Source organism: Zunongwangia endophytica, from assembly GCF_030409505.1.
Taxonomy (GTDB): domain Bacteria; phylum Bacteroidota; class Bacteroidia; order Flavobacteriales; family Flavobacteriaceae; genus Zunongwangia; species Zunongwangia endophytica.
This window is the reverse complement of the sequence record NZ_JAUFPZ010000002.1, coordinates 922742-980412: the sequence shown is the minus strand read 5'-3', so window position 1 is coordinate 980412 and position 57671 is coordinate 922742. Positions and strand designations below refer to the sequence as shown.

Genomic DNA, 57671 nt, shown 5'->3' with positions numbered 1-57671 from the left:
AATAATTACGTGCAAATAAACAAATACTTAAAATATTAACATTTGCTTTTAAGGTAATTTTAAACAAGTAATTCAGGAGGCATTCATTTATTGCTTAAATTTTCATTTCATCGCAACGCGCATCATTAACGTATTTCAAAAAAAAGAATTTTCAATATTGGATAATTTCCGAAGAAATTTTAGTAAGTTCTTTTAAAACTATCTATGAGAAATTTTGAACGTGTTTGGTATGCCTGCTATGGCTCTAATTTAATGGAAGATCGCTTTCTATGTTATATTGCCGGTGGAACACCAAATGGAGCTAAGAGAACTTATGTTGGTTGTACAGATAAGGCTTACCCGAAGGCAAACAAATCTTATCTTATAAATCACGAAATGTACTTTGCTAAACGTTCGCACACCTGGAGCGGCGGATCTGCTGCTTTTATTAAGCCGACAAAAGACGAAACGGCAACAACTTATGGTAAAATTTATAGTATATCTAAAGATCAGTTTGTAGACCTGGTAAAACAAGAAATCGCTTTTGAAGGGGATTTGTCCATAGATTTTGAAAAGGTGATAGAACAAGGATATTTAGATGTGGCTACCGATGTTTGGTACGACCGAATTCTATTTTTAGGAATTAATGATGAAATGCCCGTTTTTAGCTTTACAAATTCAGAGTTTATGGAGAAAGAACTCAATGCACCACATCCATTATACTTAGAAAAGATTATTCTGGGATTACGACAAACTTATCAATTTACTTCCGTAGAAATTTTGAAGTATTTGGAAGATAAAGTTGGAGTAGAGGGAACACCAGTTGCAAAAGAATTGGAAGGTTTAGTGCAGGAAGTTTTAGGAGAATTTTCTTAGCTATACGCTCTATTTTACTTCAAACTGTCGTTTTTCATTTTTTACCAAAGTTTTAAAAGATGGAAATGAAACTATTCTTTTAAGCTTTCTATCTTTGCTTTTCTTCTGTATTATTGAAATTACATGAAGCAAGATTAAATTTCCATTCTAAGTTTAATTGATATTGAAACTAACTGTTTTAATTCAACTTTCATGTTGTGTATTTTTGAGAAGTAATACAGCCAAAAACAAGACTGTTTTATAAACTTTCTTACAATAAAAAATTAAAAGGCCTTGAAGGTCTAATTATAGAGAATAAGAATACTTTTTATGAGTAAAGTTGCAGCAGCCATCGTTATCGGAATTATAGGATTAGTAGCGCTTATTTATTTTACCATGGATTTTCCTTTTAGTTTGGAAAGAGAAGATTTCACGGAAGAATATGAAATTCAGGAAAAATGGGATCTTCCCCAGCGATTAGAAGAGATATCTGGGATGGACTTTGTAGACGATGAACGAATGGCCGCAATTCAGGATGAAGAAGGGATCATATTTATCTACAATCTTACATCTAAAAAAATTGAACAGGAAATCGAATTTGGCAAAGATGGTGATTACGAAGGTCTTGCGCTATTTGGGAAAGACGCTTTTGTACTGCGAAGTGATGGTATCTTATTTGAAGTTCAGGATTATTTAACCAAGGATATCAAAGTAACGGAACACGAAACTTTTATAAAAGCAAAACATAATGCTGAGGGATTGTGTGCCGATTTAAAAAACAACCGATTATTAATCACCGTGAAAGATCGAGATCCACTTAGTAATAATACGAAAGGTATTTATGCTTTTGATCTTGAAACAAAAAAATTGCTCCAAACTCCGGCATACGCTATAGATCTTGAAGATCCTATTTTCTCTGATGTGAAAAGAAAAAACAAGCTGATGGTAATGATGCCTTCTGAAGTTAATATTAATCCCGTTACAGGAGAAATTTATATTACCGATGGGAGAAATCCTAAATTATTGATTTTATCCCCAGATGGAGACTCCAAAAAACTCTACTTACTAAAACGAGAAAAGTTCTATCAGCCAGAAGGAATAGCTTTCAAAAAAAACGGAGAGCTGTTTATATCGAACGAAGGGCATAGCGATCCTGCTAATATCCTTAGAATTAAGTTACAATAATTTATGAAAGATGAAATAAAATCGACTTCAGTAAGTAAAAGCAAAACACCTTTATATGTTTCACTAGCGCTTGTCGCCGCCATAGTGGCTTCCTATTTTTTGATCCCTTCTGTCCAGAGTTTTATGGATGAAGCCTGGAATGTGCTTACTAGTGGGGATGAAAAGAAAATAAGTAATTGGGTAGATGGATTTGGCTGGTTTGGACCTTTGATGTTGATATTGGCCATGATCGTTCAGATGTTTTTGATCGTTATACCGTCAGTCGCTCTAATGGTAGTTTCTATTATTGCCTATGGACCAATTTGGGGAAGTTTGATTGTTTTCGTTGCTGTTTTCTTAGCAAGTAGTATTGGTTATATTATCGGTCGTTATTTTGGTCCTGTAATTGTCGAGAAATTGATAGGAGAGAAGAATGAGCAAAAAATAGCTGATTTTATTGACGATTATGGTTTTTGGGCGGTAATCGTTACAAGACTGAATCCGTTTCTATCTAATGATGCGATAAGTTTTGTAGGCGGAATTTTAAAAATGACCTATTGGAAGTTTATAGGAGCAACACTGGTAGGTATTGCACCGCTAACCATTTTTATAGCTATTTTAGGTAGAAGTACAGATCAATTAAAGTCAGGATTGTTATGGGGTTCTCTGGTAAGTTTAGCGCTCTTTGGATTATACGTTTTTTGGGACAAAAAGAAACGAAAGAAAGATTAGGATTCGCATGATTTTATAATTTCTTCGGAAATAAAAATCGTTATTCTAATTGCACAATCTTGAATTAGAATAACGATTTTCAAAGCTTCGCAGTTTTTAAGCCTTTTGAATCTCTTTGGCTACCGCTTCAACTTCATCTAAAACTCGTAGCAAGTTTTCTCCCCAAAGTTTTGCAATTTCTTTTTTAGAATACCCTCTTTTCACCAATTCTAAGGTTACATTAAAAGTTTCAGAGGCATCATCCCATCCATCGATTCCGCCACCACCATCAAAATCTGAGCTGATTCCTACTTGATCGATTCCAACTTTTTCAACCAAATAATCAATATGATCTACGAAATCTGAAACGTTAACCGGACTAATCGTTTCTTTAAGTGCTTCAACTTCCTCCTCAGATTCTGCCATTAGCTTTTTGTATTTTTCAATGTAGGCTTCTCTTTCATCTTCATCAAGTTCACGAACTTCTCCCCAAGAGAGCATTTCAAATCCCATTTTTTCAGCCTTATCTTCGTACACTTTATTTTTAGCGTCATCAAAAGCTTTATCTTTTTCAGTATTTACATAAGAACTAAATGCGACGGTTTGGATCACGCCTCCGTGTTCGTTAAAAAGTTCCAATAGTTCATCATCTAAATTTCTACTATGATCGCACAATGCTCTGGCAGAAGAATGTGATGCAATTAACGGTGCCTTAGAAAGTTCAAACATTTGCTTAATTGCTTCTTTCGAAGGATGCGAAACATCGATCATAATACCTAATCGATTCATTTCTTTAAGTACTTCTTTCCCCAAATCACTTAATCCATTGTTCAACCATACATCATCAGCTTCTCCTGTGTTTGAATCACTTAATTGACTATGCCCATTATGAGCCAAAGACATATATCGTGCTCCTAAATCGTAAAATTTTTCAACATTTTTGATATCGGTACCGATAGGATAGCCGTTTTCTACACCGATCATGGCTACTTTCTTACCTTCTTTTACCAGTTTTCTTACTTCTTTTGAAGTTGTGGCCAAACCTATTTTATCTGGAGCTATTTCTTCTGTTAGCTTATGGATCGCATTAAACTTCGCCATCGCATTATCATACGCCTTTTTATATCCTTCCGCATCTAAATCACCTTGCCCTGTATAAACAATTAGCCAAGAAACATCCATACCTCCTTCTTCCATCTTTGGAAGATTTACTTGAGTGTCTAAATTCTCTGTATAATTATGATCGTGGGTGAAATTATTGACACTAAAGTCGTTGTGCGTATCAATGGTAATTACATTCTCATGAATTTTTCTTGCTTTTTCAACTAACTTTTCATTTTCGGTGTTTTGAGCGAAACCTACTTGCGCAAATAGCAGCGCAAAAAGGCCAATTTGTCTTATTTTCATGTATTTAATTTATGGTTAAGATTGGTAAAATAGGAATTAATTTTTGAACTGAAAGGTAGAATATTGAATAGAAAAATTTGATCCATTATTTTAAGAAAACTTAAAAATAACTCTTCTTTTTTTGAATTCTCAACGTACTTTTGCAAGCAGAATTTAAATCCAGATGCTGAAACAACTTTTAGCGATTTTAATTTTAGTTTCTCTTGCTTACCGCCCGGTTTTCCAAATCGGAGAGATTTCTTATTATCAATTTAATCTGGATTATATTATCGAGAATTACTGCGTAAATCAAGATCAGCCAGCGCTCAATTGTAATGGAAAGTGTTACTTAATGCAACAGCTGAATCAATCAAACAAAACGGCAAAAGCAAATACTTCAGCTAGAATCGCTAATTCTTTTCTTCCTCTTTATCTAGAGGTTCCGAGACATATTGATTTTGGACATTTAGAGCTATTCAAAGTAAACAAAACGATTGCTTTTCATAAGCATTTTACTTCCAATTCATTTTATAGAAGAATAGAGCATCCGCCAAGATGTAGTTAATTTTTTAATCATGGCGCAAACTTCAAGTTTATGGGTTTGCTATAAAAGCTAACATGGTTTTTCTTATTGTGATTTTAAATTGAATGGATTACGACCGGAAGAACTATTCAGCATTCAAAAAATTACTTTACAAAAGTCTGAAGGGACAAAACTATTCTTCAAAAATGAAAAAAATAAATCTTGCTATAGCCTGCTTCTTTTTCGGAGCGGCTCTATTTGCTCAAAACGATAATTCCTCTGAAAAATGGACCGCTAGCCGGCCAGATGGGCATGCACCAATTGGGGTTATGGGCGATCACGTTCATCACAAAGGCGAATGGATGTTTTCTTATCGATATATGAATATGGATATGGAAGGACTGAATAAAGGTAGCGACGGAATTTCTCAGGAATCGGTTTTAAACGATTACATGGTTTCTCCTGTTAGTATGGATATGAATATGCACATGCTAGGCGCGATGTACGCACCATCTGATTATTTCACCTTAATGGTAATGGCAAACGTTATCGAGAATGATATGCAATTGATCAATAAAATGGGAAAAAGCTTTACCACAAGTTCTTCTGGATTTGGCGATTTAAAATTATCGGGGATGTTTAAAGTGTACGACCAAAACCAACAAAGTATTCATTTAACAGCTGGATTAAGTATTCCTACCGGAAGCATAGATCAAAAAGATGTTACGCCTATGAGTGCTCCTATGGAAATGCCGTTGCCTTATCCAATGCAAATAGGTAGCGGAACATGGGATCCAAAACTTGCAGTGACTTATCTGTTACAAGGGCAAGTTCTATCTTTTGGTTCGCAGGTAAACGGAGTGTTAAGATTGGGAGAAAACGATCACGATTATCGATTCGGTAATCAATTAAGCTGGAACAACTGGATTGCTGCTAAGCTTTTAAACTCCTTAAGCGTTTCGGCTAGAGTAGAAGCTAAAACAGTTGGAGAAATCGACGGTTCCTACGAAGAACTGAATCCAATGATGGTGACGACTGCAAATACCCAAAATCAAGGTTGTCAATATCTAAATTCAGCATTTGGAGCTAATTTTTATATCCCAAAAGGAGCATTTAAAAATGTTAGATTAGGAGTAGAATATACTTTGCCAATATATCAGGATCTAAACGGGATTCAACTTAAAAATGATGGTAGTTGGACATTAGGTTTGCAATATTCTTTCCATTAGAAAAGTGTTATTTTTTTAAAAAGAAAACCACCTTTAGGCTATTGCTTGAAGGTGGTTTTTTATTTGCTATAAATTTATTTATTCTCAAAACTTTATGATTTGACCATTAAATTTTCTGCTACATTTGATTGATTATTTTATATATTAAATGAATAAATTTTTAGTCGTAAATCAGCCTGAAAAATGGCCGATTCAACTTGAAAATGTGAGTATTATCTCTACTCAGGATTATTTAACCAGTCCTAATTATGCAAAGATAAAGAATGCTCGCATTTTTAATCTTTCCAAAAATTACAGTTATCAATCTAGTGGATATTACGTCTCTCTTTTAGCTGAAGCTAGAGGACATTTGGCTATTCCTACAGTTAAAAATCTAGTAGATCTTAGAGAACCTAAATTGGTAAAAGTAATTTCTGAAGAATTTGATGATGTGATTCAAAAATCACTAAAATCCATCAAATCTCAGGAATTTGTGCTTAGTGTTTATTTTGGGCAAAATGTGGCTCAAAAATATAAAGAGCTAAGTTCACTTTTCTTTAGGCATTTTCAGATTCCATTCTTGCAGGTGAAGTTTAGTTTCCATAATAAATGGACTATAAAAAGTATTAAAGCGCTATCTGAATCTGAAATTGCAGAAGATCATTTAGAAAGCATGTACGTTTTTGCTAACGATTATTTTTCTAAAAAGCGATACGACACGGTAAAGCCGCAACAATACGATTACGATTTGGCTATTTTGGTTCAAAAAGACGATCCGGCACCGCCAAGTAATGCGAAAGCACTGAAAAAGTTTGCTGAAGTAGCCGAAAAGATGAATTTTTATGTTGAATTTCTTTCCCCAAAAGATTTATCGAGATTATCGGCTTTTGATGCACTTTTTATAAGACAAAGTACTGAAGTTCACAACGAAGCTTATGCATTTGCTAGAAAAGCACAACAGGAAGGTATCGCTATTATCGATTATCCTGATGCAATTTTGAAATGTTGCAATAAGGTGTTTATGGCAGAAGCTTTGCAGAATGCTGGAATATTGACGCCAAAAACCATGATTATCCACAAAGAAAATAAGGATGATATTTTGGATAAAATCGGCTTACCGGTGGTTTTAAAAGCTCCAGATTCTACCTTTAGTTTCGGGGTTAAAAAAGCGAAGACCGCAGAGGAATATCAAGAGCTTGTCACCAAAATGCTTAAGGAATCTGAGCTTATCATCGCACAGCAATTCACACCTTCAGATTATGATTGGAGAATTGGAGTAATAGACGGTAAAGCTTTTTATGCTTGCCGCTATTATATGGCTAAAGGACACTGGCAAATCTATAACTGGAATGCTAAAAATAAAGATGATCAAGACGGCAATGCCGATACGATGGCTTTAGAAGAAGTTCCAGAAAAAATATTAGATTTAGCATTACGCTCTACTAAATTGATGGGAGAAGGCCTCTACGGAATTGATATTAAGGAAATTAATGGAGAAGCTATGGTGATCGAAATTAATGACAATCCAAATATTGATTTTGGCGTAGAGGATCGTTTTTATGGCGAAGAAGTTTACAAATTAATCATTACAGCCTTAAAAAACAGGCTGGAGAAAAAATAAGATGGGATATCATATTTTTGAAGTTTACGGGATAGAATTGGAATATATGTTGGTAAATCGCCAACTAAATATTGTACCTATAACCGATAAACTTTTTATAGAAAAGACGGGAAAATTAACTTCTGATGTTGAGAATGGCAAGATCGCATGGAGCAACGAATTGGTAGCTCATGTAGTAGAATTAAAAACTGCTGTACCAATTGCAGATCTTGAAAATTTAGATGAAGTATTTGCTGATAACGTATCTGAAATCAATCAGCTTTTAGAAGGTTTAGATGCTCAATTATTGCCAACAGCTGCCCATCCGCTTATGAATCCGTTTAAGGAAACCAAGCTTTGGGAGCACGATAACAATGATATTTACGAGCTCTACAACCAAATTTTTGATTGTAGTGGTCATGGATGGAGCAATGTGCAAAGCATGCATATAAATCTCCCATTCGCTGATGATGTTGAATTTGAAAAGCTACACGCCGCGATACGAATTCTATTACCAATTATTCCGGCGATTAGCGCGTCTTCTCCAATTTTTGAAGGACAGTTAACCGGTTTTATGGATAGCCGTATGGAGGTTTATAAAACCAACCAAAAAGAAATACCAGAGATGGCCGGGAAAGTAATTCCTGAATGTCTTTACAATAAGGAAGAATATCATCGAGGTATTTTTGAACCTATAAAACAAGCCATTAAGGCTCATGATAAAAATGGTATTCTGGAACATCATTTTCTAAATTCCAGAGGTGCAATCGCAAGATTTGATCGTGGTGCTATAGAAATTAGAGTTATCGATTTACAGGAATGTCCAAAAGCAGATATCGCAATTGCAGTTCTAATTATAGAAAGTTTAAAAGCTTTGGTAAATGAAGAATTTATTTCTCGTAAAGACCAAAAGGCTTGGAAAGAAGATGATTTACTTGCTATTTTAAATGAAGCTATTAAAGATGCGGAACGAGGCATTATAAAGAATAAATCATATCTGAACATTTTCGGATTAGAGGAAACTTCAGAAATTGGTGAAATTTGGAAGAACATTTACGAAAAGGTAAAAGATAATATTTCAGAAAAACATCAGCAAACCATAGAATATATTATTCATAAAGGATCACTTTCTAATCGTATTATTGGTGGTTTAGAAGGTAATTATTCTGAAGAAAGCATAAAAAAAGTGTATAGCGATGTTGCGAAATGCCTCGCTAATAATGAGTTATATAAACCGTGAAATTAATCCTGACTTGTGAACATGCCACTAATGCACTGCCACAAGAATTCAGCTATTTAAAGAATGATCAAGATCCCGTATGGGCAACGCATCGCGCCTACGATCCAGGAGCTTTCAAATTATTTCAGGAATTAGAAGAAATTGCAGATTTTAGCTTCGTCTATAATTTTAGTAGATTGTTAATCGAACCAAATCGTTCGTTGCATCACCCCAATTTATTTTCAGAATATTCTAAATCCTTATCTAATAATGAAAAGTCGGAACTCATTAATTCCTACTATTTAAATTATAGAAATAAGGTTGAAAAATGTATTTCAGAATTTATTAAAATAGGGGAGGATGTTATTCACATTTCCGTTCATAGTTTTACGCCTATTCTTAATGGTGTAGAGCGAAAAGCGGATATCGGATTGCTTTATGATCCCGCTCGAGGAGTTGAAAAAGACTTTGCTAAAATCTGGAAACTTAACTTGTCTAAAGAACTGGATCTTAAAGTTAGATTTAATTATCCTTATTTGGGCAAAGCAGACGGATTTACAACGTATTTGCGCAATAAGTTCAGTACAAATTATGCAGGATTAGAATTAGAGGTAAATCAGAAATTCGTAGCGGAAAATGAGTTTTCAGAAGTTATGATGGCGAGTATTACGAGAAGTTTAAAGGGAAGCTTATAGTTCTAGAAGCAAGATTACATTTTAAGTATAAATAAAAAAGTCCGAGAAATTTCCCGGACTTTTTCTATTCTATAATTAGAAATTTACTTCAATAATTTAGCATCTAAAGTAATTTCTGTGTCTAGTAATTTTGATAACGGACATTTCTCTTTCGCATTATTAGCGATTTCCATAAATTTTTCTTCAGAAATGTTTGGTACTTTTCCTTCTAAAATAAGGTGAGATTTAGAAACTTCACCATCTTTAAAAGTAATTTCGCATTTTGTTTCTAAAGAATCTGCAGGAAAATCTTCTTCAGCTAAAAAAGCTGATAACTGCATCGTAAAACATCCAGAATGTGCTGCACCAATTAATTCTTCAGGATTTGTTCCTTTTCCGTCTTCGAATCTGGTTTTATACGAATATTGAGTTTCGTTAAGTACGCTACTTTCTGTAGATAAACTTCCTTTACCTTCTTTTAGTGTTCCTTTCCAAACTGCGCTCGCTTTTCTTATCATAATAATTTTTTGTTTTAGTTTGAAATAAAGATACAATCTATAAAAGCTGCTGAAAAGAATTTTATAAAAAGCTTAAGTCTTGTGGGCAGGGATTTAATAGTATTTTTTGAAATCGAAATAAATTGCATAAAAAAATCCCTTTTTGAATTAAGCAAAAAGGGATTTTCTATAAGTGTTGTGGTAGATAACTTATTTGATCTCTACTACTTCAAGATCAAAAACTAGATCTTTTCCTGCTAATGGGTGATTCCCATCTACAACAATAGATTCATCTTTTACTTCTTTTACCACTAGGTTCATTTCGCGACCATCTGGAGTTTTAGAAACAAGTCCCATACCTACTTTAGGCTCAAGATCTTCTGGAAGTTGGCTTTTTTCAACTTCTTGAACTAGTTCTTCTCTTGGCTCTCCGTAAGCTTCTTCTTTAGGGATATTTATAGTTTTCTTTTCATTAACTTCCATATCTAAAAGTCCTTTTTCGAATCCAGGAATTAATTGTCCCTGTCCCATAGTAAATTCGATTGGTTCTCCGCGATCTACAGAGCTATCGAATACTTGGCCATCGGTTAATTTTCCTGTGTAATGAACTTTTACAGTGTCATCTTGCTTTACTTGACTCATAAATTTGTTTTTCAAAGATTAATTAAGGCTTACTACTTGGTTTCAGCCAATTAAGTTTGCAAAGTTACAGCTCTCAAATGCACTCACAACTATATTGCTGTTTAATTCGGTTTACTTGGTAATTTCTTAACAAACTTTAGCTTTTATTTATTCTTTCTGAATATCGAAACATCTGCAAAATTGATAGATATGTTCAATTTAATTCATAATCTTATTTAATATTCTTGAATTCTGAGCACTATTTTTAGTAGATTGATAGCTAATTGCCCGTTTCCGTATTGATAAGGAATTGGATGACTTTTGAATTCATTATCTTATAAACTTAATTTAAAGAAGTATAAATCTGAATTTAAGGTAGCCTTTATCGATAAAAATAAATTTATTTATATTGAAACTCATTAGGTCTCACTTTAAATTTTAAAATGAATACTATTTCTATTTCGATAAAAAGATGTTTTCAATTTCTATTTTTAAGTTTAGTGCTTTTTGCATGTAATTCTTCAGATAAAAAAATTACTGATAAATCTGCTGAAAATTGGGATACACTAAAAGTAACCGTTTCTGCTTTTAATTCAGTTCAATATCAAACAGCAGGATCAGATCCTAATTTAGCCGCTTGGGGTGATACGCTAAAACCGGGATGAATGCGGTTGCCATTTCTAGAGATCTCTTAAGATTGGGAATAAGTCATAATGATGAAATCAAAATTGCCGGTTTAGATTCTGTATTTGTGGTGAAAGATAAAATGCATTATCGCTGGAAGAATCGCGTAGATATTTATATGGGGAATGATATTAAAAAGGCTAAAAATTTCGGCAAAAAGAAGCTTGAGATTTATTATAAAAAACCAGAAGATAGTACGAAAGCTGAAGTTGCTTCAGAATAAAATCAATTTTGTAAATGGATCCTAATTGATTAATTTTCGCTACTTACTTTTAAATCATTTCAGAAATTTATATGAAGTATTATCTACTCCTTCTATCGCTGTTTATTACTACTATAACTAATGCAAAAGCTGTACAGGATTCTACAAAATCTACTCCTGAAGTTTACAAAATAGGAGTACAGCTTACCGCTCCCTTTATCACTGAAAAGCCAAATGGTAGTTTAGATGGCTTAAGTATTAAGAGTTGGAAGTTGGTTAACGAAAATCTAGATTACAAATTCGAATATAAAACCTATCCCAGCTTGGCCGAGCTACTAAATGCTGTAGAAGATGGAGAAGTAGACTTCAGTATAAATCCTATTACGGTTACCGATAGCCGGATGAAAAGAATGGATTTTTCGCAACCTTATTTTATTTCTCATACAGGAGTCGCAAAGAAGAAAGAATCTCAGGTGTTCAATATCCTGAAGAATTTGTGGAGTTGGGAGTTTATTTCAGCAATATTAGCGCTTTTAGGAACTATTTTTATTTTCGGTTTTTTAGTATGGATTTTTGAACGAAAAAAGAATGCTGAAGAATTTGGTGGCGGCAAAGGTAAAGGATTGATGGAAGGCTTTTGGTGGAGCGCCGTAACCATGACGACCGTTGGTTATGGGGACAAATCACCAAGAACGACCGGAGGTAGAATTATTGGCCTAATTTGGATGTTTATGGCCATAATTATTATCTCTAGTCTTACAGCAAGTATTGCGTCTTCGTTAACGGTAAAAAGTATTAATGATGAGATTAGCGGAATCTCAGATCTAAATCGCTTTAAGGTTGGAACAGTCGTGAGCAGCAGTGCGGCAGACCTTTTGGACCTTTATAATGTAAATTCTGAAAAATTAACAAGTGTAAAAGAAGGAATAGAACTGATAAAAAATGACGATTTAGATCTCCTAGTTTACGATGAACCGATCTTGCGCTATTCTATAGAACAAATGGATGCCGGAAAGGATATTGAAGTTCTGGAACAAACCCTCAAAAAGGACTATTATAGCTATGCTTTTCCTAAAAATTCAGATTTGGTGAAAATTATAAATCCTGCTTTAGTGAGAATGCTTAAGAGCATGGAATGGGAAAACCTAATTAAAGAATATAAATAGATTTTATCCAAAAATAAATATGATATTTTAAATTAAAGTATTCTTCCATTTATAAGGATATAACAAAATATAATGTAGTATAATTAGATATTATCATTAAATTTTATGAATAATTTACAAATTTCACTTAAATAAAATAAGTAACTTTTATCTAACTTTGCAAAGTTGTCGTTTAAAAACGTTTATTAATCATTTAAATCAAATATAAAATACAATGCAAGTTAGAGATAAGGAAGATGATCAATCTGAAGATTACATTTTACAGAAAAACAAAAAGACCAAATTTGGCGCCACTTTTATAGCAATAGTGATTGTGATTATCATTGCTGCAGTGGCCATGACGGGTGTTTATTTTGATTATTGGTAGAATCTAACTGCTTTTTATTTCATTTAGAAGTAAAAAGGCTTTATTTACATATTCCCGCTCTAAAAATAGTGCGAAATAATTGGAGGTAGAAACGATCTCGAAAACAGGAATACCTTCGTAAGCCAATAACTTAAAAATGTAGAAATAGAGCCCAACTGATTGGCTACTATTTTTTGGTAAAGCAATAGTGATCGAAGATAATTCTTCTTTAATAGTTACTCTCACTTCATTTCTGAAGTAATCTTCAACCAGATCGGTTAACGAAGATGATACCAAAATATTACTTTCTTGATAATTGCTAGAGTAGTTTAGGTAAACGCCGGTTTGATCTTTTACTGCATCTAGCAATCTAGATTTATTCGCGATAATGGTTTTAGAATTTAGGAATGTATATTCTGTAATTCCAGATCTCACGATAATATCACCTAATTCACGTAAACTATTTTTATTGATTTTCGTGCGCTTTGGAGCATAGCGCCTTAAAGCCATAATAATACTACCCACTTTTACCGTTTTACGCATTTCTTTTTCCACTTCTGGGCGCAAATCTTCTGCAAGTCCGCTAAAGTTTATTATATCTCTCGCAATCGCATCGTCCAAGAACGGTTGATGGCGTATGATATCATGAACACAGGTAGTTATAGTTTTCATTGTTAATTATTACACATTTTGTACAAATGTATATAAAATGAATCATTTTTTTTAATTCCACTTGCTATCATTTTAAATATGCATTATCAAAAGTAAAGCAATGAAAGTTTTAAAATTTGGAGGCACATCAGTTGGAACTCCTGAAAGTATTCAGAACGTAAAAAATATCACTCTAGGGGAAGAGGGAAGAAAAATGCTCGTTCTTTCGGCTATGAGCGGAGTTACAAACGATCTCGTAGCAATATCTAATCTTGTTCAGGCAAATAAATTTGAAGAAGTTTACGATATCGTAGATAAACTTAAGGATCGCCATTTTTCAGCTATCGATCAATTGATTAATGATGAATCCTTAAAGAAGGAAACTAAAACTTTTGTTTCTGGGCGCTTACAAGATTTATTACTTTCTGCAAATAAGGAATATACTGAGGTTGTTTATGCTGAAATTGTAACCTATGGTGAGGCGATGCTCACATTTATCGTATCTCAGTATTTCAAATCTTTAGGAATTGATAATATATGGCTAGACGCTAAAAAATTTATGGAAGTCCATAACCTTGAGAATCCAGACACCGATAAAGTTGGAAAACTTTTAGATGAATATATTTCGAACCAAACTTCAGATCTTTATATCACTCAGGGGTTCGTTTGTATCAATAAACGAAACGAAATTAGCACCTTAAAAAGAGGAGGTAGTGATTATACAGCGACTATTTTAGGAGCTGCTGTTCAGGCGACAGAAGTACAAATTTGGACAGATATTGATGGTTTTCATAATAATGATCCTCGCCATGTCGAAGGAACCCATCCAATTTCAGAATTAACTTTTGAAGAGGCTGCGGAATTAGCTTATTTTGGTGCGAAAATTCTCCATCCACAAACCGTGTCGCCGGTAATTAATAAAGGTATTCCGATTTTTCTAAAGAATACATTTACTCCCGAGAAAACAGGAACAAGAATATCTTCAGAAATTACCAGTAAAGGTTTAAAAGCCATCGCAGCAAAAGACGATATTACTGCGATTAAAATTAAATCGAACCGAATGTTGATGGCGCATGGTTTCTTACGCAAGATTTTTGATGTTTTCGATAATTATGAAACATCAATCGATATGATTACCACTTCTGAAATTGCTATATCGCTGACTATCGATAACACTCGAAATCTTGATCAAATTTTAGAAGAATTGAATGCTTACGGCGAAATTACCGTAGATCGCAGCCAGAGTATCATTTGTATTGTGGGAGAATCGGTTATTGAAGATAAATCTACTTATAAATTGTTTGAATTGCTTAATGATATTCCGGTTCGTATGATTAGTTATGGCGGAAGTAGTAATAATATATCAATATTAGTGGACACTCAAAATAAAATAGATACCCTTAGAAGTTTAAATCATAAACTTTTTAGTGAAGGATATGCCACTCAGATGGTTTAGATTTTAATTCTTATTTTTTTCTTTTTCTTCAATAAATTTTGACATAAAATAAGTGCTTCGATTATTATGGAATTTCAACATACTACCTGTGAAGTTATTATTGCGATGATCGATTATATTTGACTGTAAATTAGCTATTTTAGATTTTAAGAAAGAAACAAAATCTGATGCTGAGAATCGATTCTGCAAAATAGATTTAGCATTTTGCTGTTTCTCTAGCCACAATTTTTCATCGTTATAAAGTTGAATTGATTTTTCGATAATTTCATTTTCAGTATCGCAAATAAATCCATTCCAATCATTGGTTTTTGTAATTCCTTCAGCACCGATTTTTGTTGTTATGGAAGGTAAACCGTTTTGCATTGCATCGATCATTTTACCTTTAAGACCGGCACCAAATTGGATGGGAGCGAGCAAAATTCTATGCTTTTGCATAACCTCGTCAACACTTTCTGCACGGCCTTGCACTAAAAAACCTTCTTTTTTATTCTGAAGATTAAAAACCTTTTCACTTGGGTAAGCGCCGTAAATGTTTAATTGGGCGTTTGGTAAATCTCTCCTAATTTTAGGCCAGATACTCTGTTTTAAATAGCTTACGGTATCCCAATTAGGTTCATGTAGAAAATTACCTATAAACATAAATTCTTTTCGATCTTCGAAGCTTGGCGAATGTTCTGCTTTTTCGATTTCAGCAGTTGACAATAAATAGGGGAGATATTGGATAATTTCAGCAGGAATTTTAAAAAGATTTTGGAGTAAATTCATCTCAACCTCTGAAATAATTAAACTGAGATCACAACGATAAATAGATGCAATTTCACGCTTTGCCAAATCAGAATTCAGTATAATTTCTTCTAATGCTAAATCAGAATTTAAACTCTTTTTTCGTGCGTTTCTTAGAAAATGCAAATCTTCGGTATCTAAAATTTTTAGTGCTTTTGGACATTGATTATCTACACGCCAACCATATTGCTCTTCCATCATGAATCGATCAAACAATACAATTTCTGGATTTAAAGCAGCTATAAATTTATCGAAACTAGCGTTGTTTAATTCAATTTTAGCAGTGTCAATTCCTAGTAACTCTAATTGATACGCATATTGAGATGTAGCAGTTGTCGTAGCAAAAGTAATATGATAATCTTCCTTCAGAAAAAACTTCAATAATTGTAACATTCGGCTTCCCGCAGCAGACGAAGTTGGCTCAGGCCAAACATATCCAATAACAAGCAATTTCTTCATATAATTCAAATTCTAAGACTTTCAGCAAAATTAGCCTTCTTTTTTTAGAATAGCTTTAACGAGCCAGTTAAATAGAAAATGCGATAATTTTTCGTATATTCTTTACTTAGAAAAAGAAAAAATATGAGTAGAGGATTTGTGAAGGAAGAAGATCAGGAAGAAGCTCCAGTAATACCGCCAAGAGCTGCATTGCCTGCTGGTGCAACCAATTATGTAACGCCTTTTGGTTATGAAGCCTTAGAGAAAGAACAACATCATTTGGAAAAAGAGCGTACAGAATTGCCCAAAGATAATGAAACTGAAAAACGCAGGGCACAGGCGGTTATCGATGGTAAACTGAAGTTATTAGCGGAACGACGAGCTTCTGCCAGAATTATATATCCAAACCAACAACCTGAAGATGAAGTAAGATTTGGCGCAAAACTGAAACTAAAAAATCATACTAACGGAAGCCTTCAGGAATTTCAAATTGTAGGCGTGGATGAAGCCAATGTGAAAAATCAAAAAATTGCGTTTGTAGCACCTATAGCAAAAGCGGTTACCGGTTTAAAGGTAGGGGACAAAACAGATTTTAAATTAGGAAACGAAACACGAACGCTTGAAATTCTAGAAATCACTTATTAAACATGAAAGTATACATTGTAATGGGCGTTTCTGGAAGCGGAAAAACAACTATCGGTAGAGAAATCGCAAGTAAGTTGGAGATTCCATTTTTCGACGCCGATGATTATCATCCTAAAGCGAACGTTGAAAAGATGAAAAACGGAATCGCTTTAGATGATGAGGATCGAAAGTCCTGGTTAAAATCCTTAGCTGAAAATATCGAAAAATGGAAAGAAGATAAAGGTGCCGTTTTGGCTTGCTCTGCTTTGAAAAAGAAATATAGAGCAACCCTTTCTCATAATTTGAAGGATTATGTCGTTTTCGTTTATCTATATGCAGAATATGAGCTTATTTATGAACGAATGATGTCTCGGAAAGGTCACTATTTTAAGCCAGAATTATTAAAATCTCAATTCGATACGCTAGAAGAACCTGAAAACGCTATTAAAGTAGGAGTCGACCAAAGAATCTCTGAAACCGTAGCGGAAGTTATTTCAAAAATTAAATCAGAAAAAACATCGACTTCATGAAGAACACGTACACCACCAGTTTAAACCTTCCCAAACTAGATTTTATATTGCTTATATTTAGAATTGGTATTTCTATATTGATGCTTTTTCATGGCGTCCCAAAATTGATTACTTTTTTTACTGAAGACGAAATTAATTTTGCAGATCCATTGGGTGCCGGTCAAACTTTGACGTTTACTATCGCGGTTTTAGCCGAGTTTGTATGTTCTGTGATGATAATCTTGGGATTAGCCACCAGAATAGCAACAATCCCTCTAATCTTAACTATAGGCATTGCTGCAATCATAGTCCACATGCCAGACGGTATGGCAAAACAAGAATTACCGTTTTTGTATTTACTATCCTACATATTGCTTTTCTATACAGGCGCCGGTAAGTTTTCTCTTGATCACTATTTTATGTACCGAGCTGAGAAAAAAGGATAACACTTTCAAAATATTATATCAGCCTACTAAAAAGCATAAAAAAAGTCTTGCCATTTGGATAGCAAGACTTTTCTATTATTCTATAAAATCTGTTATTCTTCTGAAGATGATTCTTCCATAGTGTGATATACATTTTGTACATCATCATCTTCTTCTAATTTTTCTAAAAGTTTCTCTACATCTGCAGCCTGCTCAGGTGTTAGCTTTTTAGTAACCTGAGGAATTCGCTCAAATCCTGAAGAGATAATTTCCATATTCTGGTTTTCTAATTCTTTCTGAATACTTCCAAAATTCTCGAAAGGCGCATAAATGTGAATACCATCTTCATCTTCGAAAACTTCTTCAGCTCCATAATCAATAAATTCCAGCTCTAATTCTTCAACATCATGTCCTTCAGCATTTATTCTGAAGTTACAGGTATGGTCGAACATAAATTCTACAGATCCTGAAGTTCCCAAATTCCCATCACTTTTATTGAAGTGTGATCGAACATTTGCAACAGTACGATTGTTATTATCGGTAGCGGTTTCAACCAAAACAGCAATACCGTGTGGAGCATATCCTTCGAAAAGAACAATTTTATAATCCCCCTGACTTTTATCTGACGCTCTTTTAATAGCTCTTTCGATATTGTCCTTCGGCATGTTAACGCTCTTCGCGTTTTGTATAACTGCTCTAAGTTTAGAGTTAGCGTCTGGATCTGGTCCGCCTTCTTTAACGGCCATTACAATATCTTTTCCTATACGAGTAAAGGCTTTGGCCATTGCCGACCAACGTTTCATCTTACGTGCCTTTCTAAATTCAAATGCTCTTCCCATGATAATTAAAATGAAATCCGGGCAAAAATATAAAAAAAGCTCCTAAAATGATTTCAAATTAGGAGCTTTCTGGAATATTGATTGTTTAGACAGCTTTTTGAAGTTATTTAGCCTCTACAATGTCTTCTATGGCCTTTGCCATTTCAAAATCTTTGTTGGTAACGCCGCCTGCATCGTGGGTAGAAAGTGAAATTTCTAATTCATTGAACGAATTTGCCCAATTTGGATGATGTTGTTGCGCTTCAGCTTCAAAAGCAATTCTTGTCATTACTGTAAAAGCATCTTTGAAATTCTCGAATTTGAAGGAAGTATGAATGGCATCTTTTGCGTAACTCCAACCTTCAAATGATTCTAGATTGGTATTGATTTGGTCTTCGGTTAGCTTATCCATAATTATGATATTTTAATTTTATATTTCAATTTAGGAATACTGAAAACGAAAACAGAAAGAAGATTCTAGTTTAATATAAGATTAACCTATTTTTTTAATTGTGGCTTCTACTACTTCCTGGACTTTAATTTGAAGGTTGCCAGGTAAGAGATTGTCTTTTGGCAGCACTGCTAAATAGCGATCTTCGTTGCTATCGTACACATTTTTAAAAAGCGGATTTTCGTATCCTAAAATTTCACAAACATCCTGTACAAAGTCTTTTTGATGCACTAAATCACTGCTCCCCAAGTGTAAAACCCCTTGCTGTTGCCGATTTATAATGTAATGAAGTTGCTGAGTTATTTTGCTAATTTCAGTAACATTAATAACCACATTAGGAAATACTTCAATAGCCTCCCCCAGGTCTAATAAGGCTTTGATTTCGTTGATTCTTGGTGATCCTTTACCAAAAACCATCGGTAATCTTATAATATTGTATTTATCGTTGGGAAGTCGAAGTAAGGCATTTTCAATCTTAATTTTAAAGCGACCATACACACTTTGTGACAAAGTCTTATCGTACTCGTAACTCGGATAATTGGTAAACGCATCAAATACATTCGCAGAACTTAGGAATATTAGCTTACACGGATTTGTAAGAATATAACTTATGGCAGAATAATGCATGGCTAGTTGCGCAGCAAAACTACCACGAACGGCTGAAATGATAATACTGGGCTTTAAATTAAAAAGTAAAAGATCAAGACTATCAGTCTCCATATCATATTGATGGAACTGATGGTTATTCTCTAAACCAGGATTATCTGTAAAATAAGTGCCGTGAGTATCAAAAAAGGAGCGTAGCTCTTTATATATGGCATTGCCAATAAAGCCGCTAGCTCCTAAGATTAAAATGCGTTCCAAATAAATTTATCCTTTATAAAAGGGCAATTTCACCTGCGTAGCAGGAATAGCTTTTTTACGTATTTGAATATTGATTTTCTTTCCAAAACCAGCATATTCTTTCTTTACGTATCCTAAACCAATTCCTTTTTCTAATGAAGGTGACATGGTACCCGATGTAACATTTCCTATAACTTCTCCCTCTTCATTCACGATATCATAGCCCTGTCTAGGGATGCCTCGTTCATCAAGTTCAAACGCAACGAGTTTACGTTTAGCGCCTTCTTCCTTTTCCTTTTTTAATGCTTCAGAATTTACAAACTCTTTATTGAATTTTGTAATCCATCCTAATTTTGCTTCAATAGGAGAAGTAGTATCGTCTATATCATTTCCGTATAAACAAAACCCCATTTCTAATCGCAAAGTATCTCGAGCAGCAAGACCTATTGGCTTAATACCAAAATCTGCACCAGCTTCCATCACTTTATTCCAAATTTCATCTGCACATTCATTCTTAAAATAAATTTCGAATCCGCCGCTACCGGTATAACCCGTTGCTGAAATAATAACTTTTTCCATACCGGCAAAAGTTGCTACTTCGAAAGTATAAAACTTCATAGCACTGAGATTTACATCAGTAAGTGACTGCATAGCTTCAGCCGCTTTTGGGCCTTGTATAGCCAATAACGACATATCATCACTTAGATCTGTTAAGTGAGCCTCCATGGAATTGTGTTTACTAATCCAATTCCAATCTTTCTCGATATTCGAAGCATTTACTACCAGTAAATACTTTTCAGCATCAAACCTGTAAATAATCAAATCGTCTACGATACCGCCTTCTTCATTTGGCATGCAAGTGTACTGTGCTTTACCATCTACTAATTTTGAAGCATCGTTAGAAGAAATTAACTGAATAAGTTCTAAAGCATGTTCACCAGTTACTAAAAACTCTCCCATATGGGAAACATCGAAAACTCCCAAATGTTCACGAACAGTTTGATGTTCTGTATTTACACCTTCGTAGGAAACAGGCATATTATAACCTGCAAAAGGAACCATCTTTGCTCCCAGAGCTTTATGTTTTTCAGCTAGTGCTACTTCTTTCATTTCGATTATTTAATTTTTGCAAATTTATAGAATTAAGCCTGAACTGACCATAGATTCCCTGAAATTGTGAAGGAAATGTCAAACCTTCTTTTATACTTTTTCTATGTATTATATTTGAGAAAACCTTAAAATAGCACCGTTTATGAAGATTTTTTCTGCTGAGCAACTAAAAAAAGCAGATGCGCTCACTATAAAAAACCAAAATATAACTTCTGAAGAGTTAATGGAAAGAGCTGCAAGCTTAACTACTGAAGAAATACACAAGCGAATTCAGAATGCAGAAATTGACATAAAAATCTTTTGCGGAGTAGGAAACAACGGAGGAGATGGATTAGTAATAGCAAGACTTCTTATAGAAAAAGGTTATCATGTTAAGGTTTTTGTGGTAAATTATACAGATAAACGTTCTGATGATTTTTTACTGAATTATGAACGCCTAAAAGAAACTACAAACGACTGGCCAGAATATATAAAGGATGAAGGTGATTTTCCTGCGCTGAGCCAAAATGATTTTATTATTGATGCTATTTTTGGGATAGGTCTTAATCGACCATTAGAAGGTTGGATCGCTAATCTGGTGAAGCATATAAATAATTCAAAAGCATTTATTTTGGCGATTGATATGCCTTCGGGATTGTTTTTAGATAGAATTCTTAAAAAAGAATATCAACTTATTTCTGCAAGTTTCACAATTAGCTTTCAGACTCCTAAACTTGTGTTCTTTTTGCCACAAACAATGGATTATGTAGGTGATTTACAAGTTTTAGATATTGGTTTGGATCGTGAGTTTCTAAATTCTGAAAAAACGAATAGTAATCTAATAAGCAAACACGAAGCAAGAGTACTTTACAAACCAAGAAAATCTAATTCTCATAAAGGTGACTATGGACATGCATTAATTATAGGTGGAAGCTACGGAAAAATAGGAAGTATGGTATTAACTACTACCGCAGCTTTAAGAACCGGTGCCGGGTTAGTTAGCACTTTTGTGCCAAAATGTGGCTATACTATTTTACAAACTGCTTTGCCTGAAGCGATGGTTATTACTGATAAAAATGAAGAAAAATTGACCAATATAGATCATAGCATGGATCCTTCCGTGATTTGCTTTGGGATGGGAGCTGGGAAAGACCAGATGACGGTTCAAGCATTCAAAAAATTACTTCAGGCTACTGAAAAGCCAATGTTAATCGACGCAGATGGACTAAATATGATTTCTGAAAACAAAGAGTTGTTAGAATTTCTTCCGAAGAAATCAGTTCTAACTCCGCATCCAAAAGAATTAGAGCGTTTAATAGGGGAGTGGGAAGACGATTTCGATAAACTGAAAAAAGTTGAAGAATTCACCAAAACCTATGATGTGATCTTGGTATTAAAAGGTTCTCATACATTTACTTGTGCCGAAGGGAATATCTACATCAATAATAGTGGAAATCCTGGAATGGCCACTGCGGGTAGCGGTGATGTATTGTCGGGAATAATTACCGGCTTGATCTCTCAACAATATGAACCTTTAGCAGCTGCAATTCTTGGTGTTTATCTTCATGGACTTTCAGGAGATATTGTTGCTGAAAATAAATCTTATCAGGCGCTAATTTCTGGCGATATTGCTGAAAATATGGGTGCTGCGTTTCAGTCTTTATTTGCAGATTAATTTCCAAATGTTTGAAAAACATAAAAAAAGCCTCATGCAGAAGCATGAGGCTTTTTCAATTTCAATTTCAAAATTTATTTCTTCGGTTCAGATTCCTCGGTATCTTTGCTTTTATCTACTTTAATAGATAATTCTGATTCACCTTCTTTGTAATCCATTTCGATTACATCACCTTCAGAAATTTTAGAATTTATAATTTCTTCAGCTAAAGCATCTTCAATATATTTCTGGATAGCACGATTTAATGGGCGAGCTCCATACTGTTTATCAAAGCCTTTTTCAGCAATAAAATCTTTGGCTTCATCTGATAATTTAAGTTCATATCCTAAACCACCAATTCTACCGTATAGTTTTTCAAGTTCGATATCGATAATGTTGTGAATATGCTCTCTTTCTAAGGCATTAAATACAATTACATCATCAATTCTATTTAAAAACTCTGGTGAGAACGCTTTCTTCAAAGCATTTTGGATAACGCCTCTTGTATTTTCATCGGCTTGCGCACGTTGAGATTGCGTTCCAAACCCAATTCCCTGTCCAAAATCTTTAAGTTTTCTTGCTCCAATATTAGAGGTCATGATAATGATCGTATTTCTAAAATCGATTTTACGACCAAGACTATCAGTTAAATAACCGTCGTCTAAAACCTGCAACATCATGTTGAAAACATCTGGATGTGCTTTTTCTACCTCGTCTAAGAGAATTACAGCGTAAGGTTTTCTTCTAACTTTCTCGGTAAGCTGTCCACCTTCTTCGTAACCTACATAACCGGAGGTGCACCAATTAATCTAGATACAGCGAATTTCTCCATGTATTCACTCATATCTATTCTAATAAGCGTATCCTCGTTATCGAAAAGCTCTCGAGCTAACACTTTTGCTAACTGCGTTTTACCAACACCTGTTTGACCTAAAAATATAAATGAACCAATTGGTTTATTCGGATCTTTAAGTCCGGCACGATTACGCTGAATTGCTTTTACCACCTTCGCTACAGCATCATCCTGACCGATAACTTTGCCTTTAATTTTATTAGGAAGCTCAACCAGTTTATTAGATTCTGTTTGTGCAATACGATTTACAGGTACACCCGTCATCATCGAAACTACATCGGCAACACTATCTTCACTAACAATTTCTTTATGTTTTTTGGAATCTTCTTCCCAACGCTCCTGAGCTATTGCTAATTCCTTCTCCAGGTTCTTCTCATCATCTCTAAGCTTTGCTGCTTCTTCGTATTTCTGTTTCTTAACAACAGTATTCTTCTTTTCGCGAACTTCTTCAAGCTTACGCTCCAAATCAAGAATTTGCTTAGGGACATCAATATTAGTGATGTGTACACGTGACCCTGCTTCATCTAAAGCATCAATAGCTTTGTCCGGAAGGAATCTATCGGTCATATAACGATTGGTCAACTTCACACAAGCCTCAATAGCTTCTTGAGTATACTCTACGTTATGGTGATCTTCATATTTATCCTTAATATTATTAAGAATTTCGATGGTTTCTTCCACAGATGTTGGTTCTACAATCACCTTTTGGAAACGTCGCTCTAAAGCACCGTCTTTCTCAATATATTGGCGGTATTCATCTAAAGTAGTGGCACCAATACATTGAATTTCACCTCTAGCTAAAGCAGGCTTAAACATGTTGCTGGCATCTAAACTACCTGTTGCGCCACCAGCACCCACGATTGTATGGATTTCGTCAATAAAAAGAATAATATCATCATTCTTTTCAAGCTCATTCATCACCGCTTTCATTCGCTCTTCAAATTGCCCACGATACTTTGTACCCGCAACAAGACTTGCAAGATCTAAAGTCACCACACGTTTATCAAAAAGTATCCTAGATACTTTTCGCTTAACGATTCTTAGCGCTAAACCTTCTGCTATTGCAGATTTACCAACACCCGGTTCTCCTATTAAGAGAGGGTTGTTTTTTTACGTCTACTCAATATTTGAGAAACACGCTCTATTTCTTTTTCTCTTCCAACAACAGGGTCTAGTTTATCAGCTTCTGCCATTGCTGTAAGATCTCTACCGAAATTATCTAAAACCGGAGTTTTAGATTTTTTGTTGGTTTTTCCTGTAGAACCTCCGCCACCGGCAGAACCTGTTCCACTAAATGGGTTGTCCTTAGTAGCATCATCTGTGCTATCATCATCAGAAAATGATTCTGCTGCTGGGCCCTGAGTATAATCTGAGTCGTCGTTTGCGATCATAAATTTAAATTGATCTTTTACCCCATCATAATCGATCTTAAGTTTATTAAGCAATTTGGTGGTGGGGTCGTTTTCATTACGTAAGATACACAATAACAGGTGTGCCGTATTAATATTTGGACTCTGAAATAACTTAGCTTCCAAAAACGTTGTTTTTAAAGCACGTTCAGCCTGTCTTGTTAAGTGCAGATTCTTTTTCTCATTAGAAACTGCGGTCATATTTGGATTAGCAGGACTTAGAATCTCTACTTTTCGTCTTAAATGGCTTAGATCAATATCCAGAGCATTTAGGATGTTTATGGCTTTCCCGTCACCGTCTCTCAATAACCCGAGCATTAGATGCTCTGTACCTATAAAGTCGTGCCCCAATCTTAAGGCTTCTTCTTTACTGTACGCTATAACATCTTTTACTCTTGGTGAAAAATTATCATCCATGTTTTTTCCTTTCTCTCTTTATTATTTTTTTATTCAGAATAGACCAAAAACTGTACCTAATGCTGAATCTATAGCTAATTGACAAAATAACTTTCAAAAATCAAAATGTAAAGGTGTTAACTTATCAACTTTAAGCCAATAAAATTTTGTTAATAAAAAATACGAAAACATTAGCTAATCCACCGTGAAACATATAGAAAATATGTAAATTGCCACGTTAGATTTGTGAACTAAACAATTTGAAATATGGCTGAAGGAGAAAAGCTTATTCCTATCAACATTGAAGAAGAGATGAAGTCGGCCTACATTGATTATTCAATGTCGGTCATTGTGTCACGTGCGTTACCGGATGTTCGTGATGGTCTAAAGCCGGTGCATCGAAGAGTACTTTTTGGAATGTACGAATTAGGAGTACTTTCTAATAGAGCATATAAAAAGTCAGCAAGAATTGTAGGTGAAGTTTTAGGTAAGTATCACCCGCACGGTGATTCCTCTGTATACGATACCATGGTTAGAATGGCGCAGGAATGGAGTATGAGATACATGCTCGTTGATGGCCAGGGTAACTTTGGATCTGTCGATGGAGATAGTCCTGCAGCAATGCGTTATACGGAAGCTAGAATGCGAAAAATCAGTGAGGATATGCTTGCTGATATTGATAAAGAAACTGTTGATACGCAACTTAACTTTGATGATTCCTTAAATGAACCTGTAGTTTTACCAACCAGAATTCCAAATTTATTGGTTAATGGTGCTAGTGGTATTGCCGTAGGTATGGCAACTAATATGGCACCTCATAATATTTCTGAGGTTATAGACGGTACTATTGCATATATAGAAGATCACGATATCGAGATTGATGCTTTGATGCAACATATTAAAGCACCAGATTTTCCAACAGGAGGAATTATCTATGGTTATGATGGCGTTCGAGAAGCTTTTAAAACAGGTCGTGGCCGTATTGTTATGCGAGCTAAAAGTAATTTGGAAGAAGTTAGAGGTCGCGAATGTATCGTAGTGACTGAAATTCCATATCAGGTGAATAAGGCAGATATGATTAAGAAAACTGCCGATTTAGTTAACGAGAAAAAAATTGAAGGAATTAGTCTTATTAGAGACGAATCTGATCGTAATGGTATGCGTATCGTATATCAATTAAAGCGTGATGCAATTCCAAATATTGTATTAAATACATTATTTAAACATACTGCGCTACAATCTTCATTTAGCGTAAATAACATTGCTCTTGTAAACGGAAGACCAGAAATGTTGAATCTTAAAGATATCATTTCTCACTTCATCGAACATAGACATGTGGTAGTTGTTCGTAGAACAGAATACGAACTTAAAAAAGCTGAAGATCGAGCGCACATATTAGAAGGTTTGATCATTGCTTCAGATAATATTGATGAAGTAATTGCCATCATCCGTGGTTCTGGTAACGCTGAAGAAGCTCGAAATAAATTAATTGAGCGCTTTGAGTTATCTGAAGTTCAAGCTAGGGCAATCGTAGATATGCGATTAAGGCAGCTTACAGGACTAGAACAAGACAAGTTAAGAGCAGAATACGATGATATTGTAGAGTCTATTAAGGACCTAAAAGACATTTTGGCACGTAAAGAGCGCAGAATGCAGGTAATTAAAGACGAATTAATTGAAGTTAAAGAGAAATATGGCGATAGTAGACGATCTACTATAGAGTATGCTGGTGGTGATCTTAGTATCGAAGATATGATCCCGGATGAAAGAGTTATTATTACAATTTCTCATGCAGGTTATATTAAAAGGACATCATTAAACGAATATAAGCGCCAAAATAGAGGAGGGGTTGGTCAAAAAGGTTCCACTACAAGAAATGAAGATTTCTTAGAATACTTATTCTCTGGAACAAATCACCAATATATGCTTTTCTTTACACAGAAAGGTAAATGTTTCTGGATGCGGGTTTACGAAATTCCTGAAGGTAGTAAAGCTTCTAAAGGTAGAGCAATCCAAAACCTTATTAATATTGAGCCAGATGATCGCGTAAAAGCATTTATTTGTACACAAGACCTCAAAGATGAGGAATATGTCAACAATCATTTTGTAATCATGGCCACTAAAAAAGGTCAGGTTAAAAAAACTTCTCTAGAACAATATTCTCGTCCTAGAACGAATGGTATTAATGCTATTACAATTAAAGATGGTGACGAGTTACTGGAAGCTAAACTTACTACTGGTGACAGCCAGGTGATGCTCGCAGTTAGAAGCGGAAAGGCAATCAGGTTCGAGGAAAGCAAAACCCGACCAATGGGTAGAAATGCTTCCGGAGTTCGTGGTATTACTTTAGCCGATGATAATGATGAAGTTGTAGGTATGATTTCTGTAGACGACATGGAATCTAACATTCTTGTAGTATCAGAGAAAGGCTACGGAAAACGCTCTAGTCTAGAAGATTACAGGATTACGAATCGCGGAGGTAAAGGAGTTAAAACAATTTCTGTAACCGATAAAACAGGTGGCCTTGTAGCTATTAAAAACGTTACCGATGACGATGACCTAATGATAATCAACAAATCTGGTATCGCTATTAGAATGGAAGTCAATAATCTTCGTGTAATGGGTAGAGCCACACAAGGAGTTCGATTAATAAACCTAAAAGGTAAAGATTCTATTGCAGCAGTAGCTAAAGTTTTACATGAAGATGATGAATTGGATTTAGTTGAAGATGCTGAAGACGTGGAAAAACCAATTGAACCTACAGATGGCACAGATATTGTTCAAGATGATTCAGAAGAATAAACTAAATAAATAAACCAATACAATGAAGAGGAATATTTTGACATTATCGCTATTGTCATTCATTAGTCTTTCAGCAATAGCACAAAAAGATGAAATTAAAAATGCGGAAGATTTTATCGAAGATGGTAATTTCGACAAAGCTAAAACTGAATTAGCTACTGCAGAACAAAAACTATCTGAAGCTAATGATAAGTGGACTGAAAGATTCTATTTATATAAAGCGCAAGCTTATTTAGCTGATGGAAGTGGTGTCTCTGTAGATGATTTTAAAACCGCGGGAGATGCTTATAAGAAAGCTGTCGAAATGGGAAGCGATGATGCCCAGGAAGGACTAGCTAATCTTAGAAATCAATTAGTACAAAGTGCTATTGACGATCAAAATTCTGAGAATTATAAAAGCGCAGCAGATAAATTAGTAGCTAGCTATGATTTAAATAAGCAGGATACTATTTATTTGTATTACGCAGCTGCCAATTCTCTTAATGGTCAAAACTATGATGATGCTCTTAAGTACTATGAGCAACTAAGAGAACTCAACTTTGATGGTGCTTCTACGCAATACACTGCTTTGAATAACGAAACTGGTGAGCGTGAATCTATGTCTAAAGAGCAAAGAGAGTTAATGATGAAAACTGGTAACTACTCTGAGCCAAAAGACGAAAAACAACCATCAAAAAGAGGTGAGATTGCTAAAAATATCGCTTTAATTCATATTCAGGAAGGAAATAATGATAAAGCAATTGAAGCAATGGACGATGCGAAAGCAAATAATCCTGACGATTTAGGACTTCTGCAAGCTGAAGCTAATATGTATTACCAGATGGGCGACAAGGAGCAGTACAATCAATTGATGAGCGAATTGGTTAAGAAAAATCCTAACGATGCTAATCTGTATTATAATCTTGGTGTAAGTACAGCTGAAATAGGCGATCAAGATCAGGCAGTTGAATATTACAAAAAAGCATTAGAAATTGATCCAGATATGGATAATGCTAGAATGAATATTGCAGCGGTTATATTAAGTAAAGAACGTGATATCATAGAAGAGATGAACGGTCTTGGAATGAGCAAAGAGGATAACAAGCGTTATGAAGAATTATCTGAAGAACGTAAAGAAATCTATAAAGAAGCGCTTCCTTATTTAGAAGCTACTGTAGAGAAGAATCCTGAAAATACAGATGCGATCAGAACAGCAATGAATATTTACACTCAAGTTGGAAACAAAGAGAAAGCTGCTGAAATGAAAGCTATGCTAGAGCAATAAAATTTTATTTGATTACTTACAAAAAAGCCCGCTAATTTTAGCGGGCTTTTTTTATCGAAATTCTTGATGTTCACGGTCTCGGTTATCGGCAGTTGGCGTAAGGGACCCGAATTTGTCCGGTTAGTATTGATCTGTTGATCGAGATAATTATTTTCTTTCTAACGCTGCCGCTTTTCGGCGATTAACCGTTGTGCCAGCAACGCCTACACAAGTTTATAGTAAAATTCATATTCAATTAACATTTGTCACGTCAAAATACTCTAAAATTGTATTATATTCTGATTAAATTATGAAAAAATATTACTTCTTCCTGGCCATTGTAAGTTTTAGCTGTTCTAAAGATTTCGATAATCGTCCTGAAGAAAAAAACTCTTTGAGTAATAAATGGACTATTGAAAAACAATTGGAAAACCCATTATTCAGTCTTTGGGGGATTAACGATTGTTTATATACAGTAGGAGGTCACAGAAATGAACCTGATAAAGCGATCATAGTATCTCAAGAAAACGACGAATGGATTACAAAGGAAAATTACGAAGGTGAAATTGTTATTCTTGATGTAGAAGGAAATTCATGTGGTGAAATATATGCAGTAGGATCAGATGGTAGATTATTTAGTTTTAATGGCGACCGTTGGTTCACAAAGACCTTTGAAAATATAAATTTCACAAATGTTAGTATAATAAACGGAAAGGTGTATTTAAGTGCTAGTAATGGGTTTTATTTATATAGAAGTAATGAGCTAGTAAAAATTTTAGAAGAAGAAGTTCATTTCCAAGATGCTTGGGGAGACAATGACGGCAATCTTTATGTTGTTGCTTTCAGTGGTGAAAAGGACTTCATCTTTTATACAAATGGTACAGATTGGAGAAACATGTTGGAAGGTTCTCAATTAGAAGGTAATTTTCTATCCTCTATTGAAGGGTATAATAATGAATACATTTATGCTAGTGGTTCAGGTGGGAATTTACTTTTTTTCAACGGAGAAGAGTGGACTAAAGTTCTAGAGGATCTTGGTCCTGTTAACGACCTAAAATTTTTCACAGGAACAACTATATATTTTACAACTGGATCAACTTATAATCCAGGTAAAATATATAGTGTTAATGGAGGCTTTTATTCTTTAGAATATGAGTCTACCCAAGCTATCAACGGCCTCTGGAGTAACGAATATAAAGGTATTTATGCAGTAACTTCTGGGGGTAGGATAATTTCAAATTTACTTAATCAATAGGCGCAGCAGGCAACATCGGTTCATCGCAAATAACGGGTTTATTCGAAAAAGTGTAATTTTGGAAACCAAGAAAGAAAACAACTAAGCCGACAAGTCCGCGTCGCTACTCCCGCAACTTGCTATAACCGTAAACGTTGTTGCAAGTATGTTATTACGAAATAGATGTTGTTTGAATTCTATCAATTACCCAATCACCTTCTTTATTTTCCCTTATAAAAACTCTAAATCCAATACCATTTAATATTCCCGTCGAATAACCAATTGACATTACACCAAACTTTTTATTTATATCAAATTGTATTCTACTAATCGATACAACAGAGTTTAGATAAAATTTATAATCTGTTCTCCAAATTTCTCTTCCTTCTGGTAAGTCCGATCTATAAATAAATCTTATCTTAGTGTCCGCATTCAATTCGTCAATATCAATCTTATATTTTTCATTGTTATTTATAGTATCAATAGCTAAATTATTAAGATTGTAAAATTTTAGTAATTGGTTCTTTTAGCCTCCGTGTGGTAAAAAAGTTGAATCGCTAATTGCAGTCACCAATTTTACAGAATCTTGATAATATTCAAGTTTTAATCTATCAAATTCCTTCCATCTTCTCTGGGATTCAATTGTATCAAACTCTCACCTATTACCAAGAGAATCAGATTTATATGGTGGTGCAGGAAAAGGAACTCTAGTATCTCTATGCAGAGAATCCATTAATTTCGGGAAAATATCATATACCACTTGCTTTTCGAAATTTAGATGATCGAATTTTTCATTGCAACTAGAAAACAAAGTTAGCACGGTTATGAAAACTAAAATTTTCTTTAACATATTTGCTACAACTATGGATATGGAGAATTCTTTTAAATTATTTTTTTAATAACTCTTAGCTTGTGCGTGTGTCGGCGTAATTCAGTATTAAAAATTCCGGAATGATCTATTCGATCTATTCTTACTTTTTCATCTACATGGATTATGTAATTATCCTTCATCATAATCCCCACATGATTGATTAATCCTTCGTTATCATCAAAAAATACAAGATCACCAGCTTCACTTTCTTCAATAAAACTTAATGCTTCTCCCTGTTTCGCTTGGTCTCTTGCATTTCGCTGAAGTTTGTAACCATTCAGCTTATAAACCATTTGAGTAAAACCACTGCAATCTATTCCTAAAGGAGATTTTCCTCCCCATAAATGAGGACTATTCTGATAAAATAAAGCCGTTTTGATGACATTTTCCTTTTCAGAAATTCCACTTACCGTATTGCCATCAAACGTATTTTTAAGACAGAAGTTTCCATTTAATTGCGATCCCATAGGCACCGGTGTCAATAGCTGATTTTCATCAAAAATGAACTCAATTAAATCTGCAGTAAGAATTGGGGCTTCAGTATCTATCTTTACATAAGATTGTTCATCTATATTATGAATTTGTTTATTGCTCACCCATGCTTCAGAATTGTCGAAAGCAACACGAATTCGACTCCACTTTGCACGTTCTTCTAGTATTTTAAAATGTTCTCCATAAAGAAGCTGTGAAACCATTTCGCTTTCATTTGAGGGAGCTAAACGAAGTGGCACAATGCTTAAGGGGCAAATACCGTATTGCATTTAAAACGTAAATTTCAATTTTAGGACTAATTTCTTTCGATAATCATAGCAGACGCACCGCCTCCGCCATTACAAATGGCAGCAGCGCCCAATTTAGCATTGTTTTGTTTAAGAACATTAATTAATGTAATTAAAATTCTCACACCACTACAACCTAATGGATGTCCTAAAGAAACGGCCCCACCATTTACATTCGTATTTTCATCAGATAAACCCAAAATTTTCATGTTGGCCAAACCAACTACCGAAAAAGCTTCATTAAATTCAAAAAAATCAACTTGATTTTGCGTTATTCCAGCTTTGGCTAGGGCTTTGGGAAGCGCTTTAGCAGGAGCTGTTGTAAACCATTTTGGTTCTTGTGCAGCATCTGCAAAACCTTTTATGGTACACAAGATATTCAAACCTAATTCTTTGGCTTTAGCTTTGCTCATAAGTACAATAGCACCGGCACCATCATTAATGGTAGAAGCATTTGCGGCAGTTACGGTTCCGTCCTTACTAAACGCAGGTCGTAAAGAAGAAATTTTATCCATCCTTACATTTTTGTACTCTTCATCTTCTTTAAAGATAATGGGGTCGCCTTTACGCTGAGGAACTTCAACAGGAATAATTTCGTCATCAAATTTACCCGCCTTCCAGGCAGCAGCAGATCTTTCGTAAGATTTTACAGCATAGGCATCTTGATCTTCTCTGCTAAAATTATATTCCGTAGCACATAGATCTGCATAAACACCCATAGCATTTTTATCGTATGCATCTACTAAACCATCTTTTTGCATACCATCCACCATTTCTGCAGGACCAAACTTCTTACCTTGACGCAAATGAAGATAATGCGGAATCATACTCATATTCTCCATTCCGCCTGCAACAATTATGCTCGCATCTCCTAGCATGATCGATTGGGCAGCCTGCATTACGGATTTCATTCCGCTAGCGCATACTTTATTGATTGTTGTACAAGGAACAGTATCGGGAACACCTGCTCCCAAAGCCGCTTGTCGTGCAGGAGCCTGTCCCGTACCAGCCTGAACCACATTTCCCATTAAAACCTCTTCAACTAGCTCGGGTTTAAGATTGATCTTATCCAAAGCTCCTTTAATGGCTATGGATCCCAATTTTGTGGCTGATATATTAGATAAGCTACCCAGAAAACTACCAATTGGTGTTCGGGCAGCACTTACAATTACTACTTCATTGTTCATAATTTTGTAATTTTGCTATTCCTATTTTGCGAATTTAGTGATTTTATAAGGAACTTGACAAGACGTCCTTAATGACCACTAATTTTTAGTACATTTGGCGAATACTTCGACTTATATGGTGGATTTCGTAAACAAGCTATACAAAAATCAAGCGCTTTTTTACAAGGTTTTCTTATTCATACTAACGGCAGTTTTAATTGTTTATTTGCTGCCCAAGGGAGGAAAATTCAAATATGAAATTCCTAAAGGAAAACCATGGCAGCACGAGAGTCTTTATGCTCCGTTTGATTTTGCAATCTTAAAATCTGAAGAAGAGCTAAAACTTGAAAGAGAAGCTATTTCTGCCAATAACATTCCTTATTATGAATATGATCAGCAAATCGCTGACAATGTAAAGAATAAGGCGTTAGAAGAAATTAACGAGGTATTTGGAGACAGTATACTTACCAGCAATCGTAATCTAATTACCAATTTTGTAACTTCTAGATTAGACGATATTTATCGTTACGGTCTGGCTCAGGAAAACGAGCGTATGGATCCTGGCGACCTTATCTATTTGCGTAAAGGTAACGAAGCGTTTGAGATTCCTTATCAAAATGTTTTTAAACAAAGAGAGATAAGAGATTACATTAATCAAAAGATCTATGATGCTAATCTAGATCGGTTTAGCAACGATCTCTTAGAGGTTTTCTTTAATAGTATTTCTCCTAACATGTTCTATGATAACGAATTCACCGAACGTGTTTTACAAAGCAAACTGGATAACATTTCCTATACTCGTGGGAATATCGAGCAGGGCAGCAGGGTGATCGCAAAAGGTGAAGTTGTAGAAGGAAATAAGTATGATATTTTACGCTCTTTAAAAGCCGAATATGAATCTCAGGTTTGGAGCAAATCAAATTATAATTGGATTATCGTTGGTTATAGCGCCCTTGTCGCTATGGCATTGTTGATGTTACTTTTATTTATTCAGAAGTATCGTAGAGAGATTTTTGAGAATAATGTAAAGGTGACTTTTATCTTTTTCAACATCATTTTTATGGTGATGTTAACGACATTGGTTGTAAATTTTGATGTTAATTATGTGTATGTTGTACCGCTTTGTATTCTTCCTTTAAGCTTAAAAGCATTTTTTGATGCGCGCCTGGGAATGTTTACGCACGTAATTACGGTGTTGCTTTTAGGATTTATTGTTCCGAATAGCTACGAATACATGTTTTTGCAGATAATTGCGGGAATTGTAACGATTTTGACGATATCAGAATTATACAAGAGAGCGAATCTTTTTATATCTGTTGGTCAAATTACACTGGTATATATTGTCTCTTATTTCGCATTCACGATTATTCAGGAAGGAACTATAGAAGATATAAAAGCTGAAGTTTTTCTCACCTTCCTATTAGGAGGTTTAGCGACATTGTTTGTACAGCCTCTAATCTATATTTATGAGAAAATCTTCGGAATGGTTTCAGATATGTCATTGCTGGAATTATCTGATACAAATAGTGTATTACTAAAAGAACTTTCAGAAAAAGCACCTGGTACGTTTCACCATTCCTTAAATGTTGCAAATCTGGCTGAAGCTGCAGCTAACGAGATTAATGCTAATGCGATGCTGGTTAGGGTAGGAGCGTTATATCATGATATCGGGAAAATGGAAAATCCTACATATTATACCGAAAATCAGATTTCTTCAGTGAATTCTCATGATGATCTTGCACCAAAGGAAAGTGCGAAAATCATTATCGATCATGTTATTTTAGGGATCGAGACTGCCAGAAAAAATAATTTACCAGATCGAGTAATCGATTTTATTCGTACACACCATGGGACGAGTACGGTATATTATTTTTATATGAAAGCTAAAGAGGCTGATGGTGAAGTAGATGCTAATGATTTTAGATATCCAGGTCCTATTCCGTTTAGCAAGGAGACTGCTATTTTAATGATGTGTGATAGTGTTGAAGCAGCTAGTAAAAGTTTAAAAGAACCAACTTCCATACTTATAGATAGTTTTGTTGAAAAAATTATCAATAAGCAAATGGAAGATGGACAATTCTTAAATGCAAATATTACATTTAAAGAGATTCAAATGATTAAGAAAATTCTGAAGCGTAAACTTAAGAATATCTATCATTTACGTATAGAATATCCAGAATAAGGATTATTCAATTCCTTTTATCTCGTGTTCTTCATCATTAATAGTAAACTTATCTCCGGGTTGTTTTCCCTCTAATTCTTTATAAATGGGAGCTTTTGTAGAGATCGCAAAGATCTGGCTTCCGTCTTCCATGCTTATTTCGCCTAATGGAATAGAAATAAAATAATAATTTCTATCGGTTTCAACTACGCTACCCAATCCTATCACATTATTTTTATGCTCTGGGTCTATTTTACTTAGCTCTTCTTTTTGTTCTTGGGCTTCGCTTAGATAACCGGCATACTTTTCAAAGTCTCCAAGCATTTGGCCTTTATTATCTTCATCATAATCGGTTTTAATATCATTATTTTCCATAGACTGTTTGATTTCGTCCATGCGATTTTGATGTTGTTCGATCTTAGCATTAATCATATCAATGCAATTGTAATACAGTTCTTTTTTATTAGTTTTCATTGTCATTTTTTTAGTTGTTCTAAAAATACTTATCTGTTTTTGGCTAGTCTAAGAATTAATAAAAGTTTAGTATCCATATAATTTCAACTTAGTAATAAATAAGCCTAAAAGCTTATAAATATATATTATAAGTCTTAAAGCTTATAAATACATAATATTAGTTATTTGGCTTATATTTTATATATTTGAGACTATGATAGCAGTTATTACCGCAGATTTGATAGATTCTTCTTCTTACCCACCAGAATTTCTGGAATTGGTGTTAGAAACCTTGCAGAAAGAATTTGACAATTTTGCTGAAAATTTTTCCGAAGAAAAAAGTAATTTCAAAATTTATAGAGGTGACAGCTTTCAGGGAATCATCACTAATCCAGAAAATGCCTTATTATTTTCTTTATTTTTGAAAACAGCATTAAATAAATTAGAAAGTAAAGATTCTTCAGCTATCAAAGCAGATCTGAGAATCGCTATAGGGATTGGTGGTTATGATTTAAAACGTGATGAAATTTCTGAAAGTAACGGAGAAGCATTTCAACTCTCTGGGAGAACGCTGGACGATATGAAATCTAATGGCAGAAAATTAATGCTGAAAACTCCTAATATCGATTTAAATAGGGAGTTTTATACGAGTTTAGCTTTATTCGATTTTATTGCAGACCGATGGAGTACTGCTTCAGCTGAAGTTATTTATTATTTACTTCAGGGATATAAAGAAAAGGAAATCGCAAAGATAGTTGGTATAAGTCAAAGTGCTATTAATCAACGTAAAAAGATTGCAGCTTGGGATCCAATTTCAGCTTTATTGAAACGTTACGAAGAGAAAATTTCAGCAACATTTAAAGAAAACTAATGATTTTTTTACAACTTCTTTTAGCGCATATTCTTACCGATTTTGTTTTCCAAACATCAAAATGGGTTAAGCAAAAGCAGAAGAAAAAATCGAAGTCTGTATTTCTTTATATTCATGCTTTTTTAGCTGGTTTCTTTTCTTATCTAATATTGAGAGATTGGGATCAAATTCTTATTCCTATTTTTATTAGTCTTACTCATTTTTTAATAGACTTATGGAAATTGAATCAAAAGAAGGATAATCTCACCTATTTTTTACTCGATCAATTATTCCACATCATAATCATAACGATCGCTTATCTGTATTTAATTTCAGGCTTTAATATTATAGTGCCTAATTTGATAGCACTGTTAGATTCTTATATGTTTTTAGCTATAATAATCGCATATCTATTGGTCATTTTTCCGGTAGGTTTTATAATTGGCAAAGCGACAGAAAAATGGCATGATGAGATTCTTAAGAACACGAAGGAATCTTTAAGCTTAAAAGCTGCAGGACGCTATATTGGTATTTTTGAACGTATTTTAGTGCTAACTTTAATCTTAACCGATAACTTTTCAGCCATCGGTTTTCTTATAGCTGCGAAGTCTATACTTCGATTTGCAGATAAAAATGAAGCAAGTGCACGTAAACAAACAGAATACGTGCTTATCGGGACACTTATGAGTTTTTCGATAACAATTATAATCGGACTTTTAGTACGCCATATCGCGTTCTAAAAGCTGAATATTATCCTGCAATCTTTGCTTAACCAAATTCATCATTCGCTTATTTAAAGCAGAAGAATTTTCGATATAATTTCGGTATTCTTCAATTGTAAATTGTCCTATAATCATACCTTTTAAGCTATTTCGGAATTTTATATCTCGCTGTAATGCATTTTCAACATACATCATTCGCTTATCAATGCCTAGCTCATAAAATGCATTTTTATGCTTTCTAATATAATTTCTAAAAGCTTCTACCAGTAAATCATTTTGAAGTTTAACAATAGGCCGAAGAGTCCCGTTTTGAAATTTCTCTTCAGCACTCATATTTTCTGAAACTTTTGCGGAAGGAATTTCTGGCCTTAGTTGGGTTAATTGGTAATCACGCGGATTCATAATAAAGGCGTTTTATCTAATATACTAATTATTAAAGCGCATAAACCACACCAAAAAATTACTTGTAAACCGGTTATAAACAAAACAACTTTTTTACAGTATTCAAATAGAGTTGCTGAAACTTCGCCAACTAGCAGAACATAGTCTGCACAAAATGAGTTAAAATGATCTTAATCGTTCGGTAGTGCTGTTTTCTTCTTGTTATCTTTAAGAAAAACCATTAAAAAAAATTGTTTTATGATCACTTCAAAAAATCCGTATACAGGAGAAGTTGTAGAGGAATTTAAAGAATATACAAAAGAAGAAGTAAATGCAGCGATCGAAAGAGCTGATAATCGTTTTAAAACATGGCGCAAGGTAAGTTATGATGAAAAACGTGATTTAATGCTGAATGCAGCGAAAGAACTGCGTGAGAATCAAAGAGCCTATGCCGAAGATATTACGACAGAAATGGGTAAACCAATTTCTCAGGCTATGGCAGAAATTGAAAAGTGTGCCTGGGTTTGTGAATATTATGCTGAAAATGCCAAAGATCACCTTGCTAATGAAACGATTGAAACCGATGCTCAAAAAAGTTATGTAAGTTACGAGCCGATAGGCGTTGTTTTAGCGATCATGCCGTGGAATTATCCTTTTTGGCAAGCCTTTAGATATGCTGTGCCTGCGTTAATGGCAGGAAATATAGGGCTATTAAAGCACGCCAGCAATGTGATGCGATCTGCGAATAATATTCAAAAAGTTTTTGAAAATGCTGGTTTTCCAAAAGATTGCTTTCAAAATTTAGTGATTTCTAGTAGCAAAATAGATGATATTTTAAAGGACGATCGCGTTAAAGCGGTTACACTTACCGGAAGTAAACCAGCAGGTAGCGCCGTAGCTTCCACAGCAGGTAGCAAAATTAAAAAATCAGTTTTAGAACTTGGCGGTAGTAATGCGCTGGTAGTTTTTAAAGATGCAAATATTCAAAAAACGGTAGAAACCTGTGTACAGGCAAGATACCAAAACACTGGGCAAAGTTGTATCGCCGGTAAGCGTTTGTTATTACATGAGAGTATCGAAGATCAATTTATGGAAGAATTCGTAAAACAGGTGAAAGACCTTAAAAGCGGAGATCCTATGGACGAAGATACTTATATTGGTACGCTAGCCCGTGAAGATCTTGCTGAAGATTTAGAAGCGCAGGTAAAAGATTCTGTAGAAAAAGGAGCAAAGATCGTTTTAGGCGGTAAACGCAATAAAGCCTATTACGAACCTACCATTTTAACTAATGTTACAAAGGGAATGCGAGTTTTTGATGAAGAAACTTTTGGACCAGCCATTTCGGTAACAACTTTTAAGGAGAATCAGGAAGCTATAGACTTGGTTAATTATTCAGATTTTGGATTGGGAGTTTCCATTTTTACAGAAGATTTTGATTTTGCTGAAGGAATTATTTCTGAATTTGAAGACGGAGCAGTCTTTGTAAATGAGCTTGTAAAAAGCGATCCCAGACTGCCTTTTGGAGGTACTAAAATTTCAGGATACGGTAGAGAACTTTCTTCTCACGGAATTCAGGAATTCGTGAATAGAAAAACAGTGTATTTCAACAAATATTAATTTAAAGAATAATCCATGAAATTTGGAAAAGTTGATGATCCGGGAAGTGTAGATTTTACGCTTCCCAAAGATCATCCTCAAACAAAAGAAATTTTAAATAAGCAGGAGAGCTCAAAATTTGAGAATGTTAGAATTGGATGTGCTAAATGGAATCGTCAGGATCTAAAAAACTTTTATCCACGTGGTACGAAAGACGAGCTTACCTTTTATGCAACGCAATTCAATGCCATAGAATTAAACGCCTCTTTTTATAGAATCTTTCCCGATACACAGTTTGAAACCTGGTACGGTAAAGCTACAGACGATTTTCAATTTTCGCCTAAAGTTCCACGAATCATTAGTCATATTAAACGTCTAAATGACACGGAACGTTTAGTGGATGATATTGTTGCGAATATGATGCCTTTAAAAGAAAAATTGGGTTGCTGCTTCCTGCAAATGCCAGATAATTTCATGCCGAAATGGATGGAGAGACTAGAACCTTTTTTTAAACATTGGCCCAAAGAAATTCCGCTTGCTGTAGAACTTCGACATACCGATTGGCATAACGATACTGAAGTAGCCGACCAATTAAATGCATTATTAGTAAAGTATAATATATCGAGCATTATTGTAGATTCTGCCGGTAGAAGAGATTTGTTGCATATGCGATTAACAAATGACACTGCATTTATTCGATACAATGGCGCAAATCACCCTTCAGATTATCAAAGATTAGATGATTGGCTGGAACGAATAGGAGAGTGGCACGAGCAAGGATTAAAAGAACTGTACTTTTATGTACATCAAAATCTTGAAGAAGCTTCTCCATTACTTTCGGCATATTTTATTGAAAAGTTCAATAAGAAATTTGGAACCGATATTGTGATTCCAAAAACATTACCACCTAAAAAATAAATTATGAATGCAGAAATAGCTGTTACAGTAGATAATGTAATATTATGCAAATCCAAGGATAGATTTAAAATTGTGCTAATAAAGCGCAAAAACGATCCATTTAAAGGAGAATGGGCTTTGCCCGGCGGATTTGTAGAAGAAAATGAGGATTTACCAGATGCTGCAAAACGAGAGCTTAAAGAAGAAACAGGTTTGGTTGTAAAAAATAACGAGCAAATCGGAACTTTTGGAAAGCCAAATAGAGATCCTCGTGGCCGAATGATTTCAATAGTATATTTAAGTTTAATAGATTCCGAAGAAAATTTAAAAGGCGATAGTGATGCTGCCGATGCCAAATGGTTTAGTATTGATGATTTGCCAAAATTAGCTTTTGATCATGATGAGATTATAAAAACGGCCTACGATTATTTGTAATCTGGAATTAACTACTCGCGGCGATATTCATACTCTATCTAAATATCATTTCAGAAGATCGCTAAACTATTTTTTTGGATGAATTCTTCGTAATTTTGAAAATAAAAAATGAGATTTCATACAAGAAAGTGGATCAAACCCCAAGATTTAAATCCTAATAGAACACTTTTTGGTGGCCGATTATTAGAGTGGATTGATGAAGAATGTGCGTTGTACAGTATTATTCAGCTTGAAAATCCTAAGACGGTAACTAAGTATATGAGTGAGATCGATTTCAAAAGTTCAGCTAATGAAGGTGATATTATTGAAATTGGTATCGAAGTAGTGAAATTTGGATCGGCTTCCATCACATTAAAATGTGAAGTTCGAAATAAAATGACTAGAGAAACTATCATTACTGTAGATAAAATTGTAATGGTTGGACTGGATGAAAACGGAAAACCAAAACCACACGGAAAAACACAAGTCGAATTTGTAAAAGATCGATTGGGAGATAAATAATTAATCTCCCTCTTTTATATTCTTAGCCAATCGTACAGGAAATTCTGTCTCCCCACCATAAAGCTTAATTTCCTGTATATCTGCAGGCATATAGAAACCATTATCTTCTAGTGCTTCTTTAACGGTTCTTACTACATTTCCTTTAGTGATCAGCGCCATTTTTCGAAAGTCGGTGGTGTCTACCCAGAAGAATACTTTCAAGTTAACGGTACTGGTTGCTAGTTCGTCTTCAATCACAAAGTTTTCGTGAAATTCGTCTGAAATAACAGTCGGCTCCATCTGAAGTGTTTCCATAACTACTTTTTTAGCAGCATCGATATTATCTTCGTAAGCAATCCCGATGATAAAATCCCATCGAAAAAAGCCATCTTCGGTATAATTTGTAACGGGTTTCCTAAGCACATCACTATTTGGGATATACACATCTTTACCATCAAAAGTTTTCAATTTCGTATATCGAAACTCTAGCGCTTTTACCTTTCCGAAGTTATCTCCAATTTCTACGGTGTCGTTTACATCAAAAGGCCTGTTGAAAGCTAATATAACTCCTGAAATAAAGTTTTCTCCAATGTCTTTAAAAGCAAATCCTAAGATTAACGCACTTGCACCGGCGGCTGTGAAAATTCCTGTTGCAATAGCACCAAGTCCTGCTGCTTTTAATCCTAAGATGATGGCGATTACTATAATGACAAATTTTATAGCCTTCCCCAAAAAGCGACTCATCAATGGATCCTGAGTTCTTCTGGAAATTTTTCTGGTTATAAAATTCCCTATAGAAGATCCTATTAAAACACCCAATATGATCAATAATAAGCCAAAACCTATACCGGGTAACTGATCTATAAAATCTTGATAATAATTGGTTGTAGCAGAAGCTAAATCGTGAATTTGATTTGATTCCTGAATGGTCATTTTTTTGCTTTTTCTTGGTCCTCTTCTTTCTCTTCTTTTATTTGCTGATTCGCATTTTTAAGTTGCTCTTCTGTAGGAGGTTCAGGAGTTTGGGCATCGGCTCTTTCTGGCTCGAAGGTTATTTCAGCAAAAGCTGGAAAGTGATCGGAACCGATATCTTTTCCTACTGCTAATCGTTTAACTCTAAATTCTTCCGTAGTAAAAACATGATCTAACGGCCAACGCATAATAATATTCTTAGCACTGAACGTATTATAGAAACCACGACCGATACGTAAATCTAATAATCCACCAACTTTTCTAAATAATCTGGTAGTTTGCGACCAGGCAACATCATTAAAATCTCCCATAACAATAACGGGATATTTAGAATGATGAGTGCGTAAAGCAATTCGCATCATTTCTGCGTCTCTATCAGATGATGTAGGATTATGCTGTGGCATTGGCGGGGTAGGATGGATGCTATAAAACTGAATGGTATCACCCCTAAAAATAAATTTAGCGTCGATAGAAGGAATACTATCTTCTACCATATAATGAACTTCGGGATCAATTAATTTTAGTTTAGAATAAAATAGCATTCCGTAGGTATTATCTAGCGGAATTTCTTTTTTATAAGGGTATTTTTTGGATAATTCTGGCGATACATCCTTCATCCATTGAGCATTTGTTTCATCCAAAATTAGCAAATCTGGATCAAGTCTTTCAACTTCAGCTAAAATACTTTGGTGATCTTTATTTTTTTGAAGAACATTCGCGGTTAGTAGCTTAATTGAAGGCTTATCTATACTGCTATCCCCTAATTCTGGTTCAGCTAAAACGGTATAAGGATAAATTTTTCCTGATTGGACTACCAGACAAGCTATCAACAAAATCACGAAAAAATAGTCCTCTGCCCATCGAATATTGAATTTTATAAAATAGAGCAATAAAGCTAAACCCGTGAGAATAGTTAATTGTACATGCGGAAAATCAAATACTCTAATCCACCAATAATCTGCGGCTACAAATGGAAAAATAGTAAGAACAATGGCTATTATGCCAAATACTTGGAGAAAGCGACGTAGTTTCATAACAAGCAATTTATACCAAATTGCAGCAGCACTGTGTTTACGTTAGGTTAATTTTTCTCCTGAACGCCATAGAATCTTTTGATGTCATCTCCTGAAGGTGATTCGAATATTTGCAATCCAAAATAGGGCATTGCGGAAATAATATGATCAAAAATATCTGCCGTAATATATTCAAAATTCTCCCATCTCTTGTCTTTACTAAAACATAGGATTTCTATCGGAATCCCTTTATCTGTAGGAGCAAGGTGGCGAACAATAATATATAATTCTTTATGAATAGCTGAATGTTCATTAAGGTAAGAATCGATATATTTTCTAAAAATTCCTAAGTTGGTTTGATTTCTTCCGTTTAAAGGGAGAGAGCGATCAATATTATTTTCTGAATTATACTTATCTATTTCTTCCTGGCGGCTGGAAACATATTTTTTAATAAGAGAAATATTATTGAATTCTTTAAGATCTTCTGAAGTCATAAACTTCACTGAATTCTGTTTGACGTAAACAGCTCTTTTAATTCGACGACCTGGGGATTCCTGCATTCCTCTCCAGTTTTGGAAAGATTCAGAAATTAAACTGTAAGTCGGAATAGTTGTAAAAGTATTATCCCAGTTTTGAACTCTAACGGTAGCCAGACTTATTTCGGTAACATTTCCATCGGCTCCGTATTTATCAAAAGTGATCCAATCACCAATTCTTACAATATCATTTACAGCAACTTGTATCGATGCTACAAATCCTAAAATAGTATCTTTAAAAACTAATAATAGTACCGCCGAGGCCGCACCTAAAGAAATAATGAAGCGTTGAACAGATTCTCCGGTTATTTCAGCAAAAATAAACATTAGTCCAATCACCCAAACCATGATCATAACTACCTGAATGTAGCTATCCACTGGTTTATCATTAAATTGACGTAATGTTTTTAAGTATTTCTTGGAAGTCCTTAGTAAACTTCTACAGATCCAGATACATAAGATGATTACATAAAGATCAAACAGTTTATCAAACAAATATAGAATAGCCGGATAATCTACAAAAACGATAGGAACCAGGTAGTAAAGCAGCATTAAAGGTATGATCTGCCCTACATAATTAGGAAACTTACTTTGAATCAAAAAATCGTCAAAGGTAGTTTTCGTTTTATCGGTAAGCGTCTTAAAAGTCTGAATTACAAATCGCTTAATAAGATAATTTGCTCCTAGAACAACCACTAGAAGAACAAAAATATTTAATAATAGATTTGAATAATGAGCAATTTTATAATTTACTCCGCTTGATAGCAAGAAGTCCTCTAGTAAGCAGGAAAGTTGCTTTACAAGTTCATCCAGTTTGATCATGGTAAATATTTTCTTTCAACGTAAAAAGGACCTAATGGCAGCACCGAACATAGGATAACTATTAATAGTTGCTTGATGTTCCAGTTTAATTTTTCATACATATAATAAGCTCCAAAAACATATAATACGAATAAAATTCCGTGTGCCATTCCTACGATTCTTACCAGAGAAGGCATGTCCCAAATATATTTTAAAGGCATGGCAATTAGTAGCAAAACCAAAAAGGAAATAGCTTCTAATGTGCTTATTATTTTGAAAATCTTAATGGATTTCGTTTTGTCCATGTAAAAATTATTAAAGCTGCAAAGATAAGTTTTTTGATTACGAATTCCTTTCTATTATGAACGATAATTATCTTTAAAATAAAGAAATGATTAAGAAGCTTCCCTAAATTTATTATTCATGATATTTTGCTTATTTTGCAAGTTAATCAACCTAAATTATGAGTGGAAAAATATTAGTAACCGGTGGTTTGGGATTCATTGGATCGCATACTGTGGTTGCTCTTCAGGAAAAAGGATACGATGTGGTTATTATCGATAACCTTTCAAATTCTTCTATAGATGTTTTGGCGGGCATAACCAGAATTACCGGCAAAACACCAGAATTCGAAAAAATAGACCTTAGAGAAAAATCGAGTGTAAAAGATTTTTTCGAAAAACATAACGATATTGATGGAGTAATACATTTTGCAGCTTCCAAAGCTGTTGGTGAAAGTGTGCAAAATCCATTATTATATTACGAAAATAACTTAGCTTCTCTAATTTATATTTTACAGGAATTAAGTAAAAAAGACCGGGCTAATTTTATTTTTAGCTCCTCTTGTACCGTTTACGGGCAGGCCGATGAATTACCGATAAAAGAAGAATCACCTGTTAAAAAGGCCGAGTCGCCTTACGGAAACACCAAGCAAATAGGGGAAGAAATTATTATTGATACATGTAAAGTTGCTGAAAGTCTTAAAGCAATTTCTTTACGCTATTTTAATCCAATTGGTGCTCATAAAACTGCGGAAATAGGAGAATTACCATTAGGAACTCCTCAAAACTTAGTGCCGTTTATCACACAAACTGCTATCGGGAAAAGAGAGCAATTATCTGTTTTCGGAGATGATTATCCTACGGAAGATGGAACATGCATTAGAGATTACATTCACGTAGTTGATTTAGCTGAAGCTCATGTAAGCGCACTTACCAGACTTTTGGAAAACGAAGAAGCTCCAAATTATGAAGTTTTTAATTTAGGAACCGGTAAAGGAAGCTCTGTTTTAGAAGTGGTTCACTCATTCGAACGTTCTACTGGAGAAAAATTGAATTACAAAATAGCTGAGCGTAGAGAAGGAGATGTCGTTGCTGCTTATGCTGATACTACGAAAGCAAACAAAGTATTGGGGTGGAATGCAGACACTAATTTGGACACTTCTTTAGCTAGTGCTTGGAAATGGGAAAAGAAAGTTAGTGAACAGGAATAGATTTTGGTCACATTAGAACATAAAAAAAGTCCGGTCAACACTGACCGGACTTTTTTTATGAAATACTTTCCTATTTATTTAGTTCCATTAACTAAGAAGGCATGAATAACTCCTGGTATCCATCCAATTAGCGTTAGTACGATACTAATCAATAATGTAGTACCCACACCGTGCTTCATATATACAGCTAATGGTGGTAATAAAATGTTTAGAATAATTGTAAGAATAGACATAATTTGATTTTTTTGATTTGGTTATTTTATTAAAGAGCCAATATATGGCAGTTCACTTAAGGAGCTGATACAATTAGCCTTAAATTAACTTAGTTTAACTTAAGCTTTAAATTTTCTATATTTTGCCATCATAAACATGTAAATACCATAACAAACTAAACCTGCTGCCACGGCGCCTAATAAATATTGACCATAAGAAGATTCCTGAATGAAAGAAAAGGCGTCGGTCGTACTTTTAATATCTGAAGTATTAGATTCCATTGCCGCTCTTATAAAGAAATAACCTAAAATAAAGAATATCACACCTCTGGCGATAAGTCCCATAAGACCGGTATTCTTAATCGTTTTTCTTCTTTTTTCTTCTGAAATAGATTTATAATCGAATTTCTGTAAGAAACTTTTTGTGTATGCTTTTTTAATCTGGTTGATTCCGGCACCGATAACCGAAACACCTATAATTGCGAATATGATCACTCCAATTTGTCCAGTCATAAAATCAGGACTTTTGCTACCGCTTCCTCCAGAGCTACCTCCGGCATTTATAACTTTCATTACTGCAGAAACAGCTAAAGCTAGATAAATCACTGCGCTCACTCCAAAAGCGACTCTCTTTATCTTCCCTTTTTTATCACTTCCAATATTTTCTGGGTCTTGAAAAAGTTGAATTCCTCTCCATACAACATAGCATAGAAGCCCGATGGCCATAACTATTAGAATAGCATTTCCATAAGCTTGCTTTTCTAAGAACTCTAAAGCCTGAAATTTTCCTGCTTTTTGGCCACCTTCGCCGAGTGCAGCTAATAATGTAAGTACTCCGGTAATTGTATAAACCGCTCCTTTAGCAACGTATCCAGTACGTGCAATTTTCTTTAATTTTGAATCCATTTATTGAGTTTTAGGTTGGTAAAATCAAAAATACCTCAATAAATATGGGGGATAAAGATATTTAGCACAAGTTTAGTTAGTTATACGCCAAAATGTTATAAAGCGTTAAACCATTTCGAAGATTACAAGCGCATAAAGATAGAAACGAACAAAGCGTAAAAGCCCAAACATAAGATAACTACCAAAAGGGAATCTAATAATTCCGGCAGCGATACTTGTAATAGCAAAAGGAATAGGAAGCAAAGCACCTACAATAATTAAAAAGCCACCCCATTTTCGGGTATTTTTAATGTGTTGTGCAAGTTTAACTTCCATCGCTTCACTTACGCTGGGAATTTTAGTTATTCCGCGTCCTATATAATAGGAAACGATTCCACCTGCATAAGAAGCAACGGCTAAAAAGGAAAGAAATAAAATTGGGCTTGCAGATTTACCCGCCCAAGCAATAAATAATTCAGGAGGGATTAGCCCCAAAATCGATTCGCTGGCAAAAAAGATGCTAAGGATTACTAATGGAGAATAGCTTTCTGTCACCATTACCAAAGTATCCTCTATATCAAGTACAAAATAATCTAAAGCAAATAAAGCACCTATAAATAATGCAATCGGTAAAATAGCTTTTTTTAGACTTTTCCAAACAAAACTATAAAACCCCGTATATTTATAATATTGGTGCATTAAGCGCAGTCTCGATTTTTTTCTAGACTTCGCATCTTTCTTCATCAGCAATCTTTTAGAAATAATTAATCTGGCTTATCAAATATAAACAGAAGAGACTATTCTAATGTTCTTCAGCATATGCTGTAAAAGCCTGGATGTAATCACGTAATTCAATCTCATTAACCCTGTTAGTATGGTCTTCCATTAAAGAGAATAGATACGCAAGACTTTCCTGTCCTGTAATTTCCTCTTCAACACGTACTTCTTGATTTTCCTCATCATCTTCGATAGGATCATCTTCAGGAATAGCGATATTAAAAGATTGGTATTCTTCTACATGCTCAGTAGTAAGTCGAATCACTTTAGCTAACAGTGGCTGTCCTTCTTCGACAACATAATCCCTAAGTTGTTTTAAATCTCCAATCAACGTATTAGTGATTATACCGTTACGCATTAAATCACGCTGAATTTTATTCAGCAGCTTTTGAGCTTTTATGTTTTCTAAAGGTTTCAAAATATAAGTGTATTTATTTGTAGTAGTAAGAAATCTAGTTTTTGCAAAAATACTTTTTTATGCTAGTTCTGAAACTATTTAACACCTAAATTAATAAAGGTTTTAGATTTAAAATTAACAATTAATTACCAGTAATAATTTCACAAGGCCTAGCTACTTTGTTAGATTTAATTTTAAGTGAATTTATAAATAAAAAAATATACTATGAGTGCTTTAAAAGGAAAAGTTGCATTTATAACCGGTGGAAGTAAAGGTATAGGTTACGGAGTAGCCGAAGCTTTATTAAATCAGGGCTTTAAAGTAGCTATAACCAGTAGAACATTAGAGTCTGCACAGGATGCTGCGAAAGAATTAGAAAGCAAAGGAGAAATTATTGGTCTGGAAGCAGATGTTAGAAGTTACGAAAGTCAGCAAAAAGCTGTAAAAGCTGCGGTAGATAAATTTGGTAAATTAGATTTATTAGTTGCCAATGCAGGCGTAGGGAAATTCAATTCTATCGAAGATATGACTCCGGAAGAATGGAATGCAACCATAGAAACAAATCTTACCGGTGTATTTTACAGCGTAAAATCTACTTTAGAAGAATTAGTGAAAACTGAAGGTTACGTAATTAGTATTTCTAGTCTTGCAGGAACAAATTACTTTGCGGGCGGCGCGGCCTATAACGCTAGTAAATTTGGGTTGACCGGATTTTCACAAGCGATAATGCTAGATCTTAGACAAAAAGGTGTAAAAGTAAGTACGATCATGCCAGGATCTGTGGCTACTCATTTTAATGGACATACGCCAAGCGACGAAGATGCATGGAAAATACAGAAAGAAGATATTGGTGAATTAGTGGTAGATTTAATGAAAATGAATCCTAGAACCTTACCTAGTAAAATCGAAGTTCGACCATCTAAGCCACCAAAAAAGTAATTTATTATTGAAATTGCATAGAAAAGCCACATGATCTTGTGGCTTTTTTTGAACTCATATTTATCGTAATATTGCAATTAAAATTCATCTATGGGCATTACAAAATCCGAAATTTTTAGTGAAAGTCAGAATAAAATAGCTTCGATGGCTAAAGTTTTGGGTCATCCGGCTAGAATTGCGATTCTTCAGCAAATTATTAAATCTAAAAGTTGTATTTGTGGTGATCTGGTTTCAGAAATTGGTCTCGCACAACCTACAATATCGCAACATCTTAGAGAATTAAAGAATATCGGGATCATAAAAGGAGATATTGAAGGAACACGCGTTTGCTATTGCATAGATGAAGAAAAATGGAACGAGATTCGTGATTTATTGGGTGCATTTTTTCAGCAGGAAATCTGCGGAAAGGATTGTTGCTAAATGGTTTATGATGTTATAATTATTGGCGGTGGCCAAAGCGGATTAACCTGTGCTTATTATCTTAGAAGAACTTCGCTGAAATACCTCATCCTTGATTCCAACAAAGAATGCGGTGGATCCTGGGCAAAGAACTGGGAGAATTTGGACCTATTTTCAGCTGCTAAGCATAGTTCGCTTCCCGGTTGGCTAATGCCTAAGACTAAAAGGGAATATCCTACCAAAGAAGAGGCAATTAATTATTTATGCGCGTATGAAAAACGTTACGACTTCCCGATTAAAAGAGGAATTAAAATTCAGAATATAGAAAAAGAGAAAGATTTATTTCTTCTGAATAGCAAAGATCAAAATTTCAGTGCAAAATGCATTATCTCAGCCACAGGAACACAATCAAAACCAATTATCCCAACTATTAGTGGAACAAATAAGTTTAGAGGATTACAATTTCATTCTTCAGAATATCATAAAGCCGAAAATTTCAGCAATAAAAAAGTATTAGTAGTAGGAGAGGGGAATAGCGGCGCTCAAATCTTAGCGCAACTTTCAAAAGTCACTACAACCAGATGGGCAGTAAAGAATAAACCTGAATTTTTACCAGATGATATAGATGGAAAAGAGCTGTTCGATCAGGCTTCTGCAAAATATAGAGCTAAAAAAGAAGGAAAAGAATATAAACCGAAAAACTACAATATTGGCAGTATTGTCATGGTTTCGCAGGTTAAAGAAGCTCGGGATCGCGGAGTTTATAATGACTTCAACTATATTGAAGCGATTACTAAAAATGGTGTAAAATGGCAGGATGGTAAGGAAGAAAATTTTGACGCCATAATTTGGTGCACCGGTTTTGGATACGCTACAGACTATTTAAAAAATTTGGTTGAAATTGACCAATATGGAAAGATAAGAACCGATTACACTTCAGCACAAGATATATCAGGATTATGGTTGGTAGGTTTTGGCCAATGGACGGGATTCGCATCTGCAACCTTAATTGGCGTTGGAAGATCGGCAAGAAAAACAGTTTCAGAAATAGAAGCTTTTTTAAGCAAAAGTAATTAATAAGTCTCGAGAGATATTACTTTTATATACTTCAACAAGTTTAAAATCCTTAACATGATGCTGTTTTAGCCGTTAAATATCCGCTAAATGAGGTTTCTATTTTGCTCTGGAATAATCTTGATAGTATATTCAGAAAAAAATAAAAAACTGTTATGAGTATTAAGGGAAAAACAATCATTATTACTGGAGCTTCAAGCGGAATTGGCGAAGCAACTGCAAAAAAACTATCTAAAGAAGGTGCTAACGTGGTAATTAGTGCCAGAAGAGAAGATCGTCTTAAGTCTTTAAAAGAAGCGATCGAAAAAGAAGGCGGTAAGGCTTTAGTGGTAACTGCAGACGTTACTAAAAAAGAAGATTTCGAAAATGTTGCAAAATTGGCAAAAGCGGAATTTGGAAGTATTGATGCGTTAATTAACAATGCTGGTTTAATGCCATTATCTTACGTGAAAAATTTACATACCGATGAGTGGAATACTATGGTAGATGTAAATATTAAAGGCGTATTAAACGGTGTGGCAGCAGTACTACCAACTATGAAAGAGCAGAAGTCTGGACATATTGTAAATATTTCTTCTTCAGCAGGGAACAAAATTTATCCTGGTGGAGCTATTTATTGCGCTACAAAAGCGGCAGTAAAAATGTTTACTGAAGGATTAAGAATGGAATTAGCTCCAAACTTCGGAATTAAAGCAACTTCTATCGAACCTGGTGCTGTAGATACAGAGTTGACAGACACTATCACCGATGATGAAATTAAGGAAGACTTTGTTTCTAGCCTTAACGATTTAACTCCGTTGGAATCTGAAGATATTGCTGAAGCAATTTACTATGCACTTTCGCAACCAGGAAGAGCAAATATTAATGAAGTTTACGTGATGCCAACAGAGCAACCACAATAATTTCTAGTTAAAAAACTTCACAAAAAAACCGCTGACCAAAATCAGCGGTTTTTTATTATCTTAATTTATAAGATTAAACTTTAACGAGCATTTTACCGGTATTTTTACCTTCAAATATTTCGATAAATGCTTTTGGTACATTATCGAAACCTTCTCGTTTCGTTTCATCAAACTTCAACTTATCATCAGCAAGCCAGCTTCCTAATTGCTTGATAGCATCCTGAAATTGATCTGCATGATCACGAACTATAAAACCTTGCATTAAAGCACGTTTTTTTACCATAATACCTTCTAAACGCATTCCTTTAGGTACTTCTTCTTTATTGTAAATTGAAATAGCACCACAATTTATAATACGAGCAAAATCATTAATATTTTGCATTGCAGCATCTAGAATATCGCCACCAACATTATCAAAATAAACATCGACACCATCTGGACAGGCTTTTGCGATATCTTCCTTAATATTTTCTGTCGTTTTATAATTGATCCCGGCATCAAAGCCAAATTTGGATTTTATATGATCAATTTTTTCATCAGTTCCGGCGATACCTACAACACGACAACCTTTAATTTTTCCTATTTGCCCAACAACACTTCCTACAGCTCCAGCAGCACCAGATACCAATAGTGTTTCTCCTTCTTTAAGCTTTCCGATAGTTTCTAAAGCTAAATAAGCAGTTAAACCAGTTAAGCCAAGAATTCCTAAATACGCTGAAAGTGGTACATCTTTATTGGTGATTTTGTTTAAACCTTCACCGGTATGTTTCTGGATTTCTTTCCAATCTAACATTCCGCTTACGTGATCTCCTTTTTCAAAATCATTAGATTTAGATTCGATCACCTCAGCTACAACCATCGAAGCTAATGGCTCATCAATTTTAAAAGGAGGAATATAAGAATCTTCATCTCGCATTCTTCCTCTTAAATATGGATCTACAGAAATATATTTCGATTCCAAAAGAATCTCACCTTCTCCAATTTCAGGTTTGTCTTCCGTTTTAAATTCGAAGTTTTTCTCTTCTGGTTTTCCGGAAGGTCTTTCCTTTAATGTGATTACTTTACTCATAACTTATTTTTTTATGAAATTAATTTAATCTAAAACCATCACCAAAATGCCCGTCATAATTTATCCTTAATACTATATTTGATAATTCAGTAAAATCATATTACAAAGCATTGGTTTAGCTTCGCTTTAACATTTGCAAATCTTAAATTGATAACTTTGCATCTAAAGCAATAAACACTTAATCTAACTAAGCGCATTGAATAAACGACTATCCTATTATTGGCATTCTATTTTAAGATTTTTACGCAGCACAGATTTCACGAAAGCTTTAATTCTTACGCTAAGTATTGGATCGTCGATCGGGATTTTTAATGCATTAGGTTTATCCAATATCGGTGTGCCTATGGCCGTAGGTTGTTTGCTTACAGCACCAAGTGATACTATAGGAACTTTAAAACATAAAATTGTGGGGGTTGTTGCAGCAGCAATTCTTGCCGGTGTTACATCTTTAGTTCTTGGATTTGCTTCAGTAAATATCTATCTAACTTTACCGATTTTGGGAATTGTTGTTTTTGCAATTTCCTACCTCGCCATTTATGGCTTTAGAGCATCCATGGTAGCTTTTGCAGGCTTAATGGCAGTCGTTCTTAGTTTTGCGAATGTAGATACTTCGATGCCGTTGTGGCAACACTGCTTGTTAATTTCAGCTGGTGGTTTTTGGTATTTAACGCTTAGTCTTATTTGGCATTATCTTAATCCTAAACATGAAACGGAACAACTTTTAGGACAATGTCTGGAACTTACAGGAGAATATTTGCAGGTGCGCTCTAAATTGCTATTAGAGGTAAAAGAGCGAGATAATTATCAGAGAAGACTATTTGACCTTCAAAATGAATTAAATCAAAAACATGAGAGTTTAAGGGAAATTCTAATTAGCTCGAGAAAGATTTCAGGGAATTCTAATTATACAAGAAAGCGACTTTTAATTTTTATTGAGTTAATCGATATTTTAGAATTAGGCATGGCTAATCCTGTAAATTACGAGCGTATGGATGCGCTTTTTAAAGAGGATAAAAAGTACCTGAAAATGTTTAGTGATGTTACCCACTATTTTGGGGAGCAATTAGTAGAAATTTCTAAATCTATTGAAAATAAAAGACCGGTACCCGAGAATCTAATTTCAGATTATATTGAAAAGAACCGTGAATTGGTTAATCAATACAGACAGAGTATTGATATTTCTGAAAAGCGGGAGCATATTTTAATGCTTCGGAATTTGTTTGATTATCAAGAGCGCCAGTCACATAAAATCAATACTATTTTTGGTGTAATTAATAACCTGAAGATGGGGAACAACATCTTCATGAAGCAAAAAGAGGCTTTAAAATTTATAACACCTCAGGAATATTCTTCTAAAATTTTAGTTGAGAATTTCAATTTTGGCTCTCCAATTTTTAGGCACGCGCTTCGACTAGCAATCATTGTTTTAGTTGGGTTTTCGATTGGTGCTTTTTTCTCCATTCAAAATGCATATTGGATTCTTTTAACCATTGTTGTTATAATGCGCCCTAATTACGGACTCACAAAATCCAGAACAAAAGAGCGGATTATTGGGACATTAATTGGTGGTGCTATTGCTGTTGGGATCGTATTCATCACTCAAAATGTCTATGTTTATGGCGTACTTGGATTGCTGTCCTTAACATTGGCCTTTTCTTTAATTCAGCGTAACTATAGAACCGCTGCCGTTTTCATTACCTTAAGTATCATTTTTATATATGCGTTAATGAAGCCTGATGTATTGGAGGTAATACAGTTCAGAATCATAGACACCATGGTAGGAGCTGTATTGGCAGCTTTAGGTAATCTTCTATTATGGCCCGCCTGGGAAGCTGAAAATATTCGAAACATTATCGCAACTAGTATTTCAGCAAATCGAAATTACTTTGTTGAGATCGATAAATTTTATCACAGTAAAGGAGATTTACCAACGAGCTATAAATTATCCAGAAAAAAAGCATTTCTAGAAATGGGTAATTTGAGTACTGCTTTTCAACGAATGACGCAAGAACCTAAATCTAAGCAAAAAGACTTAGGTTTAATTTATCGATTGGTAAGTTTAAACCAAACTTTTTTATCGGCATTAGCTTCCATGGGAACCTACATAAGAAACCACAATACAACTGATGCATCAGAGCATTTTGAAGTTTTTGTGAAACAAATTCTGCACAGTTTGGATAATGCTGAAGAAGGTTTAATTGAACAGGGAGAGCAAAAGAAAACCAATGTTAGCTTACTGAAGGAAGCAAAATCAAGATTGGATGAAAAATACGATGATTTAGTAAAAATAAGAAATCAGGAAATTGCTGAAGGGAAAGAGTTAGCAGATCACGATATGCGTTTACAGCTTCAGGAAGCGCAACTTATTACCAATCAGCTTCAATGGCTTTTAGATATTTCAAAAAATATCCGAAAAACTGTCTATAAAACGACTTCGATCTAAATTATGAGCAAAAGAGCATTAAAAAAGTACTTAAAAGAGCTGGATAAGGAAGATCTGGAAGAACAAATCATGGATCTTTATGAGCGTTTAGATGAAGTAAAAGTATTTTACAATTTTGTCTTTAATCCCAACGAGCGCAAGCTTATTGAAAATGCGAAAGTTAAGATAGGGAAGGAGTATTTTCCCGAGAACCGGCGAAAGCGACCAAAAGCCCGTAGATCGATTGCTCAAAAACTGATCAAACACTTTAAAAAATTAGGTGTAGATCCCATAAAAACGGCAGATTTGATGCTGTATAATATTGAAATTGCCCAGACTTTTGCCGAGGATCGTTCTAAGATTAAAGACGCCTTTTATAAATCGATGTTCAAGTCTTATGAAGAAGCGGTGAAGTTTATTTTGCAAAATGGATTAGCTACCGATTTTGAATCTCGCATTATTAAAATAGCATTGCATACTGAAACTCAAGATTGGCCGAATTCCTATTTATTTTTAAAAGTTTCTTCCCAATTCGATTAAAAAAAGGTAGCCAAAAACTGACTACCTTTCGCTCAAATTGATTGGTTGGTTAAACTTCAAGAGCTTTTGTTAGTTGAGATTTCTAATTCGGTATTTATAACTTCAGCTTTTTCAATATTAGTTGTTTTCTTCTGTAATAGTAGTGGTAATCCAAATCCGGCGGCACTTAAGACCGCTCCTAAAAGGAAAATAGCTGTTGGTTCAGCAAAAAGTTTTCCACTCGATAAAATACCCAAAATTAATAAGGTTGAAAGCGGAAACGATAAAGCCAAGACGCTTACAGCAAAATTTGAATTAAAGGTTTTTCGCTCTCCATCTCGCTCAGCTGCATCAACGGCAGAAATATGAGCAAAAGGCCAAAAACTACAAGCACTTAGACCAAAAGAAAGCATTAACAATACTTCATTTTCAATAGCAATTCCGGCGATACTTACTAATAATCCAATGGCTAAAACCACGAATCCTGCCCGTAGCATCAACATTCCCAAAATCTGTAATAACTGATCCTTTTTAATATTTACAGCCAATCCAATATACAGTAACACTAAAGGCGTCATTAATAAACTTAATCTACTTAAGGTTTCACTTGCAAAAAATGGAAGCGAATTCAAATTAAAACCAAACCCAACAAGTAATAGTGCAGCAGCTATAAATAAATTTACTGGTTCAGAAATCATTGCAATACTCAAGGATTTTAATTTTGCTTTTCCCGATTGTGCTTTCTTCTGTTGTACTTTATAATGCCAGTTCATAGCTACAACATAAAGGATCATAAGTACACAAACTTTATTCCCAAGATCGGCCATTGCTGCTTTGGCTAAATAAGCATCTCCAAGATACTCCAGCACAAAAGGGAAACATGATAATCCCGGAGCTAAAGAAGGAATTAGCATTTTTGCGGTTCGGTAATTTGGCGTTTCTTTTTCTATACCTAAAATTGGTAATAATAGCGGAAAAATAAAAAATAGCAATGCATTTAAAATCAAAGCCAAAAGCGGTAATAAAAGAAGATCTGCTTTAACTTCTATTCCTAAAAGTGCTATAAAAATTGTCGCTGGTAAGGCAAGATTCAGGATTATTTTTTTAATACCAACAACTTCAGCTTTGGTACTAAATTTCATTTTTAAAAGTAATCCTATAGCAATAAAAAGAATAAAAGTTATGGTTTTTTGTAGGCTTACATCCATATAACTAGACTAGAATTTCATCAATTGCTTCAGTAAAATATTTCATCTCTTTCATGGTTCCCATACTTACACGGCACCAATCCTGATCCCAAAATTTAAAAGCACGAACGACAACCTTCTTCTCGTAAATTTTTTCCAGAAATTCATCGCCATCCATAGCTATAGGAAAAATCACAAAGTTGGTACTAGAAGGCATATAATCCATACCACGTCCCTCAAGATACGATGTTGTAAAATTTCTAGCTTCTTCAATTTTGGCTTTACAATCGGTAAGGTAAGCTTCGTCTTTCATACTTGCTGAAGCAGCTTCAATACTAGGGCCAGTTAATCCCATCCCGCCTCGAGTAATCTCATTCATTTCTTCTAAAGACTCTTTGTTTCCTAACATATATCCGACACGAAGCCCGGCCATACCATGAATTTTAGAAAAAGTTCTGGCTACAAAAATATCATAACCTTCTGCAACCAACGGCGCCATGCTCGAGCTGAGTCCGCCAGGAGAAAGTTCTATATATGCTTCGTCAATAAATACCGGTACTTCTTTAGAAACTCGCTTGCAAAAATCTTTAAGATCTTCGGTATCGGTCATAGTAGCCGTTGGATTGTTAGGATTGGTGATATAGACAAGTTTGGTGTCTTTATCAATAGCCGCTTCCATAGCTTTGAGATCATGCTGATAATCCTCGGTAAGTTTAACCGCTTTCCAATTTCCGCCTGCAGCTTTTGCAACGCTAACCAGTGACATATAAC

At 34.6% G+C, this 57671-nt stretch carries 58 protein-coding genes and 1 pseudogene (1 of these 59 cut by a window edge); 34 read left to right on the top strand and 25 right to left on the bottom strand.

All coding sequences use genetic code 11. From position 1 onward, the window contains the following. Positions 1-204: 204 nt before the first annotated feature. From QWY91_RS04450 to QWY91_RS04440, 3 genes are all read left to right on the top strand, one after another. Positions 205-855, top strand: a complete 651-nt coding sequence (locus tag QWY91_RS04450) for a hypothetical protein (protein WP_290232093.1) — start codon at positions 205-207, stop codon at positions 853-855. Positions 856-1164: 309 nt separating this feature from the next. After that, positions 1165-2019, top strand: a complete 855-nt coding sequence (locus QWY91_RS04445) for an SdiA-regulated domain-containing protein (RefSeq protein WP_290232092.1) — start codon at positions 1165-1167, stop codon at positions 2017-2019. Positions 2020-2022: 3 nt separating this feature from the next. After that, positions 2023-2730 (top strand): TVP38/TMEM64 family protein, encoded by a 708-nt coding sequence (locus tag QWY91_RS04440; protein ID WP_290232089.1) that lies wholly within the window; start codon positions 2023-2025, stop codon positions 2728-2730. A 96-nt stretch (positions 2731-2826) separates the two neighbouring features. Here the strand turns inward: QWY91_RS04440 and QWY91_RS04435 are convergent, their stop codons facing one another. Next, a complete protein-coding gene (locus QWY91_RS04435) occupies positions 2827-4116 on the bottom strand; it encodes a membrane dipeptidase (RefSeq protein WP_290232087.1) in 1290 nt (429 codons plus the stop codon). 163 nt (positions 4117-4279) lie between these two features. On the opposite strand from QWY91_RS04435, the gene QWY91_RS04430 reads away from it, so the two are divergent. The 5 genes from QWY91_RS04430 (at position 4280) to QWY91_RS04410 (ending at position 9340) form a co-directional block, all read left to right on the top strand. Further along, a complete protein-coding gene (locus QWY91_RS04430; protein WP_290232084.1) occupies positions 4280-4660 on the top strand; it encodes a hypothetical protein in 381 nt (126 codons plus the stop codon). A gap of 164 nt (positions 4661-4824) precedes the next feature. Beyond that, positions 4825-5847 (top strand): transporter, encoded by a 1023-nt coding sequence (locus QWY91_RS04425; protein WP_290232083.1) that lies wholly within the window; start codon positions 4825-4827, stop codon positions 5845-5847. A 148-nt stretch (positions 5848-5995) separates the two neighbouring features. Next, positions 5996-7447 carry a RimK family ATP-grasp domain-containing protein gene (locus QWY91_RS04420; RefSeq protein ID WP_290232081.1) on the top strand — a complete coding sequence of 484 codons (1452 nt, stop codon included), beginning with the start codon at positions 5996-5998 and terminating at the stop codon, positions 7445-7447. A gap of 1 nt (position 7448) precedes the next feature. Beyond that, positions 7449-8666, top strand: a complete 1218-nt coding sequence (locus QWY91_RS04415; RefSeq protein WP_290232078.1) for a carboxylate-amine ligase — start codon at positions 7449-7451, stop codon at positions 8664-8666. Next, a complete protein-coding gene (locus QWY91_RS04410) occupies positions 8663-9340 on the top strand; it encodes an N-formylglutamate amidohydrolase (protein ID WP_290232076.1) in 678 nt (225 codons plus the stop codon). Before QWY91_RS04415 ends, QWY91_RS04410 begins: the two co-directional genes overlap by 4 nt. 83 nt (positions 9341-9423) lie before the next feature. On the opposite strand, the gene QWY91_RS04405 is transcribed toward QWY91_RS04410, so the two are convergent. Beyond that, the gene (locus QWY91_RS04405; RefSeq protein ID WP_290232074.1) at positions 9424-9837 is read right to left on the bottom strand and encodes an OsmC family protein; all 414 of its coding nucleotides are present in this window, start codon (positions 9835-9837) and stop codon (positions 9424-9426) included. A gap of 189 nt (positions 9838-10026) precedes the next feature. After that, the gene (locus QWY91_RS04400; protein WP_290232072.1) at positions 10027-10458 is read right to left on the bottom strand and encodes an FKBP-type peptidyl-prolyl cis-trans isomerase; all 432 of its coding nucleotides are present in this window, start codon (positions 10456-10458) and stop codon (positions 10027-10029) included. A 422-nt stretch (positions 10459-10880) separates the two neighbouring features. On the opposite strand from QWY91_RS04400, the gene QWY91_RS04395 reads away from it, so the two are divergent. The 4 genes from QWY91_RS04395 to QWY91_RS04380 all read left to right on the top strand — a co-directional run bounded on the left by QWY91_RS04395 (position 10881) and on the right by QWY91_RS04380 (position 12856). Then, a complete protein-coding gene (locus QWY91_RS04395; RefSeq protein ID WP_290232070.1) occupies positions 10881-11102 on the top strand; it encodes a hypothetical protein in 222 nt (73 codons plus the stop codon). Next, complete coding sequence (locus QWY91_RS04390; RefSeq protein ID WP_290232068.1) at positions 11099-11344, top strand: RlpA-like double-psi beta-barrel domain-containing protein; 246 nt, start codon at positions 11099-11101, stop codon at positions 11342-11344. The genes QWY91_RS04395 and QWY91_RS04390 overlap by 4 nt, the downstream gene beginning before the upstream one ends. A 71-nt stretch (positions 11345-11415) precedes the next feature. Continuing rightward, positions 11416-12489, top strand: a complete 1074-nt coding sequence (locus QWY91_RS04385) for a transporter substrate-binding domain-containing protein (protein ID WP_290232066.1) — start codon at positions 11416-11418, stop codon at positions 12487-12489. A 214-nt stretch (positions 12490-12703) separates the two neighbouring features. Then, positions 12704-12856: a hypothetical protein gene (locus QWY91_RS04380; RefSeq protein WP_290232064.1), complete on the top strand. Its 153-nt coding sequence runs from the start codon at positions 12704-12706 to the stop codon at positions 12854-12856. 3 nt (positions 12857-12859) lie between these two features. On the opposite strand, the gene QWY91_RS04375 is transcribed toward QWY91_RS04380, so the two are convergent. Further along, entirely contained in the window at positions 12860-13507 is a 648-nt protein-coding gene (locus QWY91_RS04375) for a hypothetical protein (RefSeq protein ID WP_290232062.1), read from the bottom strand. Positions 13508-13607: 100 nt separating this feature from the next. Here QWY91_RS04375 and QWY91_RS04370 point away from each other — a divergent pair, with 100 nt between their 5' ends. Next, the gene (locus tag QWY91_RS04370; protein WP_290232060.1) at positions 13608-14942 is read left to right on the top strand and encodes an aspartate kinase; all 1335 of its coding nucleotides are present in this window, start codon (positions 13608-13610) and stop codon (positions 14940-14942) included. 3 nt (positions 14943-14945) lie between these two features. Here the strand turns inward: QWY91_RS04370 and QWY91_RS04365 are convergent, their stop codons facing one another. Then, positions 14946-16184, bottom strand: a complete 1239-nt coding sequence (locus QWY91_RS04365; RefSeq protein WP_290232059.1) for a glycosyltransferase family 4 protein — start codon at positions 16182-16184, stop codon at positions 14946-14948. A gap of 123 nt (positions 16185-16307) precedes the next feature. Between QWY91_RS04365 and QWY91_RS04360 the strand changes: the two genes are divergently transcribed. From QWY91_RS04360 to QWY91_RS04350, 3 genes are read left to right on the top strand one after another with little or no spacing between them, the layout of a single operon-like run. Continuing rightward, complete coding sequence (locus QWY91_RS04360) at positions 16308-16808, top strand: GreA/GreB family elongation factor (RefSeq protein ID WP_290232057.1); 501 nt, start codon at positions 16308-16310, stop codon at positions 16806-16808. A 2-nt stretch (positions 16809-16810) separates the two neighbouring features. Beyond that, on the top strand, positions 16811-17317 hold the full coding sequence (locus tag QWY91_RS04355; RefSeq protein WP_290232055.1) for a gluconokinase: 507 nt from the start codon (positions 16811-16813) through the stop codon (positions 17315-17317). After that, positions 17314-17742: a DoxX family protein gene (locus QWY91_RS04350; protein WP_290232054.1), complete on the top strand. Its 429-nt coding sequence runs from the start codon at positions 17314-17316 to the stop codon at positions 17740-17742. Before QWY91_RS04355 ends, QWY91_RS04350 begins: the two co-directional genes overlap by 4 nt. Before the next feature lie 92 nt (positions 17743-17834). Here QWY91_RS04350 and QWY91_RS04345 read toward each other — a convergent pair whose 3' ends face one another. The 4 genes from QWY91_RS04345 to gcvT form a co-directional block, all read right to left on the bottom strand. Then, positions 17835-18560: a YebC/PmpR family DNA-binding transcriptional regulator gene (locus QWY91_RS04345; RefSeq protein WP_290232052.1), complete on the bottom strand. Its 726-nt coding sequence runs from the start codon at positions 18558-18560 to the stop codon at positions 17835-17837. A 103-nt stretch (positions 18561-18663) separates the two neighbouring features. Continuing rightward, complete coding sequence (locus tag QWY91_RS04340; protein WP_290232050.1) at positions 18664-18951, bottom strand: 4a-hydroxytetrahydrobiopterin dehydratase; 288 nt, start codon at positions 18949-18951, stop codon at positions 18664-18666. An 81-nt stretch (positions 18952-19032) separates the two neighbouring features. Next, the gene (locus tag QWY91_RS04335; protein WP_290232048.1) at positions 19033-19854 is read right to left on the bottom strand and encodes a sugar nucleotide-binding protein; all 822 of its coding nucleotides are present in this window, start codon (positions 19852-19854) and stop codon (positions 19033-19035) included. Positions 19855-19860: 6 nt separating this feature from the next. Continuing rightward, positions 19861-20943: a glycine cleavage system aminomethyltransferase GcvT gene (gene gcvT / locus QWY91_RS04330; protein ID WP_290232046.1), complete on the bottom strand. Its 1083-nt coding sequence runs from the start codon at positions 20941-20943 to the stop codon at positions 19861-19863. Between the two features lie 142 nt (positions 20944-21085). Here gcvT and QWY91_RS04325 point away from each other — a divergent pair, with 142 nt between their 5' ends. Continuing rightward, on the top strand, positions 21086-22597 hold the full coding sequence (locus QWY91_RS04325) for an NAD(P)H-hydrate dehydratase (protein ID WP_290232044.1): 1512 nt from the start codon (positions 21086-21088) through the stop codon (positions 22595-22597). A 74-nt stretch (positions 22598-22671) separates the two neighbouring features. Here QWY91_RS04325 and QWY91_RS04320 read toward each other — a convergent pair. After that, positions 22672-25255: pseudogene (locus QWY91_RS04320) on the bottom strand (ATP-dependent Clp protease ATP-binding subunit). A 246-nt stretch (positions 25256-25501) separates the two neighbouring features. Between QWY91_RS04320 and gyrA the strand changes: the two are divergent. The 3 genes from gyrA (at position 25502) to QWY91_RS04305 (ending at position 30534) form a co-directional block, all read left to right on the top strand. Then, positions 25502-28036: a DNA gyrase subunit A gene (gyrA, locus tag QWY91_RS04315; protein ID WP_290232042.1), complete on the top strand. Its 2535-nt coding sequence runs from the start codon at positions 25502-25504 to the stop codon at positions 28034-28036. A 22-nt stretch (positions 28037-28058) separates the two neighbouring features. Next, positions 28059-29300: a tetratricopeptide repeat protein gene (locus QWY91_RS04310; protein ID WP_290232040.1), complete on the top strand. Its 1242-nt coding sequence runs from the start codon at positions 28059-28061 to the stop codon at positions 29298-29300. 289 nt (positions 29301-29589) lie between these two features. Then, positions 29590-30534 (top strand): beta propeller repeat protein, encoded by a 945-nt coding sequence (locus QWY91_RS04305; RefSeq protein WP_290232038.1) that lies wholly within the window; start codon positions 29590-29592, stop codon positions 30532-30534. A gap of 861 nt (positions 30535-31395) precedes the next feature. Here QWY91_RS04305 and QWY91_RS04300 read toward each other — a convergent pair. Together QWY91_RS04300 and QWY91_RS04295 are read right to left on the bottom strand one after the other, a co-directional pair. Next, positions 31396-32145 carry a C40 family peptidase gene (locus QWY91_RS04300; RefSeq protein WP_290232037.1) on the bottom strand — a complete coding sequence of 250 codons (750 nt, stop codon included), beginning with the start codon at positions 32143-32145 and terminating at the stop codon, positions 31396-31398. Positions 32146-32171: 26 nt separating this feature from the next. Further along, the gene (locus QWY91_RS04295) at positions 32172-33350 is read right to left on the bottom strand and encodes an acetyl-CoA C-acyltransferase (RefSeq protein ID WP_290232035.1); all 1179 of its coding nucleotides are present in this window, start codon (positions 33348-33350) and stop codon (positions 32172-32174) included. 115 nt (positions 33351-33465) lie between these two features. Between QWY91_RS04295 and QWY91_RS04290 the strand changes: the two genes are divergently transcribed. Then, complete coding sequence (locus tag QWY91_RS04290; protein ID WP_290237060.1) at positions 33466-35511, top strand: HD family phosphohydrolase; 2046 nt, start codon at positions 33466-33468, stop codon at positions 35509-35511. Between the two features lie 3 nt (positions 35512-35514). Here the strand turns inward: QWY91_RS04290 and QWY91_RS04285 are convergent, their stop codons facing one another. Further along, on the bottom strand, positions 35515-35964 hold the full coding sequence (locus tag QWY91_RS04285; RefSeq protein WP_290232034.1) for a transcription elongation factor: 450 nt from the start codon (positions 35962-35964) through the stop codon (positions 35515-35517). A gap of 193 nt (positions 35965-36157) precedes the next feature. Here QWY91_RS04285 and QWY91_RS04280 point away from each other — a divergent pair, with 193 nt between their 5' ends. Both QWY91_RS04280 and QWY91_RS04275 read left to right on the top strand, forming a co-directional pair. Further along, a complete protein-coding gene (locus QWY91_RS04280) occupies positions 36158-36814 on the top strand; it encodes a SatD family protein (RefSeq protein ID WP_290232032.1) in 657 nt (218 codons plus the stop codon). After that, the gene (locus tag QWY91_RS04275) at positions 36814-37533 is read left to right on the top strand and encodes a DUF3307 domain-containing protein (protein ID WP_290232030.1); all 720 of its coding nucleotides are present in this window, start codon (positions 36814-36816) and stop codon (positions 37531-37533) included. The genes QWY91_RS04280 and QWY91_RS04275 overlap by 1 nt, the downstream gene beginning before the upstream one ends. On the opposite strand, the gene QWY91_RS04270 is transcribed toward QWY91_RS04275, so the two are convergent. Continuing rightward, on the bottom strand, positions 37510-37917 hold the full coding sequence (locus QWY91_RS04270) for a glyoxalase (protein WP_290232028.1): 408 nt from the start codon (positions 37915-37917) through the stop codon (positions 37510-37512). The two genes, QWY91_RS04275 and QWY91_RS04270, sit on opposite strands and share 24 nt — an antisense overlap. A 237-nt stretch (positions 37918-38154) precedes the next feature. Here QWY91_RS04270 and QWY91_RS04265 point away from each other — a divergent pair, with 237 nt between their 5' ends. From QWY91_RS04265 to QWY91_RS04250, 4 genes are all read left to right on the top strand, one after another. Next, entirely contained in the window at positions 38155-39513 is a 1359-nt protein-coding gene (locus QWY91_RS04265; RefSeq protein WP_290232027.1) for an NAD-dependent succinate-semialdehyde dehydrogenase, read from the top strand. 15 nt (positions 39514-39528) lie between these two features. Beyond that, positions 39529-40410: a DUF72 domain-containing protein gene (locus QWY91_RS04260; protein WP_290232025.1), complete on the top strand. Its 882-nt coding sequence runs from the start codon at positions 39529-39531 to the stop codon at positions 40408-40410. A gap of 3 nt (positions 40411-40413) precedes the next feature. Continuing rightward, positions 40414-40824 (top strand): NUDIX domain-containing protein, encoded by a 411-nt coding sequence (locus QWY91_RS04255; protein ID WP_290232023.1) that lies wholly within the window; start codon positions 40414-40416, stop codon positions 40822-40824. 108 nt (positions 40825-40932) lie between these two features. Continuing rightward, a complete protein-coding gene (locus QWY91_RS04250) occupies positions 40933-41325 on the top strand; it encodes an acyl-CoA thioesterase (RefSeq protein WP_290232022.1) in 393 nt (130 codons plus the stop codon). Here the strand turns inward: QWY91_RS04250 and QWY91_RS04245 are convergent, their stop codons facing one another. From QWY91_RS04245 to QWY91_RS04230, 4 genes are read right to left on the bottom strand one after another with little or no spacing between them, the layout of a single operon-like run. Next, entirely contained in the window at positions 41326-42237 is a 912-nt protein-coding gene (locus QWY91_RS04245; RefSeq protein WP_290232020.1) for a mechanosensitive ion channel family protein, read from the bottom strand. It abuts the gene before it with no gap. Continuing rightward, the gene (locus QWY91_RS04240) at positions 42234-43310 is read right to left on the bottom strand and encodes an endonuclease/exonuclease/phosphatase family protein (protein WP_290232018.1); all 1077 of its coding nucleotides are present in this window, start codon (positions 43308-43310) and stop codon (positions 42234-42236) included. Before QWY91_RS04240 ends, QWY91_RS04245 begins: the two co-directional genes overlap by 4 nt. 47 nt (positions 43311-43357) lie before the next feature. Then, positions 43358-44647, bottom strand: coding sequence for a mechanosensitive ion channel family protein (locus QWY91_RS04235; RefSeq protein ID WP_290232016.1), 1290 nt, complete (start codon positions 44645-44647; stop codon positions 43358-43360). Then, complete coding sequence (locus QWY91_RS04230; RefSeq protein WP_290232014.1) at positions 44644-44931, bottom strand: DUF3817 domain-containing protein; 288 nt, start codon at positions 44929-44931, stop codon at positions 44644-44646. Before QWY91_RS04230 ends, QWY91_RS04235 begins: the two co-directional genes overlap by 4 nt. 158 nt (positions 44932-45089) lie before the next feature. Between QWY91_RS04230 and galE the strand changes: the two genes are divergently transcribed. Further along, positions 45090-46118: a UDP-glucose 4-epimerase GalE gene (gene galE, locus QWY91_RS04225; protein ID WP_290232012.1), complete on the top strand. Its 1029-nt coding sequence runs from the start codon at positions 45090-45092 to the stop codon at positions 46116-46118. A gap of 74 nt (positions 46119-46192) precedes the next feature. Here the strand turns inward: galE and QWY91_RS04220 are convergent, their stop codons facing one another. From QWY91_RS04220 to QWY91_RS04205, 4 genes are all read right to left on the bottom strand, one after another. Continuing rightward, positions 46193-46351, bottom strand: a complete 159-nt coding sequence (locus tag QWY91_RS04220; protein ID WP_270064222.1) for a YqaE/Pmp3 family membrane protein — start codon at positions 46349-46351, stop codon at positions 46193-46195. 99 nt (positions 46352-46450) lie between these two features. After that, positions 46451-47236, bottom strand: coding sequence for a DUF1206 domain-containing protein (locus tag QWY91_RS04215; protein ID WP_290232007.1), 786 nt, complete (start codon positions 47234-47236; stop codon positions 46451-46453). A gap of 105 nt (positions 47237-47341) precedes the next feature. Further along, positions 47342-47959 (bottom strand): YqaA family protein, encoded by a 618-nt coding sequence (locus QWY91_RS04210; RefSeq protein WP_290232005.1) that lies wholly within the window; start codon positions 47957-47959, stop codon positions 47342-47344. Between the two features lie 58 nt (positions 47960-48017). Beyond that, entirely contained in the window at positions 48018-48410 is a 393-nt protein-coding gene (locus QWY91_RS04205) for a hypothetical protein (RefSeq protein ID WP_290232003.1), read from the bottom strand. 204 nt (positions 48411-48614) lie between these two features. On the opposite strand from QWY91_RS04205, the gene QWY91_RS04200 reads away from it, so the two are divergent. The 4 genes from QWY91_RS04200 (at position 48615) to QWY91_RS04185 (ending at position 51703) form a co-directional block, all read left to right on the top strand. Then, positions 48615-49328 (top strand): SDR family oxidoreductase, encoded by a 714-nt coding sequence (locus QWY91_RS04200; RefSeq protein ID WP_290232001.1) that lies wholly within the window; start codon positions 48615-48617, stop codon positions 49326-49328. A gap of 90 nt (positions 49329-49418) precedes the next feature. Then, positions 49419-49748, top strand: coding sequence for an ArsR/SmtB family transcription factor (locus QWY91_RS04195; RefSeq protein ID WP_290231999.1), 330 nt, complete (start codon positions 49419-49421; stop codon positions 49746-49748). Further along, a complete protein-coding gene (locus QWY91_RS04190) occupies positions 49749-50804 on the top strand; it encodes an ArsO family NAD(P)H-dependent flavin-containing monooxygenase (protein ID WP_290231998.1) in 1056 nt (351 codons plus the stop codon). 152 nt (positions 50805-50956) lie between these two features. Further along, on the top strand, positions 50957-51703 hold the full coding sequence (locus QWY91_RS04185; RefSeq protein WP_290231996.1) for an SDR family oxidoreductase: 747 nt from the start codon (positions 50957-50959) through the stop codon (positions 51701-51703). Positions 51704-51776: 73 nt separating this feature from the next. On the opposite strand, the gene QWY91_RS04180 is transcribed toward QWY91_RS04185, so the two are convergent. Further along, positions 51777-52772, bottom strand: coding sequence for an NADP-dependent oxidoreductase (locus tag QWY91_RS04180; RefSeq protein ID WP_290231994.1), 996 nt, complete (start codon positions 52770-52772; stop codon positions 51777-51779). Positions 52773-52968: 196 nt separating this feature from the next. Here QWY91_RS04180 and QWY91_RS04175 point away from each other — a divergent pair, with 196 nt between their 5' ends. Both QWY91_RS04175 and QWY91_RS04170 read left to right on the top strand, forming a co-directional pair. Further along, a complete protein-coding gene (locus tag QWY91_RS04175) occupies positions 52969-55215 on the top strand; it encodes an FUSC family protein (protein WP_290231992.1) in 2247 nt (748 codons plus the stop codon). 3 nt (positions 55216-55218) lie between these two features. Continuing rightward, complete coding sequence (locus QWY91_RS04170) at positions 55219-55734, top strand: DUF6155 family protein (RefSeq protein ID WP_290231990.1); 516 nt, start codon at positions 55219-55221, stop codon at positions 55732-55734. A gap of 56 nt (positions 55735-55790) precedes the next feature. On the opposite strand, the gene QWY91_RS04165 is transcribed toward QWY91_RS04170, so the two are convergent. Next, positions 55791-56921, bottom strand: a complete 1131-nt coding sequence (locus tag QWY91_RS04165) for an AEC family transporter (RefSeq protein WP_290231988.1) — start codon at positions 56919-56921, stop codon at positions 55791-55793. A 4-nt stretch (positions 56922-56925) separates the two neighbouring features. Further along, positions 56926-57671 carry the 3' portion of a pyridoxal phosphate-dependent aminotransferase gene (locus QWY91_RS04160; protein WP_290231987.1) on the bottom strand. It continues 439 nt past the right edge of the window, so the window shows 746 of its 1185 coding nt (coding positions 440-1185); the start codon falls outside the window, past its right edge — the gene reads right to left on this strand; the stop codon is at positions 56926-56928.

Bases quoted from the DNA above. Each gene is read 5' to 3' on its own strand.
- QWY91_RS04450 (WP_290232093.1), top strand. From the start codon at position 205: ATGAGAAATTTTGAACGTGTTTGGTATGCCTGCTATGGCTCTAATTTA.
- QWY91_RS04445 (WP_290232092.1), top strand. From the start codon at position 1,165: ATGAGTAAAGTTGCAGCAGCCATCGTTATCGGAATTATAGGATTAGTA.
- QWY91_RS04440 (WP_290232089.1), top strand. From the start codon at position 2,023: ATGAAAGATGAAATAAAATCGACTTCAGTAAGTAAAAGCAAAACACCT.
- QWY91_RS04435 (WP_290232087.1), bottom strand. From the start codon at position 4,116: ATGAAAATAAGACAAATTGGCCTTTTTGCGCTGCTATTTGCGCAAGTA.
- QWY91_RS04430 (WP_290232084.1), top strand. From the start codon at position 4,280: ATGCTGAAACAACTTTTAGCGATTTTAATTTTAGTTTCTCTTGCTTAC.
- QWY91_RS04425 (WP_290232083.1), top strand. From the start codon at position 4,825: ATGAAAAAAATAAATCTTGCTATAGCCTGCTTCTTTTTCGGAGCGGCT.
- QWY91_RS04420 (WP_290232081.1), top strand. From the start codon at position 5,996: ATGAATAAATTTTTAGTCGTAAATCAGCCTGAAAAATGGCCGATTCAA.
- QWY91_RS04415 (WP_290232078.1), top strand. From the start codon at position 7,449: ATGGGATATCATATTTTTGAAGTTTACGGGATAGAATTGGAATATATG.
- QWY91_RS04405 (WP_290232074.1), bottom strand. From the start codon at position 9,837: ATGATAAGAAAAGCGAGCGCAGTTTGGAAAGGAACACTAAAAGAAGGT.
- QWY91_RS04400 (WP_290232072.1), bottom strand. From the start codon at position 10,458: ATGAGTCAAGTAAAGCAAGATGACACTGTAAAAGTTCATTACACAGGA.
- QWY91_RS04395 (WP_290232070.1), top strand. From the start codon at position 10,881: ATGAATACTATTTCTATTTCGATAAAAAGATGTTTTCAATTTCTATTT.
- QWY91_RS04390 (WP_290232068.1), top strand. From the start codon at position 11,099: ATGAATGCGGTTGCCATTTCTAGAGATCTCTTAAGATTGGGAATAAGT.
- QWY91_RS04385 (WP_290232066.1), top strand. From the start codon at position 11,416: ATGAAGTATTATCTACTCCTTCTATCGCTGTTTATTACTACTATAACT.
- QWY91_RS04380 (WP_290232064.1), top strand. From the start codon at position 12,704: ATGCAAGTTAGAGATAAGGAAGATGATCAATCTGAAGATTACATTTTA.
- QWY91_RS04375 (WP_290232062.1), bottom strand. From the start codon at position 13,507: ATGAAAACTATAACTACCTGTGTTCATGATATCATACGCCATCAACCG.
- QWY91_RS04370 (WP_290232060.1), top strand. From the start codon at position 13,608: ATGAAAGTTTTAAAATTTGGAGGCACATCAGTTGGAACTCCTGAAAGT.
- QWY91_RS04365 (WP_290232059.1), bottom strand. From the start codon at position 16,184: ATGAAGAAATTGCTTGTTATTGGATATGTTTGGCCTGAGCCAACTTCG.
- QWY91_RS04360 (WP_290232057.1), top strand. From the start codon at position 16,308: ATGAGTAGAGGATTTGTGAAGGAAGAAGATCAGGAAGAAGCTCCAGTA.
- QWY91_RS04355 (WP_290232055.1), top strand. From the start codon at position 16,811: ATGAAAGTATACATTGTAATGGGCGTTTCTGGAAGCGGAAAAACAACT.
- QWY91_RS04350 (WP_290232054.1), top strand. From the start codon at position 17,314: ATGAAGAACACGTACACCACCAGTTTAAACCTTCCCAAACTAGATTTT.
- QWY91_RS04345 (WP_290232052.1), bottom strand. From the start codon at position 18,560: ATGGGAAGAGCATTTGAATTTAGAAAGGCACGTAAGATGAAACGTTGG.
- QWY91_RS04340 (WP_290232050.1), bottom strand. From the start codon at position 18,951: ATGGATAAGCTAACCGAAGACCAAATCAATACCAATCTAGAATCATTT.
- gcvT (WP_290232046.1), bottom strand. From the start codon at position 20,943: ATGAAAGAAGTAGCACTAGCTGAAAAACATAAAGCTCTGGGAGCAAAG.
- QWY91_RS04325 (WP_290232044.1), top strand. From the start codon at position 21,086: ATGAAGATTTTTTCTGCTGAGCAACTAAAAAAAGCAGATGCGCTCACT.
- gyrA (WP_290232042.1), top strand. From the start codon at position 25,502: ATGGCTGAAGGAGAAAAGCTTATTCCTATCAACATTGAAGAAGAGATG.
- QWY91_RS04310 (WP_290232040.1), top strand. From the start codon at position 28,059: ATGAAGAGGAATATTTTGACATTATCGCTATTGTCATTCATTAGTCTT.
- QWY91_RS04305 (WP_290232038.1), top strand. From the start codon at position 29,590: ATGAAAAAATATTACTTCTTCCTGGCCATTGTAAGTTTTAGCTGTTCT.
- QWY91_RS04300 (WP_290232037.1), bottom strand. From the start codon at position 32,145: ATGCAATACGGTATTTGCCCCTTAAGCATTGTGCCACTTCGTTTAGCT.
- QWY91_RS04295 (WP_290232035.1), bottom strand. From the start codon at position 33,350: ATGAACAATGAAGTAGTAATTGTAAGTGCTGCCCGAACACCAATTGGT.
- QWY91_RS04290 (WP_290237060.1), top strand. From the start codon at position 33,466: ATGGTGGATTTCGTAAACAAGCTATACAAAAATCAAGCGCTTTTTTAC.
- QWY91_RS04285 (WP_290232034.1), bottom strand. From the start codon at position 35,964: ATGAAAACTAATAAAAAAGAACTGTATTACAATTGCATTGATATGATT.
- QWY91_RS04280 (WP_290232032.1), top strand. From the start codon at position 36,158: ATGATAGCAGTTATTACCGCAGATTTGATAGATTCTTCTTCTTACCCA.
- QWY91_RS04275 (WP_290232030.1), top strand. From the start codon at position 36,814: ATGATTTTTTTACAACTTCTTTTAGCGCATATTCTTACCGATTTTGTT.
- QWY91_RS04270 (WP_290232028.1), bottom strand. From the start codon at position 37,917: ATGAATCCGCGTGATTACCAATTAACCCAACTAAGGCCAGAAATTCCT.
- QWY91_RS04265 (WP_290232027.1), top strand. From the start codon at position 38,155: ATGATCACTTCAAAAAATCCGTATACAGGAGAAGTTGTAGAGGAATTT.
- QWY91_RS04260 (WP_290232025.1), top strand. From the start codon at position 39,529: ATGAAATTTGGAAAAGTTGATGATCCGGGAAGTGTAGATTTTACGCTT.
- QWY91_RS04255 (WP_290232023.1), top strand. From the start codon at position 40,414: ATGAATGCAGAAATAGCTGTTACAGTAGATAATGTAATATTATGCAAA.
- QWY91_RS04250 (WP_290232022.1), top strand. From the start codon at position 40,933: ATGAGATTTCATACAAGAAAGTGGATCAAACCCCAAGATTTAAATCCT.
- QWY91_RS04245 (WP_290232020.1), bottom strand. From the start codon at position 42,237: ATGACCATTCAGGAATCAAATCAAATTCACGATTTAGCTTCTGCTACA.
- QWY91_RS04240 (WP_290232018.1), bottom strand. From the start codon at position 43,310: ATGAAACTACGTCGCTTTCTCCAAGTATTTGGCATAATAGCCATTGTT.
- QWY91_RS04235 (WP_290232016.1), bottom strand. From the start codon at position 44,647: ATGATCAAACTGGATGAACTTGTAAAGCAACTTTCCTGCTTACTAGAG.
- QWY91_RS04230 (WP_290232014.1), bottom strand. From the start codon at position 44,931: ATGGACAAAACGAAATCCATTAAGATTTTCAAAATAATAAGCACATTA.
- galE (WP_290232012.1), top strand. From the start codon at position 45,090: ATGAGTGGAAAAATATTAGTAACCGGTGGTTTGGGATTCATTGGATCG.
- QWY91_RS04220 (WP_270064222.1), bottom strand. From the start codon at position 46,351: ATGTCTATTCTTACAATTATTCTAAACATTTTATTACCACCATTAGCT.
- QWY91_RS04215 (WP_290232007.1), bottom strand. From the start codon at position 47,236: ATGGATTCAAAATTAAAGAAAATTGCACGTACTGGATACGTTGCTAAA.
- QWY91_RS04210 (WP_290232005.1), bottom strand. From the start codon at position 47,959: ATGAAGAAAGATGCGAAGTCTAGAAAAAAATCGAGACTGCGCTTAATG.
- QWY91_RS04200 (WP_290232001.1), top strand. From the start codon at position 48,615: ATGAGTGCTTTAAAAGGAAAAGTTGCATTTATAACCGGTGGAAGTAAA.
- QWY91_RS04195 (WP_290231999.1), top strand. From the start codon at position 49,419: ATGGGCATTACAAAATCCGAAATTTTTAGTGAAAGTCAGAATAAAATA.
- QWY91_RS04190 (WP_290231998.1), top strand. From the start codon at position 49,749: ATGGTTTATGATGTTATAATTATTGGCGGTGGCCAAAGCGGATTAACC.
- QWY91_RS04185 (WP_290231996.1), top strand. From the start codon at position 50,957: ATGAGTATTAAGGGAAAAACAATCATTATTACTGGAGCTTCAAGCGGA.
- QWY91_RS04180 (WP_290231994.1), bottom strand. From the start codon at position 52,772: ATGAGTAAAGTAATCACATTAAAGGAAAGACCTTCCGGAAAACCAGAA.
- QWY91_RS04170 (WP_290231990.1), top strand. From the start codon at position 55,219: ATGAGCAAAAGAGCATTAAAAAAGTACTTAAAAGAGCTGGATAAGGAA.
- QWY91_RS04165 (WP_290231988.1), bottom strand. From the start codon at position 56,921: ATGGATGTAAGCCTACAAAAAACCATAACTTTTATTCTTTTTATTGCT.